Below are 57,671 nucleotides of genomic sequence, written 5' to 3' on the forward strand. Positions count from 1 at the left end.
AAATTTGATCTTTCTAAAATGCTTGGTCGTAAAGACAAAGTTGTAGATCAGTTGACTGGTGGTATTGCTCAGTTGCTTAAAGGCAATGGCATTGAATGGTTACAAGGTACCGGTAAATTACTTGCAGGTAAAAAAGTTGAATTCACTCCATTTGAAGGTGAAGCTCAAGTTTTAGAGCCTAAATACGTGATTCTTGCGACGGGTTCTGTACCAATTAACATTCCTTCAGCTCCTGTAGATCAAGATTTAATCGTTGATTCAACTGGCGCACTTGAATTTCAGGAAGTACCTAAGCGTTTAGGTGTGATTGGTGCGGGTGTTATCGGCCTTGAGCTTGGTTCAGTATGGCGTCGTTTAGGTGCAGAAGTTGTTGTATTTGAAGCAATGGATGCATTCTTGCCAATGGCTGATAAAGCTTTGGCAAAAGACTTCCAGAAACTGTTGACCAAACAAGGTATGGATATCCGTATCGGTGCGAAAGTTGCAGGTACTGAAATCAATGGTTGTGAAGTAACAGTTCAATATAACCAAGCTGGTGAAGACAAAACTGAAACTTTCGATAAATTGATCGTTTGTGTAGGTCGCCGTGCATATGCTGAAGGTTTATTGGCTGATGATTCAGGCATTAAATTGACTGAGCGCGGTTTGGTTGAAGTAAACGATTGGTGCGCAACTTCTGTTGAAGGTGTATACGCGATTGGTGACTTGGTACGTGGTCCAATGCTTGCACATAAAGCAATGGAAGAAGGCGTAATGGCAGTTGAACGTATTCACGGTCATGCTGCTCAAGTGAATTATGACACGATCATTTCTGTAATCTACACACACCCAGAAGCGGCGTGGGTTGGTTTAACAGAACAGCAAGCGACTGAAAAAGGTCACGAAGTTAAAACCGGTCAATTTGGTTTTGCAGTCAACGGTCGAGCACTCGCTGCGGGTGAGGGTGCTGGTTTCGTTAAGTTTGTTGCTGATGCAAAAACGGATCGTTTACTCGGTATGCACGTGATTGGACCTGCTGCGTCTGATATCGTTCACCAAGGTATGATTGCACTTGAGTTTGTATCTTCAGTTGAAGATCTACAGTTGATGACTTTTGGTCACCCAACTTTCTCTGAAGTGGTTCATGAAGCTGCACTGGCAGTGGATGGACGAGCGATTCACGCAATTCAACGTAAGCGTAAATAAGATGAGTAAAAGAGCGACTTAGGTCGCTCTTTTTACATTTGATGGTTGTTTTTAATGGAACAATCATCTAAAAATAAAGATAAGAAAGATTTTAAAAAATGCCAATACTGCTTTGATGGATGTCTGGGTGTTGGTGGGTCATAACAAAGCGAAGAAGTAATAAAAGGTTATTCGATGAATTTACATGAGTATCAAGCAAAAGCGTTATTAAAAAAATATGGTATGCCTGTTCAAGAGGGTGTACTGGCAACCAATGCAGCAGAAGCTGTCGCAGCATTTGAGCAACTCGGTGGCAAGTTTGCCGTGATGAAAGCTCAAGTTCATGCTGGAGGACGTGGTAAAGCAGGTGGCGTTAAAGTCGTAAAATCCAGTGAGGAAGCTGCTGAATATGCAAATGGCATTATTGGTACACGACTTGTAACCTATCAAACTGATGCCAATGGTCAGCCGGTAAATAGTGTTCTGGTCTGTGAGGATGTCTATCCTGTTGAGCGTGAATTATATCTTGGTGCAGTTGTCGATCGTTCTAGCCGTCGTGTCACTTTTATGGCATCCACAGAAGGCGGTGTCGAGATTGAAAAAGTTGCAGAAGAAACCCCTGAAAAAATTATTAAAGTTGAAGTCGACCCTCTGGTGGGGCTTTTACCCTTCCAAGCCCGTGAAGTTGCATTCGCACTTAATTTAAAAGATGGACAAATCAACCAATTTGTCAAAATTATGACGGCTGCTTATCAGGCCTTTATTGAAAATGATTTTGCATTATTCGAAATTAATCCACTTTCAGTTCGAGAAAATGGCGACATTCTTTGTGTCGATGCCAAAATAGGAATCGATTCCAATGCACTTTATCGTTTACCTGAAATTGCAGCAATGCGTGATAAATCTCAGGAAAATGAACGTGAATTAAAAGCATCAGAGTTTGATCTGAACTATGTTGCTCTTGAAGGTAACATTGGATGCATGGTGAATGGTGCAGGTCTTGCCATGGCAACCATGGACATCATCAAACTATATGGTGGTCAGCCTGCAAATTTCCTTGATGTTGGCGGTGGTGCAACCAAAGACCGAGTCATTGAAGCATTTAAAATCATTCTTTCCGATTCTTCTGTACAAGGTGTATTGATCAATATCTTCGGTGGTATTGTGCGTTGTGACATGATTGCAGAAGCAATTATTGCAGCGGTTCAGGAAGTACATGTCACTGTACCTGTGGTGGTTCGCCTAGAAGGCAACAATTCAGAGTTAGGGGCTAAATTACTTGATGAATCAAGTTTGAAATTAATTTCTGCGAATGGTCTGGCGGATGCCGCAGAAAAAATTGTTGCTGCAGTGAAAGCGTAAGGGAGTATCAATCATGAGCGTATTAGTTAATAAAGACACCAAAGTATTGGTACAAGGCTTTACCGGTAAAAACGGTACATTTCACTCAGAACAAGCCATTGCTTATGGCACAAAAGTGGTGGGCGGGGTCACTCCAGGAAAAGGCGGACAATCGCATTTAAGTCTTCCTGTATTTAATACCATGAATGAAGCAGTAAGAGAAACCAATGCTGATGCTTCTGTGATTTATGTACCGGCACCTTTTGTTTTAGATTCTATTATAGAAGCGGTAGATGCGGGTATTGAGCTAATTGTAGTGATTACAGAAGGCGTACCCACATTAGATATGTTAAAAGCCAAACGTTATCTTGAAACTTATGGTAATAATGCACGTTTAATTGGTCCGAACTGTCCCGGAATTATTACACCGGGTGAATGTAAAATTGGCATTATGCCAGGTCATATTCATCAACCAGGTAAAATCGGCATCATCTCGCGTTCAGGGACTTTGACTTATGAAGCTGTAGCGCAAACCACTAAACTCGGTTTAGGTCAGTCGACTTGTATTGGTATTGGTGGTGATCCGATTCCGGGGATGAATCAAATTGACTGCTTAAAACTTTTCCAAGAAGATCCACAAACTGAAGCCATTATTATGATTGGTGAGATTGGTGGAACGGCAGAAGAAGAAGCCGCTGAATATATTCAGTCCAATGTAAGCAAGCCTGTCGTGGGTTATATCGCAGGTGTAACTGCGCCGAAAGGCAAACGCATGGGGCATGCGGGTGCGATTATTTCTGGTGGTAAAGGGACCGCAGAAGAAAAGTTTGCTGCCTTTAAAAAAGCAGGCATGGCATATACCCGTAGTCCAGCAGAATTGGGTTCAACCATGCTTCAGGTACTTAAAGATAAAGGTTTAGATTAATTTTTAGTTAATTTAAAAGCTCTCATTTGAGGGCTTTTTTATTCAGTTGTAATTTTAAAATTAAAGAAAATAAATGATGATCAGTTGGAAGTTAATTCTTGTAGAAGTTTAAAAATTTTAATCTAAAAATTTATAGTCGAATAAAAACTATGCTTTAATTATAAATAGAATTATTCTCATAGGAATAAATATAAACAAGAAGAAAATAATAAATATTTTTCATGATCAAAATAAAGTGATATATATCACATTAATAAATAAAAACACAAAATGAAACACAAAATACAATTAATGTCAGTAGGCTTGAGGGTATTGTTTATTACAATGCAACAATTAATAACAATGAATTGTGAATACTTTAAATATGAATAAAATGAATTCTAAATTAAATATACTTACTTTATCTTGTGGAACTTTATTATTTTCTACGTTTTTGCATGCAGAATTATTATATAGGGATTCTGTTGACCCACAACGTGAAGAAACAGTGGGTTTGATTAAGCAAGGGCAAGTAGATGCAGGTTTGCAAAAATTCCGGCAATTATTGGTGCTTCAACCCAATAATCAGAAACTGATTGCTGACTTTGTGGTAATTTCCTATAACAATCAGAAATTTACAGAGCAGGATATTAAATATCTTGCTGGTATAAAAACTGGCCTATTTCCAGAATATGGAAAGGTTAGCGTAGTTAAAGCGCTGCGTGATTTAAAAAAATTTGAATTAGCAGAACAATGGGCAAAAACATTCGCTCAATCTGATCCTAATCAGAAATGGTTAGTTCTGATAGGGGTATTGCAGGCAGAAGCGGGTAAAACGCTTCAAGCAAAAAAAACATTTTCTCAGATTGATATCAATTATGTCGAAGCTGATTATTTGGCACAGCTCGCTTATGCATATAGATTATTAAATATGCCGATTGAGGAATTGAATGCAGCTAGCCTAGCTGTTGAAAAGAATCAAAATATCTCTACACAAGAACAGTATGCATTGGCACTTATGGTAAACGCTGATTATGCTAAAGCTGAAAATTATATTCAAAAGAATGAATCATTAACAAAAAATTCCCAGCTTAGAGCTAATGCAAAAATCGGTGAATTTACCCAGCGTATTCAAAACGCAATTGAGTATTACAAACTTTCAACTTATCGTGATCGAGGAAATGTTGCTTATCGACAACTTGATCTGGTTATTGCCGATATGACAAAGTTTGAAGCTCAGTTGCCCAATGATGAAGATATCAAGCGTAAATTTTACTATGAATATATTTACGCGTTGAATGAGAGAAACTGGTCTGAAAGAGTCCTTGAGCAAATTCCAAAAATTGGATTGCCGATTGATCAAATGCCTGCCTATGTACGTCACTCAATTGCAGATGCATATTTAAAGACTCAGCAACCTAAATTGGCTGAAGCTCAATATAAAAGTTTGCTGAAAGAAAAAAATTATCCCAATTTTAAAGTCTATTCTGGTATTTATTACGCTTTAATTGAACAAGAAAAGTTTAAAGAAGCCAATCAGTTACTTTTAGATATGGATAAATTATTGCCTACTTTTCAATACAGTAATGCAAAAGGGGTCGATAAAGTCACCCATGATGACCGCAGTGAATATTTAGGATTAGTCGGTCTCAATTATGCGTATCGTAATGAGGATGCTAAAGCAGAACAACATTTTGAGGAACTGGTTGCCAAAGCACCCAATAATGTAGTTTATCAAAATCATTTAGCACTGGTGCAACGATGGCGTGAAAAGCCACAGGCTTCCGAATGGACATTGGCACAGTGGGATGGTATTGAACCTGTTGACCAGGGTGTTCGGGTTAATCATTTACAGAACATGCAAGCATTGGGTGATATTCAGCAATGGCGTAAGCAGAATGCTTATCTCATGCAAAATCTGCCAGGAGATACGGCAGTCATAAAAAGTAAGAAAGAACTTGATGATCGAAATCATGCCTCTATTCAACATCAGAGTATTTTTTCAGAAAGTGAATCTGATAATTCTGCCTTGTTGAATCGTTTAAAGGGAAGTCAAGAACAAGAAAACTGGACACGAATTAACACTCCCTGGTTTTACGACAATTATCGTACTTATGTAGATCATCATATTCGTTCGGCTGACTACACTGACGGTAATGTTGATGATCAACGCTTAGGGTTGGGGCTTGAATGGGCATCTCGTCGTAAAGTTGCAAATATTATGCTTTCTCAAAGCATAGGTGATCAAGACGATCGTTTTGGTGTGCAATTGAATTGGTCACAATGGCTGAATGACCATTGGCAGTATGTTTTAGCTTTCAATAGTCAGGCTGATATTCCATTACAAGCCATTAAGAATGGTAATGAAGGTCAGTCTTATACTCTTGGCATAAACTGGCAGCAAAATGAATCTCGCGAAGCGGGAGCAACTTATCAATTGATGGATATCGATGATGGAAATACTCGTCAGGAATTTTCCACTTATTTTAAACAGCAGATTTTTCAGTCACCACACCATATTACCAATTTGATTTTAGGGGGTTATTACAGTCAAAACGATAAAGTTCAAGTTGATTATTTCAATCCTGAAGAAAGCTATAGCGCAGAACTGACTTTAAAGCATGACTGGATAACTTGGCGTCGTTATGACCAATATTTTAAGCAACATTTTCAAGCCACCATCGGAACTTTTGGTCAAGATAATTTTTCTTCGAAACCGATTTATAACGTGTTCTATCAACATGACTGGAAAATTAATCGAACATGGAGTCTAAACTACGGCATTGGATGGGGAACACATCCTTATGATGGGGAAGATGAAAAGAGAACATATGGGGTTGTAGGTTTTGAGGGGCGTTTTTAATGAAGCCAATTGTAAAAAAAATATTTGCAGTAATGACAATAGCAGTTTTGGCTATTCCTAACTTGGCAATGGCTGAAAATGAAACCAAAAATGCAATTGAAATACCAGATAATCTGTTTGTTACACTGACTTTTCATGATGTGCGAGATGATGTTGCCACAACAGGAGATCGAGATATTTATGCAATCAGTACTAAAAATTTAGCGCAATTTTTTGCCTGGCTTCAGCAAGAAGGTTGGCATCCGATTCGCTTACAAGATGTATGGCAAGCTCGCCAAAAGAAAAAGAGTTTGCCCCCTAAATCAGTATTATTAACCTTTGATGATGGAGCAATAAGTAGTTACACACGAGTTTTCCCTTTATTGAAACAATATAACTTCCCAGCCGTATTTGCGATTCCTACAAGTTGGATTAATGGCAATACCAAAGATGCCTATGAGGCATATGGTGAGAATAGTTTGATGAAATGGGATGAAATGCGTGAAATGCAACAATCAGGTTTAACTGAATTTGTTTCGCACTCAGACAATATGCATAAAGGCATTCTTGCCAATCCACAAAAAAATATGCAGCCTGCTGCAATTACTCGTGAATATTTCCCTAAACTTCAGAAATATGAGTCTGATCAGGCTTATCAGAAGCGAGTGTTGAGAGACTTGAAAAAGTCTAAAGAAATTTTAGATTTTGAACTGGGTATTAATACGCAGGGCATTTTCTGGCCTTATGGAGCAGTGACGAAAGAAAGTGAACAACTTGCGACAAAAGCAGGATTACCCATGTCTTTTAGCTTAGGAAGTATGTCTACCCTTGCAGACTCGGGAAAAACATATCAACGTGCCCTGGTAATGGATAATCCCACACCTGAAGTACTTCACGCTCAGATGGAAGATTTTTTAACTTTTGCACGTGCCCCTTATAAGCAACGTCACAGTTTTGTCCGTTTTGATTTAACTGAAATGATCAGTCCAAATAATCAAATTTTTGATCAAAAGCTTGGACAGTTTTTAGATCAAGTGAGTGCATTAAAAACCAATATGATTTTATTGAAATCAGTTGCTGATGAGAATGGCGATGGCAAAATAGATGTTGCCTATTTTCCAAATCGTCAGTTGGAGATGCGTCAAGATCTTTTAAATCGTACAGTTTGGCAGGCACGTACACGTATTGGTAATAATGTATATGCAGAACTGCCCATTAGTCTGGAAACACAACAAGGTTTTAATCTTGCTAAGCTAACTGCTGATTTGGTTAAAAATAATACGCATCTTGAGGGTTTGGTAATAGAAACGGGGGATGAATTTCTATGTGCTGTACAAAATAAAAATTGGGATAATGCATGTAGCCAGAAAGTAAATCAGGTTTTTCAGATTAAAGAAAGAACTAAAGAGCAGGCTAAAAATTACACGAATATTAGCAGTAATTATCAAACGGCTTTAAAAATAAGCTTAAAGGATAAGCGGATGGAGGGTTTAAAATCCTTAATTGAGCATAGCTTAACTTATAGTGATTTTCTTTATATAGAATTTGATCCGGTACGTCATCCTGAAATATTTAAAGCTGTACAAAAGCAGCTCCAACAATTGAGTAATCAACAAATACAGCGCTTGATTTTTAGTTTTACGGTCAATCCAAATGCTACAAAGCGTGAATGGAAACAGTATCAGTACGATTATCAAACCTTAAAAAATTTATCTGTGCAAAAAATTGGTATTAATAACTACACATTAAATGAAGGGCAGAAAATACAGGAAAATCTTTATCGGGAATTAAGCACCAACGCTAGTCCATTAACTTATCGAAATCCTTACGAGCGTAACCTTGCTAAGGGAGCAAAATAATGGAATGGTTTAATCAATTTAGATTCAGTGATTTTTATTTTGGCTTTGCTTTCTTCTATCCCTTATTTATGGCTTGGATTTGGATTGCGGGCGGCATTTGGTTTTATTTAAAGCATGAACGTAAACAACCTGCAATACCACAACCCAGTAAACATCCCTGCAGTATTATTATTCCTTGTTTTAATGAAGAGACGCAGGTTAGAGATACCATTAAATTTGCGATGCAAACACAGTATCCTGATTTTGAAGTCATTGCAGTAAATGATGGTAGTCGAGATAAAACTGCCGATATTTTAGATGAGCTTTTACTACAATATCCAAAACTTAGGGTAGTTCATTTAGCTGAAAATCAAGGTAAAGCATATGCACTTCGTGCAGGTGCGATGGTGAGTCAAAATGAATATTTGGTCTGTATAGATGGTGATGCCTTATTACATCCGCATGCTGTGTTATGGATGATGCACAATTTGACCAATTACCCTCGAGTCGGAGCGGTGACGGGTAATCCACGTATTGTGAACCGGTCTAGCATCCTCGGTAAAATTCAGGTCGGTGAATTTTCATCTATTATTGGCTTGATCAAACGTGCACAGCGTACCTATGGACGTATTTTTACCGTATCGGGTGCAATTGCGGGTTTTCGTAAAACGGCATTAGATCGTATTGGTTATTGGCGAGATGACATGATTACAGAGGATATTGATGTGTCATGGCGTTTGCAGTTTGATCATTGGGATTTGCAATATGTACCTAAAGCATTATGTTACATCTATATGCCAGAAACATTGAAGGGCTTATGGAAACAACGTTTACGTTGGGCACAGGGTGGTATTGAAGTCTTGTTTGCTTATTCCTTCAGCTTGTTTAAATGGAATTTACGTCGAATGTGGTTGATTGCGCTGGAATCAATTATCAGTGTGGTCTGGGCATATGTGATGACGGGTATTATTGTCTTATATTTATATGGTCTGTTTTTCTCTTTACCTGGAGAGTGGGCAATTCAGTCACTCTTTCCTCAATGGTATGGGGTTATTCTAGGAATGACCTGTCTTGTTCAATTCTTTGTCAGTTTGTGGATTGATAAACCCTACGATAAAGACAGAATCTTCAGGAACTATTTTTGGGTCATTTGGTATCCTTTGTTCTTCTGGATTCTCACCATGCTGACCACAGTCGTTGCATTACCTAAAACAATTTTCAAAACTCAAAAACGTGCGCGATGGGTTAGCCCAGACCGTGGATTTAGAGGAGAAACCGAAAATGACTGATTTAAACAAATATTATCTTATTGAAGATGAGTCAAAGCTAGAAATTCCTGAATATATTGATCGACCGGAGTATGTGCGCAATAAGAGTATGGGGTACAGTCTGCAAATTGCGGGGTGGTTTATTTTTATGTGGCTGTTTATGCCACTGATAACGGTATTCTTTTGGTGGGTTGAAGGCAAAACAATTTATCAGCAAATGGTGATCCAGGCTGCACCGGATAGCCAACTGAGTCTGATGAATATCATCGTCATGATTGCCATCTTTATTGGGGGGCTACTGCTGTGGGCGACTTATAATTGGGTTCGCTTTCATGGTGAAGACCGTCGTAAAGCTCCATTAGCGATTGATGAAAAGCAGCTAGCCAGTAGTTTTAAAGTTAATAGCCTAGACATTCTAAATATGCAACAGGCTAAAAATTTGACCCTTTATTATGATATAGAAGGCAAGCTAGAATTTTTTGAGGTTAATCATCAATTAAAAAAGCGGATTTCAGCCTAGACGGCTGAGGATGTTCATTGACAAAATCATCGGGGTAATAACCAATGTGTTTTACCCCATTTTTTTCTAAAAATTTGATAGTTTCAATTATTTCTTGGGTTGAAAGTTTCTGATTGTTTTTCCAATTTACCGCTTGAAGTTCAAAAATAGTACGATTCAATTCTGGGTCGTATTTTTTTGATTGTTGAATTAAGTCCAAATAGAATTGCTGATGATCATCTGCTTCTTCCATATAGGGCATCGCCATAATGGCATTGTAATCATAGTATTGATATGTGCTAGGCATAGATTGACTAAACCAATTTTCACTAACAGGATTCAATACTACGGGTGCATACATATTCCGTGCAGTGAGGATGTTCGGTTGCTGCTGTTTAAGTATCTTGCTGATACCTTCAGCAAATTGGTCAAGGTATGCTGTTTTAAATTGGGCTAATTGTGATTGTTTTGAATGTTTCGGTTGTTTTAATAACTGTTCAGAATTAAATCCCCAAGATTGGTACATATTTTGGGCTTTTTTAGAAGAATCTTCATAATCGCTGAGCGTGATATCATCATGATAAAGCACACCATCGACTGCATTGGATTTTATAAAATCTAAATAAATTTCAGAAACATATTTAAGGTTTTGTGGATCAAATGGAGAAACCCGAATATAGCCTCGCTTGCCTCCTTTACTATGTGAAACATAGACAATGTTGTAATTTTTGGGGAATTCCCAAGCCATTAAAGGCAGCCATGCATATATATGCTGCACCTGTGTCTTACTGCGAATTTGCTTTACAAGGCGCGGAAAAAGATTTTCTCTTAATGGGATATGACGATTCTTGAAATAAACCTGATCTACCGAGCCATTGGCATCAGGATCGGCAAAAGCCTGTAAAAAAATGGTATTCGGTTGAATCTGTTGAATCCTTTCTATTAAATTCTGAATATTTTTTTGTTGCTGTTTTTTATCTTTGTCATATACGTAGTCAATATCGATATGCATAATTCGCATCTGATCAATTTTAATGGTTTTGTCCGCAGATAGAGTGGATTTTTTGACAGTATTCTGCTGAACAATTTTATCAATAGGATGGTGTTTAATTTGAGTTAAATGAGCACAGTTTGCAGATAAAGGCAGGCAGCCTAAACTTAAATAAAGGCATTCGGTAAAGCGATTTTTATATCTTTTTTTTAAATTTATCATTTTTATTTGTACTCGTTTTAAGTGGTCTGTTCACTGCATAGTTCATTATTGTCGTTTAAATTAGAACACTCGTTGTGACTATATGGTTATCAGAGGTTGGTTAATAAAAGTTATTGAGCTTGAAGCGAAAAATTTTTTATTTTGAATAGATCAGCTCGTGCATGGAAACTCTTGCTCGAAATCTCGCATAAGTTTTTCGGGACAATTTGCCAGCTAACACCATATTGGTGTGGTAGCCAGCGGCAATAATCGCTCCATGGATATTGAGGTAATTGTATCAATGCACAAAGCTTATCAATCAAGCACTTCCAAAATTCACCAATTTCAGAGCGATTGTCGCAAATCACCAGAAAAGAAATAGACGGATTGGTGGTAAAAGTGGGATCGCCATTAATTCTTAAAAAAATTGCACCGAGAGATTCGGCCTTTACCGCCGTTTCATGTTCTTGCATGATCTGGCTATTTGGGAAAATGGAACAATGCCATTCCACGGCAGCTTTGGCATTTTCTTTGAAGCATACAGCGGGTAAATAGAGTGAGTCATTATTGTGCTCTAGATATCAATATCAGCAAATAATGTAGCTTTCTACACAAATAACTCAAGTAAGTTTATGCAGTGTAATTGTATAAAATTTATTCAATAAAATTAAAAAAGCAGCCTATACGAAGGCATTTTTTTAATTTTGAGCACTTGCCAGAATAAGTTTACTTATGGCTATAAACTTCAGCCTGATTTTAATCACTCTGGCTTAATTTAAGCAGGTTTGCATACGAACTTTCATGTCTAAAGCTTGCTGTACAATAAAGCTTTTCATCCAATTGAATTGTTGTCCCATTGGATTGGTTTTAATTGCAGTATTGAGGAAATCCAATTTCGGCTGATTGAACAACTGGCTTTCAATCGCTTCTTCAAGTTGTGCGCTATTGGCTGCTAGGGGAAGACTGACCAAATAGAAAGCTTTGGGATAGTTATAAAAGGCATAAAGCAAGTTAAACGCTTTTTGATCGGCCTTTAAATTTCCTGCACCAATTTCATAAATTCGGTCCTGATTGCTGTGGGTGGCACCAATCAAAAAATCAAACTTATTGTCCAAAAGTCGTAGACCAAACTGTAGCCCGATTTGGTCAGCCGTGTGTTCATGTTGAACATAATTATTCAGGATGGAGCCATCATCATTTAAGGCTTCTTGAAGCACCAGTAAATGCGGATTGTGTTGATAGATATAGCCGGCGAGTTGTGCATGTTCGAGGTTGGATTTAACCATGTCGATTGTAAGGTCTAGCGTAGGCATAATTCAAAAGAACAGAGGAGGTGGGAGAGTCTGGATACTGTATGAAATTTATAAGCCGAATAAAATATAGGCTTGAGATGAAATAGCGATCAGCTTAGATTTTATATATTTTAATGTTGGGTTGTGGCAGCCGCGATGTCTGGATAAAATAATAAAACAGCAGTTAAGTGAATTATTAATAAAAACTTATAGTCGTTATTAGTTAAGCTCTATATGATAAATATGCATATTAATATAATAAAACAAGCAATAGTTGGGATAACTAAATCTTTATAATGAATATATATATTTTTAAAAGTGTAAATAAGTACACGTTGATCTGAGCTGGTGTTGTCAATGTCCATAAATGAGGAAAGACTTACTCATCTTAAACAGCTTGAAGCTGAGAGTATTCACATTATCCGTGAAGTGGCTGCCGAATTTGAAAATCCGGTCATGTTGTATTCCATTGGTAAAGATTCTGCAGTGATGCTGCATCTTGCCTTAAAGGCATTTTATCCCGCAAAACTCCCATTCCCACTACTGCATGTAGACACGGGCTGGAAGTTCAAAGATATGATCACATTCCGCGACAACATGGCTAAAACCCATGGTTTCGATTTGATCGTGCATCAAAATAAAGAAGGTAAAGACGCTGGGATCAACCCGTTTGATCACGGTAGCTCTAAATATACCGACATCATGAAAACCCAAGGCTTAAAGCAGGCTTTGGATAAATACAAGTTCGATGCCGCTTTTGGTGGGGCGCGCCGTGATGAAGAAAAATCACGTGCCAAAGAGCGTGTATATTCTTTCCGTGATACCAAGCACCGTTGGGATCCGAAAAACCAGCGTCCTGAACTTTGGAATCTTTACAACGGTAAAGTGAACAAAGGCGAAAGTATTCGTGTGTTCCCATTATCAAACTGGACTGAGCTTGATATCTGGCAATACATTTATTTGGAAAGCATTCCATTAGTACCGCTTTATTTGGCTGCAGAACGTCCTGTGGTTGAACGGAGTGGCACACTAATTATGGTTGATGATGAACGTATGCCTTTATTCGAGGGCGAAGTTCCACAAATGAAATCGGTACGTTTCCGTACTTTAGGTTGTTACCCATTAACGGGCGCGGTTGAATCGACTGCCAACACCTTGCCGGAAATTATCCAGGAAATGCTTTTAGCCACTAGCTCTGAACGTCAAGGTCGTATGATCGACCATGATGAAGCAGGTTCGATGGAAAAGAAAAAGCAGGAAGGTTACTTCTAAGAATCTAGAAGCTCTCCCGACTTCTCTCTAATAAAGAGAGGAGAAAATTACCTCTTTCATAAAGAGGTATTTAGGGAGATTAAAAGAGATTCAAAACAACCGATTTCTAATGAATTTGTGGAGTTTGAGCGATGTCTCATCAATCAGAATTGATTAGCCAGGATATTCTGGCGTATTTAAAACAGCATGAAAATAAAGATCTGCTACGTTTCCTGACTTGCGGTAACGTGGATGATGGTAAAAGTACCTTAATTGGCCGTTTGCTTTACGATTCAAAATTGATTTATGAAGATCAATTGCAAGCCGTAACCCGCGACTCTAAAAAAGTCGGTACAACTGGCGATGCACCTGACTTGGCACTCCTTGTAGATGGTTTGCAAGCTGAACGTGAGCAGGGCATTACCATTGATGTAGCGTATCGTTATTTCTCTACCGAAAAGCGTAAGTTCATCATTGCCGATACTCCGGGACATGAGCAATACACCCGTAACATGGCGACAGGTGCTTCAACTTGTGACCTTGCGATTATCCTGATTGATGCGCGTTATGGTGTGCAAACCCAGACCCGTCGTCATACGTATATTGCAAGCTTGCTCGGTATTAAGAACATTATTGTTGCGATCAACAAAATGGACTTGGTGGAATTCTCTGAAGCACGCTTCAATGAAATTCAGGCCGATTATGCCAACTTCGTGAGCCAATTGGGCGACCGTAAGCCAAACAACATCATCTTTACGCCTATTTCTGCATTGAATGGCGATAACGTGGTGAATGTTTCTGAAAACACGCCTTGGTATACGGGTCAAACTTTAATGGGTTCACTTGAATCTGTTGAAATTAACCGTGATACCGCAAAACGTGATTTCCGTTTCCCGGTGCAGTATGTCAACCGTCCTAACCTCGACTTCCGTGGCTTCGCAGGTACGATTGCGCTGGGTGAAATCAGCGTAGGCGATAAAGTTGTTGCATTGCCATCGGGTAAATCTTCAACGGTTAAAGAAATCGTCACTTTTGATGGCAACCTTGAACACGCATTTGCAGGTCAAGCAGTGACATTAACGTTGAACGATGAAATTGACGTATCACGCGGCAACATGTTGATCCGTGCGGATCAGGGTATTCCTGCCATTTCACGTTCGGTTAAAGCAACTGTGGTTTGGATGGCGGATCAACCGCTTGTGCTTGGCAAGCTGTATAACATTAAAATTGGTACGCAAACTGTTCCTGCCAAAGTGACTGGCATTAACTTCCGTACCAATGTGAATACACTTGAGCAAATGCAGGTTGAACAGCTTGAGCTGAATGCGATTGCCAATGTTACTGTTGAATTTGATGCGCCAGTGGTATTTGACCGTTATCAAGACAGCCGTTATACAGGTTCGTTTATCTTCATTGATCGTTTGAACAACGTAACGATTGGTGCTGGTATGGTTGAAGAGTCGGTTGAATGGTCGGCTCATACCAATCCGGTAACAGCGGAAGACCGTGCGGCACGTTTGGGTCAAAAACCTGCGTCAATTACAGTATCTGCCAAAGCATTGGAAAATGCGCAAGGGCTTGAAAACTTGTTGCTTCAACAAGGTATTGTAGCGATTGCGAAAGCTGGCCTTGATACGGCGCAAGTTGCACTGCTTCGTGAAACGGGTATTGCGGTCATTACCACTGTTGCAGAAGGTACAGATGTGACTTTCGAGCAAGAGTCTGTTGAAGAATTGGCTGAGAAAATTGTGGAATTGGTTCGTCTTTAATAGATTGAATTGATTTAAAAGAAACCCGTCTTTATGGCGGGTTTTTTATTGGAAGAAGTTTAGCTGTATAAATAACACACAGTCATTTGAAAGTTGAATTTTCACTTAAATTACTTCTCGATACAATATAAATATTGAGGGGTGTTTATGAAAAAATTATTTATTTTAATGGGGTTGTGTTTAGCTTTCGGAGTTGAAGCCAAACAAAATAGTGAAAGTACAGAGGTGATTAAGCAGAAAATTATTCAGCAGTCGATTGACAATTATCCAGGAAATTGTCCCTGTCCTTATAACTTTGCAAGAAACGGCAGTCGTTGTGGTAAACGTAGTGCATATAATCGAGCAGGAGGTTATACACCGATTTGCTATCCTGAAGATGTGAGTGATCGGATGCTGAAGGAATATAAAGAACGAGGATAAGTCTTGATTCAATTTAAAATATAAAAAATAGAGAACTAAGAAAAATGTTATTTTTAATTTGGGTGGTTTAATTAAGAAGCAGAGGAAGAGGGGCGTATTTTATAAGAACACTTTAGAGGAATATAATTCATCTCTTACTGATTTGATTATTTGTATTTATTTGCAAATAAATTAATTGAAATTGAGCATACATTAAAAAAAGGTTTCCTCACCATATATATGAGGATTGGGATATTCGCTGAATTATTCCCTTGTAAAATATGAGACTAAATACCGAATCAAAAATTATTTAATAGATTTTGATTCAATAATATTTTTAATTTTTCAGATAAGTTTTTGAAATTATTACATATTAAATAGATTTGTTATTTAATGTTTAATATGCAAAAAATTACAAATAATGTTATTCATTTCTTAGGTGGCTTCTTTGAAGGATTAAATGATAAAAATTTTACCCTATATCCAAGCGATGACTTTAAAGTGATTAGCTTTCGTAAGAATAACGTCTTGAATTCATAAGTTAAATGTAGTGATCATATCACTGGAGTTTATCGGACTATTCAGCAAAATTAACAGGTGAAGTTAAAAAATTAAAAGATAATTTTGCTAATGATATAAATGAGAATGCTATAAAAAAGGAATTAAACCTGAAAAAGAAAATTACTAAAAATAAATGAATTTAAGATGGAACTTATTTGAATCAGAGACTGTAGATATTATCCTTAGACCAATAAAATCAAATGAAGAAATTGTAAGAGTAATGAAAAAAGTATTTGAGTGATTAAAGATAACGTGGAGGAACCAATGAAAGCTCTAGACTTAAAAATCTAATTTTAATCATTGAAAGATTTTAACAAGAGATGTTAAGATATATCTTAGTTAATCTTAAGAGGGATCATCACTTGCTAAATGCTGAACTGATTACAGGCATTGAGAGTACTGAAAAACCACGCAAACGCCTGTTTGAAGCAGGGCATATGAAGCTGTTAGTGCTTCATCTTGTTTCTCATGCACCTAAGTTTAGCTACGATATTATCAAAGAAGTGGGTGATATTGTCGGCTGTGGATATACACCTAGCACAGGTACAATCTATCCAACGCTAAACTATCTAGAAGAGCATCAATATATCGGCTCAGAAATCACTGCGTCTGACCGTAAGCAATATAGTGTTACATCTGAAGGGATAGAGCATCTAGAAGCAGAACAAGCCACTGTAGAGAAAATCCTGTGCCGTTTCGATACGCGCAAGCAAATCCATAACAATGAACAGTATTTAGATATCAAGCGGGCGATGGAAAACCTCAAGGCTGCGCTTCGACTCAAGATCCAGCATAGTGGACTTAACCCGGAACAAATTAGACAAATTGCAGAACAGATTGATCAAGCAGCGGTCAATATTGCACGTTTATAATCTACGTTAAAATTCGAACTCTATAGGCAACAAAATGAAAAATCTCGCCAAGTTTCACCCTAAACATATGGTATGGCTGATGCCTCTATTTTTATCTGGCATCATGAGTGGCGCAATTTCTTGTTTTAACATGATTATAAATAAAGGTTTTGGCGATGGATTCTTTGCCTTGTGGCTGCATGCATGGAGTTTATCCTGGCTGATGGCATTTCCATTGATTCTCATGGTGCTGCCTTTGGTTCGTCGTTTCCTTATGTTATTTATGGCTAAACCAAATTAAACCGGCATCTTGGGGTATTTCTCTAGATGATGCTAGGCTCTCAGACATAAGCAGGAGTTGGCTTCAAAGCGCAGATGAACTATGTTGAAATAAATCGCAGATAGATAAATAGTTAATAAATTGAAAGGGAAGAAATCATGTCACAAACCAATATGCAGCAAGTCATTATCACGGAACCGGGCGGGGTGGATAAACTTGCCTATGAAACTGTTGCAGTACCAACAGCAAAAGCAGATGAAGTTTTGGTGAAAGTCCATGCTTTTGGTATTAACCGCCCAGACATCTTGCAACGTCAAGGTTTGTATCCGATGCCTAAAGGCGTGACACCAGTACCCGGTCTTGAAGTTGCAGGTATTGTTGAGTCTGTAGGTAGCGATGTCACCAAATTTAAAGTCGGAGACAAGGTTTGTGGTTTAACCAATGGTGGCGGTTATGCAGAATATTGCGTGGTACCGGAAAGCCAGACTTTAACTATCCCTGAAGGTGTGAGTTTTGTACAGGCAGCAGCTATTCCTGAAACCTTCTTTACCGTGTGGGCCAACGTTTTTCAAATGGGTCAAGCAAAAGCCGGGGAAACCGTATTAATTCATGGCGGTACAAGCGGGATTGGTACGACTGCCTTGATGTTGTGTAAATCACTGGGCATCAAAACTTTTGCAACTGCCGGCTCGGATGACAAAGTTGACGCAATTTCCCATTTGACCACAGGGATTAACTACAAGACTCAAGACTTTGAACAAGTGATTAATGAGCAAACTGACAATGGCGGTGTCGATGTCATTTTAGATATGGTCGGTGCGCCATATTTAGAACGTAACCTGAATTTGTTACGCCGTGATGGTCGTCTGGTCTATATTGCTTTCTTGGGTGGGCGCAAAGCCAAAGAGATCAATCTTGGTCCAATCATGATGAAGCGTTTGACCATTACTGGCTCAACCATGCGTGCGCGTAGCACTGCTGAAAAAGCGGAAATTGCGCAAGGCTTGCAAGAAACCGTTGCGCCATTATGGGCAAAAGGTGAATGTTTACCCATGATTTATAAAACATTTAAGTTTGATCAGATTCAAGATGCGCATGCCGCTATGGATACCGGTGAGCATGTTGGAAAAATTGTGGTGGAAATCATCTAACTATTCCACCTTTAAATAAAAAAGCCAACACTTGTTGGCTTTTTTTTGCATGCAATAAGATAAATAATTTAAATTAAGTGATTAAAAACAGTAAATAAGTTTTAAAAAATGGTCAAAGATGCCAAACATTTGACACAACCTGTCAAAACTGAGGAGTAAATTGGTACTTAATTTAAATCTGACCAAATTGATTGGTTTTGATTGAATATTCACAAAATAAAGGGAATATATGATGAAAATATTATCAGCTCCATATACCCATGCCCACAGTTTTCGTGCCTTAAAACGCCTACATAAAGCCATTATTTGTAATCAGATATTACATTCCGATCTGCATAAGCTTTATCAAGCCATGCTTCATTTGGAACGTTATGTAGAACGCTTAAACCGTAAACGTTATAAAAAAACTATCCAGCGCTTGATGTTAAATCATGAGTTAAAGTCACTCTATTCTATTAGCCTTAAGTAGAATTAAATATTTGAAATATTATTTTTATTAGTCGGTATAATTTTTTCATAATTTAAAAATCTTGAACATTTTATGCAGTGTGCTGTAAAAGTACAAAGAGGGGATTTATGAAGGTTAATCCTTCAACGCATGAGCGTCTTGCGGAACGGTTGGCATGTATTTTAACTAAATTAAATGTAGGGCATCAGTTAAGTGTACAGGAGCTGGCGCGTGAGTTTCAGGTTAGTAACAGAACTATTGATCGTGATTTTGACAGGCTAAATTCCTATCTCCCTTTAATGCAGGATGCGAAAACAAAAAAATTCTATCTAGAGTCTTCTTATCTGGGTCGTTTCCAATTACAGGATATTAAAAATTTTGCCCAGTTGTCGGGAATTAATGAGCTTTATCCGTCTTTGGATATCTCCTTTCTAAGAGAGTTATTTGCTGATCGCGCCAATCTGGTCTTCTCTGCCAAAGGCTACAACTTTGAAGATGCAACGCAGTATGCTGAACACTTTAAGGTACTGACGGGAAGTATTCAAAAAAGACAGCAAATTGCCTTGTTTTACAGGGATCAAATGCGGGTTGTAAAACCGTATCGATTAATTCATCACATGGGTAACTGGTATTTGGCGGCTGTACGCAAGCAGGAGCTGCGTGTTTACCGTCTTGGTCGTATTGATAAAATTATTTCTAGCCATCGGCTTGTACAATTCGAACATGATCAGGCTGTGCTGCAGCAATTAAAAGATGAAGATGGGATTTGGTTTCAGCATGAAAAACAGGAAGTGATTTTATCTGTCCACCCCGATGTGGCAATTTATTTTAAACAACGCCGGATTTTTCCGGAACAGGTGATTTTGGATGAATCGGCAACAGGAGAGTTGCTGATTAGTTGTCAGATTCGGCATCAGAAAGAGTTAAATCCACTGGTACGTTACTGGATTCCTCATCTAAAAATTGTTAAACCTGAACATTTACAGCAAGAGCTGGACAATAGCTTGCAAGGTTATTTGAAGGGAGCTTAAGCAAAATAACTAAAAAATTTAATAGACATAATTCTGGGATAAATTCCAGACATAAAAAAACCAGCATAAAGCTGGATTTTTTATTGCACCATTTTAAGAAGTATTAAAATGGTGCCCGAGGCCAGACTCGAACTGGCACGCTTTGTGGGCGGGGGATTTTAAATCCCCTGTGTCTACCGATTTCACCACTCGGGCATTTTACAAGATTGGAGGCGGAGGTCGGAATCGAACCGGCGTACACGGAGTTGCAGTCCGCTGCATGACCACTCTGCCACCCCGCCATCTCTTGGTGATGCACATATTAGCAATCTTTGAAAAAAAAACAATACTATAAATAGTGTATATGCACATAAAATCGGCATATAGAATAAAATTGGCTAAATAATCATGTATTATTTGCAAAATTGATTCATATCAACACTTGGAGATGTGCCGTGGCATTAGTTTTAGATGGTCGTGCATTGGCGAAGCAAATTGAAGCTGACTTGTTAACTCGCGTTGAAGCGTTAAAAGCGAAAACAAATCGTACCCCTATTCTTGCGACTATTTTGGTAGGTGATGATGGTGCATCTGCAACTTATGTACGGATGAAAGGCAATGCTTGCCGCCGTGTCGGTATGGATTCGTTAAAAGTCGAATTAGGCACAGACACTACGACTGAACAGTTACTGGCTGAAATTGAAAAATTAAATGCCAATCCGGATGTTCACGGTATTTTGTTGCAACACCCGGTACCAGAACAAATTGATGAGCGCGCATGTTTCGATGCGATCTCTCTTGCAAAAGATGTAGACGGTGTAACTTGCCTTGGCTTTGGTCGTATGGCCATGGGCGAAGCAGCGTATGGTTCTGCAACACCAGCAGGCATCATGACTATTTTGAAAGAAAACAACATTGAAATTGCAGGTAAGCATGCAGTTGTTGTTGGCCGTTCTGCAATTTTGGGTAAACCGATGGCAGCAATGCTGCTTGAAGCAAATGCAACCGTAACGATTTGCCATTCACGCACACAAAATTTAGCTGACTTTGTGAAACAAGCAGATATCATTGTGGGTGCGGTAGGTAAAGCGGAATTGATCCAAAAAGACTGGATTAAACAAGGGGCCGTGGTTGTAGATGCAGGTTTCCATCCACGTGATGGCGGCGGTGTCGGTGATATCCAACTTGCAGGTATTGAAGAAGTTGCTTCTGCGTATACACCTGTTCCAGGTGGTGTAGGTCCAATGACCATTACCACTTTAATTCGTCAAACGGTTGAAGCTGCTGAAAAAGCTTTAGGTTAATACCTTATTATATTTAAATAAAAGCTATGTGAATTTAAAATTTGCATGGTTTTTATTTTATATGAAGGTTAATAATCATCAATATGATGGTGTTTTTTCATTATAAATTTAGTTATTTGGAATCACCTTTGGTTCGGCCTACTTTTGTTTCGGCAAAAGTAGGCAAAACTATGGTCATCTACAAAACTCGTCAAATAATATGAGAAAATTATTTATCGCAGAAACATTATCTTTTATATAGCGTCATGTCTCGGACAGTTGTGGATGACGACGGCACGTATCGTATCGTATCAAGGGTTAAAGACTTACTCTGCTTTAACAAAGGTTAAATTTTTAATGAGCTGTACATTGCAATTTTCTAAAGCACCTAAACATTTAATTCAAGCTTTGCATGAAGTGATTCCCGGTTGTGAACTGATGGCGCAGCAATTGCCTGAAACGCCAATTTCACTGTGGCTGATTCCACCGGTATTTCCTACTGATCGTTTAGATGATGAGGTGATTCGTCGCATCTGGAACGATACACCGTATTGGATTTTTTGTTGGGCATCTGGGCTTGCGATGGCGCAGTGGCTGCTTGCAGAGCCGCATCACGTTAAAGACAAGGTTGTACTCGACTTTGGTGCAGGATCGGGCGTAGTGGCGATTGCAGCGAAAATGGCAGGGGCTAAACGTGTCATTTGTTGTGATATCGATAGCGTTAGTTTGGATGCTTGTCGTGCCAATGCAGAATTGAATGGTATAGAGCTTGAATATCTGGACGACTTGTATAAAGCAGAGCAGGTAGATGTGCTATTAGCAGCAGATGTGCTTTATGATCAATGCAACCGTTTTTTCTTGGATGAGTTTTTAAAATTTGCACCCGAGGTTTGGGTGGCGGATAGCCGTGTGAAAAACTTCAGTCATCCACAATATCAAAAATTAGATGAACGCAGTGCCACGACTTGGCCTGATTTGGATGAATCTAAAGAATTTCGTAATGTGAGTTTTTACAAGACGCTGTAAACAGCGTCTTTTTATTTAATATAGCCTTTAAGTCGATTAAGAACAAATATAACGAACCACACTTAATGTACTTGGACGAGCCTCTAAAGCTTGGCGAGTTGCCATATCTTCACTATTATACAAATCTGGCGTATTGCTTAAGCTTATACTAGTGCGACTTTGACCCAGTTGACGACCATATTGTGGAGTCTGTATTGCTGGATTGGCAATTTCATTTATGCTTAAAATATCTATTTTGTATTGTTTATTTGAACCTAATACTTTTTGACAAGCACGTTGTAATTTTATCTCATCTACTTGCTGGTTCTTGCGACCTGCCAAAGTATAGGCCAAAGTTGCCGAGTTAGGTGACTTGCTCTCAACTTGATAGCCTACATTACCATTGTATTGAAGCGGTGTGCTTTGACACGCAGCAAGTCCAAGCGCCATAAAAGCTAAGCCAAGCAATTTATAGGTATTGTTCATCTTCAAAAGTTCCAAGCGTTTTTATTGTATTGAGTATGCCATAGGCCTGCTTTTTTAACGATGTAATCAAGGTGTTTATCCAATAAAAAAGCTTTCCAATTGTGACAACGTGGAAAGCTTTTGTAGATGACTGTTTAACTAAATTTGCTGGACTGAGTCTTCGCTAATTATGCTGTGTTTTTTGGTATCTTTCATGAATACGTAGGTAATGAGTGACAAGCCAATCATGAAGGAAATGGAGTACAAGAAGTCATTTTCATGACCGGCATTTTTAAAGTTAAGCGCAATAAGTTCTGCTGTACGGCCAAATAAAGTATTGGCAATGCCATACGCTTAAGTCACACTCAATGCACGAATGTGTGCAGGGAAGAGTTTCGCTGTAACTATCGCATTAATTGCAGTGTAGCCCGTAACAATGACCATGCCACTCATCCAAAGCATGAATGCAGTGGTTGGATGAGTGGTAGATCTCACAAGTCATTAAAAATTGCAATGGTAAACAATACAACCCAATACTCCAAAGGCGATCATAAGTGGTTTACGAGCAACTTTATCGCGTAGCGTGTTAACGGTAGACTGAAGCAGTCAATTAAATTATCTGCGAAGCCGCCAAGGATAGATTTGAAACGAGTTTTCTATCAAGCTGCAGAGCGGCAACCTGAGTAGATGATTCTGTTAGAACAATTAATTCTACAAAAGAATATTGGCAAAACACATCCTTTTGAACTCTTCAAGATGCACAAATTTTAAAATATATAATTCATTTTGAGAGATAGAAATAAATTTTTACAGGTACGTTACACGCTTATATTTCGTTTTTTCATATAACTGTAGTCTGGGCATTGTTTTAATTTTGACCGTTTAGAAAGTCTAACTCATTATTTTTATTCAATAGAACAGTAAATAAAAAAGCCTCTCAGAGAGAGGCTTTAAAAAATAACGAGAAATTAGTGTTCTTTAATTTCTGAATGGTGTTTGGTATCTTTCATAAAGATATAAACAAGCAATGAGATAAAAATTAAGATAGTGACATAAATAAAGTACCAAGATTCATGTCCAGCTTCTTTGAAACTCAGTGCAAAAAACTCTGCTGTTCCGCCAAAGAGCGTATTGGCAAGTGCATAGGGAAATGCGACCCCCAATGCACGAATATGTGCAGGGAACATTTCAGCTTTTACTACAGCATTAATTGAAGTATAACCTGTAACAATGATCAAGCCGACTAAACAGATCCAGAATGCAGACCAGTAGTCTTGGGTCTGTCCGAGTCTGTCAAATAAGAAATAGGTAAATAGAACGCCCAGTACTCCAAAGGCAATCATGATTGGCTTACGTCCGATTTTATCGGATAAAGCTCCGGCAAAAGGTTGTAAACACATGAAAATAAACAGTGCCAGAGTGGTGATTTGCGTGGCTTCAGGTTTGCTAAATCCCGAGGTGTTGACTAAATATTTTTGCAGATAGGTGGTGTAGGTATAGAAGGCTACTGTACCACCTGCGGTTAAAAACAACACCGTAAATGCCTGTCTAGGATAATGTTTGAACAGTGCAAACATACTCGATTCAGGCTGATTCTTATCTTTTTGTGCATTTTTAAAAGATTGGGTCTCGAGGAGTCCACGTCGAATATAGAAAACGACTATGGCCAAGCAAGCACCGATAAAGAATGGAATTCGCCAACCCCAGTCATGCAGTTGTTCTTCAGTCAGTACCAACTGCAAAATAAGCAGAACGCAGAGTGCAGTAAGTTGACCGGCAATGAGAGTGACATACTGGAAACTGGAAAAGAAACCGCGTCGGTTTCGTTCCGCCATTTCACTTAAATAAGTGGCACTGGCACCATATTCTCCACCGACACTTAAGCCCTGTATAAGGCGGGCAACCACAAGAATAATAGGTGAAAATACCCCGATTTGGTCATGTGTTGGGGAGATCGCAATCATGAGGGAGCCAATGCACATTAGGGTTACAGAAAGGGTGAGCCCTGATTTACGTCCTTTTTTATCCGAATAAATCCCCATGATCCAGGCACCAATTGGGCGCATTAAAAAGCCGACTGCGAAAATGGCGGCAGCTTGAAGCAATTGTGCTGTTTGACTGCCTTTGGGAAAGAAGGCATGCGCAAAATATAAGGTAAATGCGGCATAGACATACCAGTCATACCATTCGACCAAGTTACCGGCTGAACCACCCAGAATGGATTTGACCCGTGTTTTGGTATCTAGATTTACTTGAGGAACGTTATCTTCAATCATTTGTCCAAATCCATTTTGTTATTATTTTTAGATGTTAAACCTATTGTTTTAACGATATAAGCATACGAGTTTTTAGTTCTGTATGAAAAATGTTCGAATTTAAGTCTCTGAAAGTGAAGTAGTTGAAGGGGAGAGTAAAGTGAACGATCTATATGCATGGTTTGTTTCTGATATCACAACCCCATTGTTATTTTATATTCCTTCCATTTATCCGTGATTTCCAAGTGTCATTTCAGCTTAAATGGTGGTAAGTTTCCTAGAATAACAAGCAATTTAAGTAAGTCAGCTGTTTTGACAAGATTAGAGGAGGTGGGCATGCAAGTGAGTCAGCCGGTCTATGATGTGTTGGTGGTTGGTGGAGGCATCAATGGTGTCGGCATTGCAGTCGATGCTGTTGGGCGAGGGTTATCTGTATTTTTATGTGAAAAGGATGATTTGGCCAGTCACACTTCCTCTGCGAGCAGTAAGCTTATTCATGGTGGTTTGCGTTATCTTGAACATAAAGAGTTCCGTTTGGTTCATGAAGCACTGATTGAACGTGAAGTCTTGTTGGCCAAAGCCCCGCATATTATCCGTCCCTTGCGTTTTATCATGCCTCATCAGCCACATTTACGCCCTGCCTGGCTCATTCGGACGGGGCTATTTATATATGATCATTTGGGAAAACGAGAAAAATTAGCAGGCTCAAAGCATATTCACTTTGATCCAGCAACCAGCCCTTTAAAACAAGAAATAACCCAGGGTTTTGAGTATTCAGACTGTGCTGTAGATGATGCACGTTTGGTCGTTTTAAATGCGATGCAAGCCCATGAGATGGGGGCGCATATTGTCACACAAACGCGATGTACATCTGCATACCGTGAAAATGGGCTGTGGGTGATTCATTTGGAAAATGCCCAAGGCACTTATCAGGTTCAAGCCAAAGCATTGGTGAATGCTGCTGGGCCGTGGGTTGCACAATTTATTCAACAGAACTTAAAACAAAAATCCCCGTATGGACTCCGATTGATTCAAGGTAGCCATATTATTGTGCCAAGAATTTATGAAGGGGAGAAAGCTTTTATTCTTCAGAATGATGATCAGCGAATTGTTTTTGCAATCCCGTACTTGGATCAATACACCTTGATTGGGACCACGGATCATGAATATGATGGCGATCTAGATCAGGTCAAGATTACCCAGTCTGAAATTGATTATTTGCTGGATGTTTATAATGATCATTTTAAGCATCAGTTGGGGCCTGCGGATATTTTATGGACCTATTCAGGGGTGCGGTCTTTATGTGATGATGAGTCTGATAATCCCTCAGCAATCACTCGTGATTATACTTTGGCGATATCTCAAGACCCACAAAATGATACGCCGTTACTTTCAGTGTTTGGCGGAAAACTGACGACTTATAGAAAGCTTGCTGAATCTGCAATGGCACATTTGCAACCTTTCTTTCCTCCAATGAAAAAGTCATTGACTGAGAAAGCGTTGTTACCTGGTGCAGAAAACCTGATTTCGATTGAGCTTTTAATGCAGCAGATTATGCAAAGTGTGGAAGATGTGCCATTTCAGTTGGCTTCACGTTGGGCACATGCCTATGGTTCACGGGTATGGCTGTTTTTAAAGGATGTTTCAACGACCGATGAACTTGGTGAAGACTTTGGACACGGCTTCTTCGCCAAAGAAGTTGATTATCTGGTTGATCAAGAGTGGGCCAGAACCAGTCAAGATATTTTATGGCGCAGAAGCAAAATCGGCTTTCAATTTACACAGCATGAGATTCAATTATTGGATCAATATCTTGCGAAATTGCATCTTAAAAGATCGCAAGATACTGCAGCTTAAGTTGTTAGACATGCAATAAAGACCACTGAGTGGTCTTTTTATTTGAAGCAAATTCCAGTAATAATCTTAAATCAAATTTTGAATTTAGCTTTCGATTTATCTTTCTCTTTAAATTTCAATGTCGTCATGCAGTGCAGTTCACAGGCGTATTCCATTGAACTACTGTACCAAAAACCACTGGTCTTATCCTACCCCAAGGCCAGAACCCCAATTTTTGGCTTGCGTATTATAATTGATGACCACGTTGTAAACGACCTGGTGTGCGCTCGACTCAGCGTAAATATTGCTCATCTACATTGCCCTAAGTACCTTTGCCAACTGTACTTCACTTTTTGATCTGAAAATTGGCTTGAGTCATACCTGCCTTTGATTGCACAGATGTAAAGAGCTGAGCGCTCTTCTATACTCTTAAACCATAGTTAGGCTAGATCAACCGAGCAGGCAAGCTGTTAGGGGGATGTTTTAATATGAAATTTTATCTTTATGGTTTTTATGAAATTATTTGCGGTTATATTAATATAAAAAAAGGCCACCGAAGTGACCTTTTATTCATTAATTCAAGAGATTAAGCAGATTTTACCGCTTCTAAAAGCTCGTTTTGACGTGCTTTAAGCGCAGCTGGTAAACGGTCACCCAATTTAGTGAACAATTCAGTGTGGCTTTCCAATTCTTTGATCCATTGGTCTTTATCTTGCGCTGTAACAGTTTCGAACTGCTCTTTAGAGAAGTCGATACCTGTCCAGTTCAATTGCTCATAAGTAGGAACCAGGCCGATTGGTGTTTCAGTCGCTTCAGCGCGGCCTTCACAACGATCAATCATCCACTCAAGAACACGCATGTTTTGACCAAAACCAGGCCATACGAAGTTGCCTTCAGCATCACGGCGGAACCAGTTTACATTGAAGATTTTTGGAAGTTTGTTGCCAGCAGCTTCTGCTTTAGCAGCGACTTGTTCACCCAACTCTAACCAGTGAGAGAAGTAGTCAGCCATGTTGTAACCAGCAAATGGAAGCATCGCAAACGGATCGCGACGAACAATACCTTGTTGACCAACAGCAGCAGCAGTGGTTTCAGAACCCATTGTTGCAGCTTTATAAACGCCATCAACCCAGTCGAATGCTTCAGAAACCAAAGGCACGGTATCTGCACGGCGACCACCGAAGATGAACGCAGAGATTGGCACACCCGCTGGATTTTCCCAGTCGGCATCAATAGAAGGGCATTGACCTGCAGCAACAGTGAAGCGAGCATTTGGATGCGCAGCTTTTTCACCAGCAACGTGTGGTTGGCCTTTCCAGTTAGTCAGGTTCGCAGGTGCTTCTTTAGTCAGACCTTCCCACCAAACTTCACCGTTGTCAGTTACAGCAACGTTGGTATAGATTACATCTTTAGTCAATGTAGCCATACAGTTCGGGTTGGTTTTGGTATTTGTACCCGGTGCTACACCGAAGAAACCAGCTTCAGGGTTGATTGCATATAAGCGACCGTCTTCACCTGGTTTGATCCAGGCAATATCATCACCTACAGTTTCAATTTTCCAGCCTTCATAGCCTGCTGGTGGAATCAACATTGCAAAGTTGGTTTTACCACAAGCAGAAGGGAATGCAGCTGCGATGTAGTGTTTTTCACCTTGTGGATTAGTCACGCCAAGGATGAGCATATGTTCAGCTAACCAGCCTTGTTGACGACCCATAGAAGATGCAATACGTAAAGCCAGGCATTTTTTACCCAACAATGCGTTACCGCCGTAACCCGAACCGTAAGACCAGATTTCACGAGTTTCTGGGTAGTGCACGATGTATTTTTCAGGGTTGCAAGGCCATGCAACGTCTTTTTGATCTTGTTCTAGCGGAGCACCTACAGTGTGTACGCAAGGAACGTATTCGCCATCAGTTCCAAGAACGTCATAAACAGCTTTACCCATGCGAGCCATTTTAGACATGCTTACAGCAACGTAAGGAGAATCGGTGAGTTCAATACCGATGTGTGCAATATGACTGCCTAAAGGGCCCATAGAGAAAGGTACGACATATAAAGTACGACCTTTCATTGAGCCATCAAATAAACCGCTTAAACGCTTACGCATTTCAGCAGGCTCTTCCCAGTTGTTTGTCGCACCTGCATCTTCTTGTTTTTCTGAGCAGATATATGTACGACCTTCAACACGAGCAACGTCAGAAGGATCAGAATTAGCTAAGTAAGAACCAGGATGCTTTTCTTGGTTAAGCTCTTGCATAGTGCCGTTAGCGATCATCAAGTCGATATAACGTTGATATTCTTCTGCGCTACCGTCACACCATTCAATTTTCGCTGGCTTCGTTAATTTTGCAATTTCTTCAACCCATGCAATAAGCTTAGGGTGTCGAACGAATTCTGGTGCGTTCACTTGGGTCATGGTGAGGCCTATCTCATATGTGTACAATTTGAATGTACAAAGTACAATCCAAGCAATGGGGATACACCGCCTGGATGGAAATATAAAAAAAAGTGGCTGTATTAAAGCATAAAATCATAAAAAAAATAAGACTAAAGAGGTATGTGAAATAGGAGGAGAGATAAGGTTTATTATATTTTAAATATATTTAAAACAATGACTTATGTTTTTTAAATAAGATTTGAAATAGTATTTTTTTATATTATGAGGGTTATTTATTTAAATTATTTACTTTAAAAACAGTATGTTATTGATATTTTTTTTATGAGAATTATTATTGATTAAATAAATGGTTGTCATTCGAAATTTACATAAAGAGACTTTTAATTGCTGATAATTTGGACAAGATTAGAGCAATTGCTTCAAAAAGATATAAAAATGTCAGAACCTTTAAAGCCCTTATCGCTCATATATAATGAAAAGTCTGGATTTCATGCAGCGAATAAAGATGAAGTCTTTGAGCAGCTTATGACAAATTTAACTGCGTATGGTTATGAAATTCAGGTTTTTGAAATTGGTGCAGAGGTAAGTTTTGATCATTTGATGAACAAAGTTATTTTACGCCATCAACAAGCCCATGAGCTTGGGGTGATCGTTGCAGCAGGGGGAGATGGAACCTTAAACGCAGTTGCTGCGAAACTTATGCAAACTGAAATACCCATGGGGATCTTGCCACTAGGAACATTCAATTATGTGGCACGATTACTCAATATTCCACTAGATCTATTAAAAGCTGCGGATGTGATCGCCACAGGAAAAATGCGTGAAGTACATGTGGCACAAATCAATGATCATATTTATTTAAACAATGCCAGTTTGGGGCTATACCCCTTATTTATTCAAAAACGTGAATTATATAACCAGCGTTTCGGTCGTTTTGCTTTAAATGCGTATACATCAGGTCTGGATGTGTTAATTCGTGACCGTAAAGAACTAAAACTTGAAGTCGAAGTGGATGGCAAAAAATATCCTGTTAAAACGCCTCTGATCTTCTTTGGCAATAATCAGTTGCAACTGGAAGAGATGAACCTTCGTATTGCTGAATCTGCTCAAAAAGGAAAGGTCGCCGGTTTAGTCGTTGCTAAAAGTGATAAACGCACCTTATTTAAAATTTTATGGCAATTAATCAAGGGAAACTTGGATAAAGCAGCAGATGTGTATAGTTTTTCAGCAGATGAAGTCAAGATTTATTCAAAACGGAAAAAATTAACGGTTGCTTTAGATGGTGAAATTGTTGAAATACAGCCTCCACTTAAAATTTCAGTGCGTAAAAATGCCTTAAAAATAATGGTGCCCCATGATTCTGCATCTGTCTGATCTGCATTTTGGTACGGAAAAACTCGCCTGTATAGCGGCAATCCGCTTATTTTGCCAAGAGCAACAGATTGAAGCGGTTGTAGTGAGTGGGGACTTAACCCAGCGTGCACGCTACATACAGTTTTATGATTGCAAAAAATTCTTGGAAAGTTTAAATCTGCCGTATTTGGTGGTGCCCGGTAATCATGATATTCCGCTGTATCAATTGTGGAACCGTATCTTTAGCCCATTTACCCGTTATAAATTGTTCTTTGGCAATATGGAAACCAGCTTGGAAACTGAGCATTTTTATATTATTGGGGTAAATAGCATTCGGCGGCGTTATCACACCCGCGGCCATATCTCATTGCAGCAAATTCAGCAGGTTGACCAATCGTTAATGATCGCTCCTGTAGATAAAATCAAACTAATCGTTGCGCATCAACCTTTTTATACCCCACCGAATGATTCGCATGGTGTGAAAGATTGTCCCATGTTGGGACGGATGGCTTTGGAGTCCTGGAGTCAAAGTGGTTTAAATGGTTTATTGCATGGGCATCTGCATCAATCGGCAGTTTATGATTTAAACCGGATTTATCATTTAGGCGCAGCACATCCAGTACTGGATATTCATGCCGGAACGGCGACTTCATATCGGCTACATCATGGCTTGCCAAATAGTTTTAATGTCATTCATGCAAATGCAGATGTGCAGCATTATTATTTTGATGAACAGCAAAAAAAATTTGTATTAAAAGAAGAAAATGTTGAATAAATACAGAAATATCTGAGATCGAATAAAAAACACACAAAAAACAGTACTTTTTTTTGCTTGCCCCCTTGAAGCGTTTTTTTCCATCCCCACCAAAGTGTCATCGAAATTATTTTTTTGATGATGACCGATGGAATAACAAAGTCATCATTACTTTACTATAAAAGACTTAGTCTGATGGAGTTTCCAATGAGCAACATTCGTCCATTACATGATCGCGTAGTTATTCGTCGTGTTGAAGAAGAAACTAAAACCGCTGGCGGTATTTTACTTCCGGGTTCTGCTGCTGAAAAACCGGCTCAAGGTGAAATCATTGCAGCAGGGAATGGTCAGATTACTGACAATGGTGTACGTGCTTTAGACGTTAAAGTAGGCGACAAAGTATTGTTCGGTACTTATGCAGGCACCACTGTAAAATTTCAAGGCGAAGAACTTCTTATTATGAAAGAGTCTGACATTTTAGCCGTTTTAGAAGACTAATTCAGACCTGTTTCAGTTAATCAAATTTTTGAAAATTAAAATATTTGGAGTAAAGCATGTCAGCTAAAGACGTAAAATTTGGTGATTCAGCTCGCAGCAAAATGATTGCAGGCGTGAATATACTTGCAGATGCGGTAAAAGTAACTTTAGGTCCTAAAGGTCGTAACGTTGTCATTGACCGTTCTTTCGGTTCACCACACATCACTAAAGATGGTGTAACGGTTGCCAAAGAAATTACGCTTAAAGACAAGTTTGAAAACATGGGCGCACAATTGGTTCGTGAAGTATCTTCAAAAACCAATGACATCGCAGGTGACGGTACAACCACTGCAACTGTATTGGCTCAAGCAATTTTGAACGAAGGGATCAAATCAGTTACTGCCGGTATGAATCCAATGGATTTGAAACGTGGTATCGATCTTGCAGTTCGCGCTGTGGTTGAAAATATTAAAGCTACTGCTAAACCTGCTTCTGATACCAAAGCGATTGAACAAGTTGGTTCGATTTCTGCTAACTCTGACACCACTGTAGGTAAACTTATTGCGCAAGCAATGGAACGTGTGGGTAAAGAAGGCGTTATCACTGTTGAAGAAGGTTCAGGCTTTGAAGATTCGCTTGACGTGGTTGAAGGTATGCAGTTTGACCGTGGTTATATCAGCCCGTACTTTGCAAACAAACAAGACACCTTAACCGCTGAACTTGAAAATCCTTTCATTCTTCTTGTTGACAAAAAAATTGGCAACATCCGTGAATTGATCAGTGTGTTGGAAGCGGTTGCTAAAACAGGTAAACCACTGCTTATCATCGCTGAAGATGTTGAAGGCGAAGCGTTGGCTACTCTTGTAGTGAACAACATGCGCGGTATCATTAAAGTATGTGCGGTTAAAGCACCTGGTTTTGGTGACCGTCGTAAAGCAATGCTTCAAGATATCGCGATCTTGACGGGTGGTACTGTAATTTCTGAAGAAATTGGCATGTCACTTGAACAGGCAACTCTAGAGCACTTAGGTACAGCACACAAAGTAACAGTATCTAAAGAAAATACTGTTCTTGTTGATGGGGCAGGAAATGCAGCGCAAATCGCGGATCGCGTTCAACAAATCCGTTCGCAAATTGAAGAGTCAACTTCAGAATACGACAAAGAAAAACTTCAAGAACGTGTTGCTAAATTAGCAGGCGGTGTTGCAGTGATCAAAATCGGTGCTGCCACTGAAGTTGAAATGAAAGAGAAAAAAGACCGTGTTGACGATGCGCTTCACGCGACTCGCGCTGCAGTTGAAGAAGGTGTGGTTGCAGGTGGTGGTGTTGCGCTAGTACGTGCAGCTAAAGTGCTTGATGGTATTGTTGGTGCAAACGATGACCAAAATGTCGGTATCAACATTTTACGTCGTGCGATTGAAGCTCCGCTTCGTCAAATCGTTGCAAATGCAGGTGATGAACCTTCAGTTGTAATCAACGCTGTGAAAAATGGCGAAGGTAACTTCGGTTATAACGCAGCGACTGGCGAATATGGCGACATGCTTGAAATGGGTATTCTTGACCCTGCAAAAGTAACACGTTCTGCACTTGAGCACGCTGCTTCTGTTGCTGCATTAATGCTTACAACTGAATGCATGATTACTGATATTCCAGAAGATAAATCTGCTATGCCTGATATGGGCGGTATGGGTGGTATGGGCGGTATGATGTAATTCATACTGATCATCCGATCTAAAAAAATCCCCGCAAAATGCGGGGATTTTTTTTAAATAATCATATTCAAATGATTCATACGCTAAGTTTGACTAATTACTTTAATTCTCTATTCTTAAGAAAAACTAATTAATAAATTTTCTATCTGTGTGTAACTGGTGAAAATAATGAATAATGAGTTAGAGAATCTAATTATCGGGCAAATTTATGAAGCTGCTTTGGATGCCAGTTTGTGGCCTAAGGTAATTCAACACATTGTTCAATATACTGAAAGCAAAGCTGCCATGTTCACTGCTCTAGATCAATTAAATCCCGCATATAATTTTGTCTATACCTATAATCTTCCCCAGCAAAGTATAGAAAGCAGTCAACAAGAAAGAATAAGAATTATTGATAAGAAGTTACATTTGTCACTCTGGCAAAAATTAGGTATAGGAAATACTATAAGTCAAAATTTATCCCACTATAGTCAAATGTTTGGTACGGATGAGTTTATTTTTTATGAAAAATGTTTAAAGCCTATCGGGATTTGTTTTATTGCTGCGGTGTTGTTGGATCAAGGTGATCATCAATGGTCTGTACTTGGAATTCATCGGAGCGAGCAAGATCAACCTTTTAGTCAGTTTGAACTAGATATTTTAAAAAGAATGGGTTTGCATTTGCGACGCGCCCTGCAAATTCATAAACAATTAAGTTTGGCTCGTTTAGAAAATCATAATTTATACCAAATACTGAATGCAGCAAAAACTGGTATTTTACTGATTGATATAGATAGAAAAGTGCAATATCTCAATCAAAAAGCCCAATCTATTTTTGCAAAATCCAACGTAGTTGAACTGGATAAAAATAATCGAATTAATGTGAGTAAGACGGCTCAACCCGATTTAGAACAATTAATATTGAGCGCTAGAGTTGAATCTGAATATACAAAAAAACAGGTCGGCGGGTTATTGGCATTAACTGATCAAGCTGGCCATAAGTTTATGCTCACTGTTGCACCTTTTAACAGTACGCAGCATTTTGCAGATTTAAAAGACCATTTAAAGGAGTATGTGCTTCTATTCATTACTGAAACAGAAAAAAAATATAACCTTGCACTACCTTACTTAAAGGAAGTTTATGGGTTGTCGAAGAAGGAGTGTGAATTGTGCGAATTATTTGTTAATGGATATAACCTTGAGCAAATTTCAGTGCATTGCAACTTGACATTAAGTTCAGTACGGACTTATCTAAAAAATATTTATGCAAAAATGCAATGTAATAGCCAGGTAGAGTTTTTATATAAATTAATTGGCCTTACTCTAGATTTTGAACATGTAAGTTAATCTATCCAGAAGCTGATTCTGGATAGATATATCTTGATTATTATTCGGTAGCAACAAGAGTATCAGTAGTATCAGTAGTTAGGAAGTCTTTATTGAAAGTATATGAAATATCACCGCTGACAAGAGTTAAAGATCCAGTAACAACCGTGTAGGTAAACGCTGGATAAAGCGTTGTTCCGTTTACAAGTCCTGAACAGCCAGTTGTATCCACTATACTTTGAGTGGCAACCACAGTTCCATTGGTCGTGCTGTATTTACCGTATTCAACCCCCTGCGTCGATGTGTCACAGTCATCATTTGCTAAACTGTCAATATACATATAATAACCGTCACTGAAGAATGTGATTGCATTTGTATCACTGAACCAGTTGTCCTGAAGATTGTTTACAGTGGTGCTAATCCGTTTTAATTTATTTTCACCATTCGTTACACCAGATTCGACCAGTGTTAGGTTGGTTCGATCATAATTTAAGGTAAACGGTACGCCTCCGTTTGGATTAGACAGTCCTAGCTCGCCATTGGTATCAGTCTCAATTGCTGGATTAATTTGTCCAGTAATTGGATTCCAGTCCAATGTACCGGATTCTACGCCGCTACCCGTCAGATCAGTTCCATCTACTTCTCCTAATATATATTGCCCAGAAGGAGAAATATGAACAACCACAGCATCCTGCCCGGTATGACTCAACTCCCAGCTTCCAGCAATATCTTTATAGAAGGCATTTTCGGCATTAGTGAGTGCAGTTGCTAAGGCAACTGGAGTTTTATTAAGTTCGGTAAAAACAGGATCTGTAATAAATTGATCATAAGTCTGGTTGAAGTTGATGGTGTTGTTAGCCAGTGCGGTGAAGTCAGCATCACTAATTTGGATGCCGTTGTCGTGGTTGGCATCGGTGTCAAGTGTTTGTAAAAAAACGATGATATTTTGACGAACATTTTCTATAGTAGATAATTGCAATGGAGTGATTCGAGCAGAAGCTGGAATTGAATCACCTAGCTGTACGCCACCAATAAAAAATTTAATGGTATCGCCCGCTTTATAGTCAAAATAACCTTCAGCATTGGTTTTAGCTTTTATACCGCTACTCGTTTGATATTCAACGCCAGATACTGGTCCATCAACGAGTTGTCCCTGTTGAGTGGTAGTGGTAGGGGGTGGGTTAAAATCGTCATCGTTATCGTCATTACATGCTGTAAGTAAGCCCGCAATGGCAAATGCCAAGAGCACTTTTTTCATTTTTCTACTCCATCATAACCTTTGATTATTGTGCATAGAGCATAAACAAGCTGAATGTGCGCAAAATATCCTCAAATTAGGATAAATGGATTATTTTTCGTCACTTTTTATAACAATGTAATAAGTTGTAAATATTAAAAGAGCTGTTTTGTGTTGCTATTCAAATGATTTAAAAAATGAAATGAATTTAATTTTTAAATACACTTAGCGAGAGTAGTTTTTAAATATAAAAATTGTTTTACTTTAATTTTTGTAATATTTATTAGGGGCTGTTGACATTTACTGTTCATAATTAAACCTATAAAGGTAGCCATAAAAATATACAGGCAAAGCAACAGAACTTTTATAATTTCTTTTGAGCTTGTCATATCGAGTAGCTATTCTTCTAAACTGCTACAGGAAGGAATACCTCGCCACGGACAGCCTGTTCTAATTCTATAGAGAATAGCTTCAATAAAATGAGGTAACTTTGGGTTGTAGTGACTGAATAAGTTACGCAAAATAACTTTCAACTTTTGCCAGTGTTGATCTTTCAGCAGGGTACGAAGCATAGCGAATAGTAAAAGTGGGTTTGGCGATTTGATTTTACTGCTTCACTATTTTTAAGCTAAAAGTGTCAACCCATCCTACTTATATTTAATTATTTAATTATTTAATTTTGATATAAGAGGGTTGAGAAGAATCTGGATGAATAAATACCACCAATTCATGTTGAGTGCTATTGGATTTGATGGGTGAGATTGGATTGTTTTTAATCGTAGCAATATGCTCATTATTTTTATTATCCACTAAAACAATATCGCTGTCGCGTAATTTAAGGGGGCGATCTGACTGATTATTAATCTCAAAAAAATACGTCAATTGGGTGCTTGCAATACCATTCGATTCTATTTTTTCTGATTTAAATAAATCTGCCTGAATATCTACATATTTCAGTGCATTATTGACTTCTATAGCTTGTACTTGAGGGATTTGGTATTTTTCAAAATCTTTGAACTGATTTTTATCTTGATCAAGCGGTTCGATTGAATGAGCATGCAAAGAAAAATAACGACTTTGTTGGGTTTTATCGTCCATTAATTGCAATAAATTTGAATTTTTCTCGTCGAAAGTAAATGTTCCCGAAGATTCTTTTTGTTTAGTCTTTTGCTTAAAGAAACTAATTTCTTTTAGGCTATAAGTCTTGTTTTGATGAAGTCTGATTGATATGAGTTTTTTTTCACACGCATCACAGGGGATAAATGCTTGGTAATGACCAACCCAACTGGGAATTTGAACCTGTGTCGGTTGTGGAGGCTGTTCAGGTAGATTAAATTTTTCATTTACTGAGGATGTACTATTCTTGTTATCACAGCCACTTAAAAGTAATAGGGCAAAAAAACTAAGTGTAATCATCGCTTGTTTCATAATGATCATTTAATTAGAAAGATATTTTCTAACAGTAAGCATAACTGAATGATCTCGCTAGTATTCATTCACTAACTAGACGGTTTATTTGTAGCAAATCGTGACGAATATACAGAAATAGAGGAACTAAAAAAGCCCGATTTCAGGCTTTTTGTGCAAATCAGAACCAAGCTGAATTAATTAAGATCTTTCTGTAGTTTGTAATTAAGCTTTGAATCAATCATTTTGCCTGTGTTGATATCACGCGCTTCAACAAAATTCTCACCTACAAAAAATTTACGATTTTCACCTGCTTTATCCAAGCGAATAACAGATGGATTATCGGGGTCGAAGCTAAACGTGCCTTTGACTTTAGATTCATTATTTTTTCCTTTACCCAAATATTTTTGTGTTAATTCATAGGTTTTATCTGTTTTTAACTCCAGTTCTGTTTCAATGCCTTGGCAATCGGCACATGGAAAAACACCTTTATATTTACCGGCCCAATCTAGTGAGGTTTCTGCAGTATCACCCATCGGGGTCGCGGGTTGAGTCGTGGTAGGTTGCATAGACTCAGTTTGAGTAATTGTATTTTCAGGTGCTTGATTATTTTCAGGTGTATCGGTATTTGGTTTGCTACAGGCAGTTAGAGCGATAGTGATAAGAGGCAGAATTAATATTATTTTTTTCACGATTTCTTTCCTTTTATAAAGTAATGTAACTTTTAAAACTACGTAGGAAAGAAGGTTTATTAAAGATTGTTATTGTTCGTGCTTTGTTATTTCCTGCATGAGTTTTTATGAGATATGAATATCTTTATTTAAAAAACGCTCTGTAAATTTTTTTCATTTCTAAACTAATAAGTTTTTGCGAGATATAAAGATTAAAAAATATCCATTTATTTTAAATTATACATTTATATATTAATTGATTATTAATTATACATGTTGAGCTATCTTATTTTAGTGACCTTGTTAAAATCTGCGCACTTTATAAGGGTGTGGTGTTTTTGTGTTCGAAAAATTAGCTGAACAAAGTTTGGAAATGATGGGCTGGGAAATTGATAATCATTGGCCGCTTGATTTAGATCAGTGCGTAATGATTGCTGCACCACATACCAGTAATTGGGATGCTTTATATGCCCGTTTGGCCCTAAAAGCTTTAGGGGTAAATGTTCGTATAACCATTAAAGACAGCTATATGAAGTTTCCGTTTAGACCATTTGTACGTGCTTTGGGTGGAATCGGTATTGACCGCACACCCAAAACACAAGGCCAGCCGCGACCAAGTATGGTTGAGGTCATGGCTGATTTATTCAATCACAATCCCAAGCTGGTAATGTTGGTAACGCCTGAAGCTACACGTGCAAAACAGGAACAATGGAAAACCGGGTTTTATCATGTGGCCACTGCTGCCGGTGTACCGATTGCTTTGGCTTATATGGATTATGCCAAGAAAAAAACCGGAGTAGGAAAAATTGTATATCCTACTGGGGATTATGAAAAAGATATGGCCGAAATTATGAGTTTCTACTCACAAATCAATGCCAAATTTCCAGAAAATTTTAGTGTTGATAAGCGTTATTACACTGAAGCATAATTTTTAAAAAGACAGGGAGTTTATCCCTGTCTTGCTTTAAACGTGGCTTAGATTTAGGAATCAGTAAAAGATTGCTACGACGTTTAGCATTTGCCGTCAGCATGTGATCTGACAATTTTTAGTAATAAATAGAGCTGTAGAGCATTCCGTTAACGAGATGAAATATGTTTATTTATTTGCTGTTGAAGTAATTCCACCTAAATGCTGGCAAGCCTCTTGATACCTGACATATTGTTCCTTAATGACATCGGTTAATGGAACATCAAATAACTCTTCACCTTCTTTATAACTTTGCACATAAGATTCAGCTTTTTGGCGGCTAGCAGCCAAGGATTGTTCGTGAAATGAGGTAATGGAACTATGCGTCATTTGTGCACTTTCAATTTTATTACACTGAAAATCTGAAAGCATTTTTTCTGCATGCTTGACATCGCGAGATGTACCTAAGCTACAGCCAGTGAGAACAATAATACCTGCTAATAAAATCAAGGTTTTCATTTTAGAAAAATTAGTGGCGAGGATAAGTTATTGTATAAAGTTTTCTCTTATATTAATGGAATGTGAAATGCCAATTGGGTGTTTTTTGATTAAATGAGATTTATCTGATTTCTTTAAAATATATTTCAGGGAAAATTATTTTAACTCGCTGCATGTGAGTTTTAAATATTTCATATTAATAAATTTAGAGCAGGGTGCTGAAAATTAAAAAACTACCCGATGCAAATAATAGACTTAATACGGTATGTTTAAATTGTCGCTCTGAAATTTTATAGAATAATTTTGCGCCCAAGATTACAGGGAAACTTACACTGATCAGCAAGATGAGCATATAAGGCAGTAGTTTTATTTCCAATGTGCTTTGAAGCAAATAGGCAACCAAGGTGAAAAGCTGAATGCCGAAATTGAAATGCCGTAAAATATAACGTTGCTCTTGTTTGGACAGGTTTTTCAACATGACCCACGTAGAAGGTAGTGAGCCACAAAATCCGCCTAAGCCACCCAGTATTCCACCGATAAATCCAACCAGACTATCTGCAAATTTTCCGGATTGTTGCAGTCGTGGAAATTGTGGATTGAAGAACATGATGGGACACCACAACACTAAAAATAAGCCTAAAACCAATTTAAATGTCGCTGGCTGAATCATTTGCAGTAAATAAGTTCCTAAAGGTACGCCAATAAGACCTGCAATTAGATACGGTATAACCAATGATTTATTGAGATGAGGATGCTTTTGCTCATTCGATAATGAAATGATATGACTCCATACCGAAGCAAACACCACCAACGGTGCTGCAATTTGCGGTGGCAATACCCATACCCAGAAAGACATGGCAATTAAGGCAAAAGCAAAACCTGTAAGTCCTTGTACAAAACCTGCGACTATTGCACCAAGAATAAATAACAGCCAAGTCATAAGCATAAAGTCATAAGGAAAGGCAGCAGTATTCTAAAGATCACCCAAAAAGCCAAGCTTATATTTATCTGTATTTATGCAAATCTAAGTAGAACTTTTAATAAAAGGATTTAAAGGAGGGGATATTTATTAGCTATATTCACGATGTATAAAAAAAATGAATAAATGGCTACAAGAGTGCAACAATCGCTCCGTTCATTTCTCCATTAAATCGTTTGATACTGGCATAGTGCAGTAAAAAAAGGTGATGGACATGATGAAAAAAATGATATTACTTTCTGTATTCGCAGTGACTTTGAGTGGCTGTGTTGCTGATCCTTATGATGATGGTTATCGTGATCATCGAGACCGCAACGGACATTATGATCGACAACATGGTGACCGAGATTGGAATAACCAAGATCGTCCGGACTGGAACCATGACAGAAACGATCGAGACCGACCCTACAATCGTTAACAGGTTTGTAGGTCAGATCTTAAATTTATAAACTACATTCGACAAAAAAGGATTCCATATAGGAATCCTTTTTTACTGCCTTTGATTAACAGGAATTTTTTTGATATAAGCCTGCGCGCACAGTTCCGGCTTTAGTCTGTTTAATCTGTTGCCATGAAGATGGCAGTTTCAGCTGATTCAAGTCGCGATCTGCTTCAACATAGATAAAAGCCTGATCTTTAACTAATGGATCGGCAAGTTGAGCAAGTTCTTCCCATAAATCCAAACTATAGGGTGGATCTAAAAATACCAGATCAAATTGTTCTTTAAGGGTAGGCAAGACTTGTTGAGCGGTCGCAACTTTTAATTTTGCATGTTGACTGCTTACTCTAAGCAACTGCAAATTATCTGTTAAAAAAGCCGCTTGAGTACGATTCGGTTCAATCATGACCACTTGTGCCGCGCCACGTGATAATGCCTCAAAACTTAAGGCCCCCGAACCAGCACACAAATCCAGGACATTCGAATTTTGAATATCCCACATCAACCAGTTGAACAAGGTTTCCCGTACACGATCCGGTGTAGGGCGTAAACCTTCAATACTGGCAAAAGCGAGTTGGCGACGTTTCCATTCACCACCAATAATGCGGAGTTGATTTTTCATTGATCAGTCACTCTCTACCAGTTGTGAGTTCGTTGATGGTAATGCAGGCTGTGCTGATTGCGGTTTATTTGTGCTATTTGCATCAGCGGCGACTGGTGTAGTCCCACTTGGCAATTCACCAGGTTTAATCCCTGCAGTCATTAGACCACCACTAATTTGATGACCTGCTGGCTGGATGGGATTTTTTTTACGTTGGAGCAGCCAATAATCAAAAATAGGTCGCGCCAGTTGTGCGGCTGAACCACCGTGTTTACCATTTTCCCAAACGACAGCTATCGCTATTTCAGGGTTTTCTGCAGGAGCAAAACCGACAAACAAACCATGATCCAGTTGACGTTCGGTTAATAATGATTCGTTATATTTTTTGCCTTGAGCAATACTTTTAACCTGTGCAGTTCCGGTTTTACCTGCAATGTGATACATCGGGGTGCGAATACCACGACCGGTTCCAGTTTCAACCACATCTACCATGGCATCGCGCATCTTGATCCAGTCTTCCGGTTTGCCATTAAACTGAATTTCACCATCTGGGGCATTATGAGATTCATGCGGTTTTGCCCCATGACTTTCACGCAATACATGCGGGGTAATGTGTGCGCCTTGATTAGCGGTAATCGCAGTGGCCATGGCCAATTGTAAAGGGGTTGCGGTAAATGCCCCTTGTCCAATACTCACAGAAATGGTTTCACCTTTAAGCCATTTGCTTTTACGGGTTCGCATTTTCCAGTCTGGGCTTGGATATAAACCTGTACTTTCACTCGGTAAGTCCACACCAGTTTTTTCACCAAAACCAAACTGACGCATCCAGACATTCATTCTTTCAATGCCCATACGGTAGGCCAAGATATAATAGAACGTATCGCAAGACACCACTTGGGCTTTATGCAGATTTACAGCGCCATGACCCGATTTTCGCCAGTCACGGAATTTATGTGAATCTCCGGGTAAGGAGAAATAACCCGGGTCAGAAATGGCAGTACTCCAATCCAGCAGATTGTAGTGCAGTCCACCCAGACCAAACATCGGTTTAATGGTGGAACCTGGAGGATAGGCACCTTGTACAGCACGATTGTAAAGTGGCTGATCAAGATTGTCGCGTAAGGCGCTATAGTCGGTATTGCTAATTCCGGTCACGAACAGATTCGGATTGAAACTTGGACTTGAAACCAGGGCTAAAATTTCCCCAGTTTTAGGATTCAATACCACAATTGCACCACGACGTCCTGCCAGTTGTTCTGTAGCGATCACCTGTAAGCCATAATCAATTGACAGGTATAAGTCATTGCCTCGAACAGGATCTTTGCGACCTAAATTACGCAGCACATTACCGTGTGCATCGGCTTCAACAGATTCATTACCGGGTACGCCGTGTAAAAGATCTTCATAGGATTTTTCGACCCCAATTTTCCCAATGAGGTTGGTTCCTGCATATAAATCTTTATCAATCGATTTTAATTCTTTGTCATTAATTCGACCCACATAACCCACCACATGCGCAAAAAGCTCACCATGCGGGTAATAGCGGGTCATTTGGGTTTCTATATTAACCCCGGGGAATTGAAACTTTACTTCACTAAATTTGGCAATATCTGTTTCTGTTAAATTCAATTTAAGCGAAACGCGTTCGGTTTTTTTAGAGGTTTTAATTCGACTGCTAAAACGGTCTATATCTTCTTGGGTTAAGGCTAAAATTGGGGTTAAACGCTCAACAGTATCCTCAATATCTTTAACATCAGCACGTGACATGGTGGCTGAAAACACCGGATAATTGTCGGCAAGTAAAATACCGTTACGGTCGTAAATATAACCGCGTGCAGGCGCTAAAGGTTGCAGGCGAATGCGGTTCTGATCAGAGGCGGTTGAAAACTCGTCATAATTTGCAATTTGCAAATAGGCATAACGAGCCACCAGTATTAGAAGAAAGAATGCAACAATGCCGACCGCGATAAACACTCGATTGCGATAAATGCGCTTTTCTTGTTGAACATTTTTTAAAGGAAAGTGCTGCTTCATACGCGATCGACTTACATACAGGAGAGGGGGAAAAACCGGTGGAGTATTCTAACGCATGTTATCATTTTTTGATATTTGTTCAGGCGAACAGTTAGCTGTGTTTAGCTTAAACTTTGACTTTACAGACATTAAAATTGTAAGGTGCAGTATATAAGAGTTCTGATAATTCTGCTAAAGTCAAAATTGAAAAAAGGACTGTATTAAAAATAAAATTAGGGACAACGATGAAAATAATCACAAAAGCATATTCTTTGTTGGCATTTTTTGCGCTCGCAAATGTAGCTCATGCACAAGACAATCCGTATTTACCAGAAGCGAAATTAACCCCTGAAAGTGCAAAAGCCTGGAATGTTGGGGCAGGATTCACCCAGGAAATGATTCATGTAAATGCCGAATGGGTTAATCCGTATGGAATCGCCTATGCCAAGGCCGGCGTATTTATAGATGATGATTACACTCCTGGGGGGCAGGTTGGATTTCGATATCCATACCATCTGACGGGTAAAGATAAAAATGGGTATTATCTCGGGGTATATGCAGGACATATTGATAGTAAAAGTGTAGACAATGAACTTAAAGCACAACTTGGGGCGGGTGTAGATCTGGCCTATGTTTTGTTAAGCAAGGAACGCATTAGCAGTTTCAGTATCGGTATTGGTGCGGGTGAAGAGTTAGAAGATAGAAATGGCAATATGGTGGCTGAAACAGAGCCGAGAATACAATTCTCCTATACTTTAAGTATCGGTTTATAGTGAGAATGTTCAGTTTTATATGATTTAGTATTTTGTGATTAAAAATTAAAATGGATATTATGCATGCTTGAGTACGTCAACGAATTGTGGCAAACCTTCTTGAAACGCCCAGATTTCTGGGCAGTACTTAGCATTATTCCTGTAACTGCTTTTGTCACTTGGGCACATGTGTGGATGGCGCTTAAAATGGTCTTTTATCCCATTACATTTTGGGGCTTCCATTTAGGTTCATTACCCATTGGCTGGCAGGGAATTGTGCCACGTAAAGCCGGTCGTATTTCAGGGATTATTACCGATAATACCCTGTCAAAACTGGGTTCATTGCGCGAGTTTCTGGATGCAATGGATCCTGAAGACATGGCACGTATCATTGGTGAACAGGTTGGCTTTGAACTTGAACACATTATTGATGAGATGATGCTCGAACGTAATGCGGTATTTTGGGAAAACCTGCCTTATTCGATTAAGCGCCGTATTTATGCTCAGGCACATAAACAGTTACCCGGTATCTTAAGAGAACTTGTGACCGAACTGACCATGAACGTCGAGTCACTTGTGGATATGCGTGAAATGGTGGTTCGCCAAATGGAAGGGGATCGCCGTTTAATGGTGAATATGTTTCTTAAGGTTGGACAGAAAGAAATCAACTTTATTTGGCATATTAGTGCGTTAATCGGCATGTTCTTTGGTATATTCCAGATGATTGTCTGGTTTGTTGTGCCTTGGCACTGGACTGTGCCATTTTGGGCTGCGGTATGGGGTTTTCTGACCAACTGGATTGCGATCTGGATGGTATTTAATCCGCTTGAACCGCATTATGTCCGTTATCCACAATTTTTTGAATTAACCAAAAATCGTAAGTTTCCTTGGGTGAAACCTGTCATTCCACGTATTGGCACCTACAATATTCAGGGCGCATTTATGAAGCGCCAGGAAGAAGTGTCAGATGTATTTGCGCGAGTAGTGACAGAAGACCTAATTACGTTAAAATCGATCATGACTGAGATGATGTATGGCGGGAAGAAAAATAAAACTCGCCGTATCGTTAAGCGCCATATTAATGAAATTATGGAAACACCGCTGGTTAGAACATCTTTACAGCTCTCATTAGGTCCAAAAGAGTACGCAAAACTCAAGACAGACTTGATCGATCGCTCAATTGAAATTACGATGGTGCCTGTATGCGACCCTGCTTTTAATGCGAGCCGTGCACAGAAAATCTATCAAATGTTTAGAGACCGTATTCTAGAGCTGACCCCAAGAGAGTTTCAGAATTTACTCCGTCCTGCTTTTCAGGAAGATGAATGGATTTTGATTCTGCTGGGTGGCGTAACTGGATTTATAGCGGGTACAATCCATTTGTTTGTGGCTTTCTTATAATTAGATGCTGGACTGAGGGTTGAGTCAATTAGATTCGACCTGAACGAAGTGTCATATACATTGTTAAATGAGGATGTTTTTTTATGCGCATTATATTACTCGGACCACCTGGAGCAGGTAAAGGTACACAGGCTCAGTTGATCTGTAAGCGCTACAATGTCCCACAAATTTCAACCGGTGATATGCTCCGTGCTGCAATTCGTGAAGGTACTGAATTAGGTCTTAAAGCTAAAAGCGTGATGGAGAGCGGTGGTCTCGTATCTGACGAACTCATCATCGGTCTGGTTAAAGAACGTATTGCTCAACCTGATTGTGTAAACGGCTGCATTTTTGATGGTTTCCCACGTACGATTCCTCAAGCAGAAGCTTTGGAAGGTGAAGGGATTAATATCGACCACGTGATCGAAATTGATGTGCCTGATGAAGAAATCGTGCAACGCCTTTCAGGCCGTCGTCAGCATGCAGCTTCTGGTCGTATTTATCATCTTATTTACAATCCGCCTAAAGTGGAAGGTAAAGATGATGAAACGGGTGAAGATTTGGTTCAGCGTCCAGATGACCTAGAAGCAACCATTCGTAAACGTTTGGCTTCATATCATACTGAAACTGAACAGTTGGTCGGTTTCTATCAAGGTCGTGCAGCTTCTGGCGAAAATGCACCGACTTATGACAAATTGAATGGTCTTCGTCCGATTGAAGAAGTTCAAACCGATTTGTTCGCGATTTTAGATCAATCAAAATAATTCGCATGCCTTAGTACGGCGAATGTTTTGACATTAAAAGAGTCCTAAGTCATATTAGGGCTCTTTTAATTTGTGCACTATTTTGAAGGTGATGCCTTGCTAAAAATTGGCTTAGTAGTATTGGTAATTTTTTTTGGTATTGTGGTATTGGCTTTAATGGTACAAAGTTTTAAATTCTTGCGCCGAGTGGAAAAGCAGGAAGCGGCAGAAAAGAAAAATAGTCAGCCCGAGCGTCAGCTACATCCTAAAGTACAGCAAAAAAATAAAGATAAAAACTGAAGTTAGATTTTATCTTCAATCATTTTTACGGGAATGCTTTTCGCTGCACCAAATTCAAACCGATCCGGCCACTGGCAGACATCAGACACCACGCATTCATAACATTTTGGCTTACGGGCAATACAACAATAACGACCGTGTAAAATTAGCCAGTGGTGCGAGTCAATGATAAATTCTTTAGGAATGACTTTAACCAGTCGCTGTTCAACTTCTAACACATTTTTGCCAGTCGCCAGTCCAGTTCGGTTACCGACGCGAAAAATATGGGTATCGACTGCCATGGTTGGCTGACCAAAGGCGGTATTCAGCACTACATTTGCAGTTTTACGTCCAACGCCAGGCAATGCCTCTAGATCTGCCCGGTTATCTGGAACGATACTATTATGCTTTTCTATCAGTATTTTACAGGCTTTAATGACATTTTCGGCTTTAGCATTATATAGGCCAATCGTTTTAATATATTCCTTCAAGCCATCAACCCCAAGTGCATAAATGGCTTCCGGTGTATTGGCAACAGGAAATAATTTGTCGGTGGCTTTATTGACACTGACATCGGTTGCCTGCGCAGAAAGCGTTACCGCCACTAACAGTTCAAAAGAACTGCTGTAATTTAGTTCGGTTTTCGGATGGGGCCTTTGCTCGCGTAATCGCTCAAAAAATACCTGAATTTGTTTTTTAGTCATATTCTTTACAGGCATTCTTTATGCTCCTTGCAAAGCATTGAGTTGGTGGTTGAGTTGATCGAGTTGTAGACGTTTTTTTGCATCATCACGAACACTAAGCTGTTTTTCTAATTTCTTGATTTGTGTGCGAATCTTTGCAAGTTCAATGGTTGATTTAGCATCCGCCTGGACGGTTGGTTTGGATTGGTTTAGAGTGATCAGAATGTCAGGAACGCTATCATTTTGTGCTGAAAACTGAGCAAATAATGCGGTATCAATATTGGCACGCACTACGGGACCTTTACGGTTTAAACGTTGTTTTTCCTCACGTTGAATATGTGAATAGTAACGATTTCGTAAGTCATTTTGTTCCGCAACCCGCATATTCTCATTGGGCACTTCATGATGATCTGCAATCAAATCAATACAGTCGACCGGGCAGGGCGGGATACACAATTCACAACCGGTACACAGGTCAGTCAAAATGCTGTGCATGAGTTTACCCGAACCGATAATGGCATCTACAGGGCAGGCACTAATACATTTGGTACAACCAATACATTCATCTTCACGGATAATGGCTTTCATACGTTGTGGACGACCATCACTTTGAGTCGGCCAAACACTTTCTTCGGCTTTCAGTTGGGCACGACCCAATAAATTGGCTAAGGCATCGGCCACAGGTTGACCACCCGGAACGCATTTATTGGCTTCTTCACCTTCGCTTATGGCTTTTGCATAAGGTAAACATCCATCCCGATGACCACATAAGCCACACTGGGTTTGGGGGAGAAGGGCATCAATATTTTGGATGAGAGCAATTTGCGAATTCATGTGTAAACCACGACTGCTGAAGAAATAGCAGCATACCGAAAGAAGATTAAAACGAATTGGATGATTTTAGCATGATTTCCCACTTTAATCTTATGCGCGAAAATGGCGCTATAAGCGCATTATTTTTGGGCGAAAAGCTAACAAAAACAGTAAGGCAGCATTGCTTTGGTAGTCAGATAAAAATTGGTTATAATTGAAATAAATATATGTTATTAAATATTATTTAATTTTTTTTTAAAAAAGTATTGTGCTATTGTTACAAAAGCTATTTAATATTTTGCGCCAAAAATTATCATTTTTTGAAATTTGACCAATTTTGATCCATCTTTCTGCTGAGGATTAAGTGTTGAAATATAACAGCCTTAACGACTTCCTAGATTACGTTAAATCACGTGATGCACATCAACCTGAATTTCTACAAGCCGTAGAAGAAGTAATGACTAGCCTTTGGCCGTTCATTGAAAAGAACCCAGAGTATGCTGATCATGGTCTACTTGAACGCTTAGTTGAGCCAGAACGTGCGATTCAATTCCGTGTTTCTTGGGTTGATGACAAAGGCCAAACTCATGTTAACCGTGCATTCCGTGTACAGTACAATTCAGCAATCGGTCCATTCAAAGGTGGAATGCGTTTCCATCCATCTGTGAACCTTTCAATCCTTAAATTCTTAGGTTTTGAACAGACGTTTAAAAATGCGCTCACTACTCTCCCTATGGGCGGTGGTAAAGGTGGTTCAGACTTCGACCCTAAAGGTAAGTCTGAAGGCGAAATCATGCGTTTCTGCCAAGCACTCATGATCGAGCTTTATCGTCACTTAGGTTCAAATACAGATATCCCTGCTGGTGATATTGGTGTGGGTGGCCGTGAAGTTGGCTACATGGCCGGCATGATGAAGAAATTGAGTAATGACACTGCTTGCGTATTCACAGGTAAAGGTCTGACTTTCGGTGGTTCATTGGCTCGTCCAGAAGCAACAGGTTACGGTACAGTTTATTTTGCTGAGGAAATGCTGAAAACTCGTGGCGATAGCTTCAAAGATAAAGTGGTAGCGATTTCTGGTTCTGGTAACGTTGCGCAATACGCTGCTGAAAAGGCAATGTATTTGGGTGCGAAAGTGGTTTCACTTTCTGACTCTGCGGGTACTGTTTACGTTAAAGACGGTTTTACTGAAGAACTTCTTGCTGAAGTGATGGAACTTAAAAACATTAAACGTGGTCGTATTTCAGAATTCGCGTCTAAACACGGTTTTGAATACCTTGAAGGCAAGCGTCCTTGGTCCATCAAATGTGATATCGCGCTTCCATGTGCAACTCAAAACGAGTTGGATGCGGATGATGCGGCTCAATTGATTGCAAATGGCGTGATCTCTGTTGCTGAAGGCGCAAACATGCCATCTACTTTAGAGGCTGTTGAGAAATTCGTTGAAGCGAACATTCTTTATGCGCCAGGCAAAGCATCGAATGCTGGTGGTGTAGCAACTTCTGGTCTTGAAATGTCGCAAAACGCGATTCGTTTAGGCTGGACTTTTGAAGAAGTTGACGAACGTCTACATGCAATCATGAAAGAAATTCATCGCAACTGTGTTAAATACGGTACTAAAGAAGATGGTTCTGTAAACTATGTTGATGGTGCAAACATTGCGGGCTTCGTAAAAGTTGCCGATGCGATGTTGGCTCAAGGCGTATTCTAAGAATATATTTTCTTGAGTATAAAAAACCGAGGTGATGACCTCGGTTTTTTTGTATCTGAAATAAGCAGAATTATTTTACACTGGTACGCTCTATAGTCATGTCATGCACATAAGCATATTTAGACTGATCGGCTGCCGGGTTTTTAATTTCATAACGCTTTACCCGAATTACTTGGCGTTCGGCAGGATTATGCTCAAAACCTTCAATCTGATCGTAGAATAAAGTCCAGTCTTTATCGACCTGGGTTTTTACGCCACTGTCGTTGTATTTGATTTCACGAACTTGTAAACAGGTTTGTGCTGCTACACCCGTGCAGGGTTTAGTTTTAGGTGAAATTTCCAGAAAAATAGTTTCAGCTTGGCTCTGATATTTAGTTTCAGGTGTCATTTTTCCATTAAAAATGTATTTTTGACCTGTGGCGGAAAGGATCGTTAACGTTGGATTTTGCGGATCTTTTAAATCTAATACAAAAGGTGCTTTGCGATTATTAAATAAATCTTTAGCTACTTTTTCTTGTTCCATGGCTTGAGTTTCACATGCCATTTGGGTACCCATTAAATTATCGGTCACTATTTGATTATTTTCTACTTTCCAGCTCGCTCCCATACCATTACAGCTGGTTGCAATGGCAAGACGCCCTTTATCATCAAAATGAAGCACCAGAGGTTTAGGTGCACTGCCGGTACGGGTGCTCCATTGATAAGAAGCCAAGGTTTTGTCTGCATTTTGTTGTTGTAACACCGACACGGCAACATCTCCAGCTTTTTGAAGATCACCTGATTGGCAAGCTGCAAGGGTAAGAGGAAAAAGGGCAATCGCTAAAAATTTAAATTTCATGTTAAAAGTACTGGGTTTAGAAGAATTTTTAATAGAATAACGTAGGACTATTTAAAAAATATGGATACATTCTGATGAGTTAAGTATCAATATGTATCCATAACTATTTTTTTGTTGATTGTTAATAAAAAATTATAAGTGGGTAGACATCAGTCAAAACGATAAATATCCATACCGAGTGAACCCATACTAAAGCTGCTATGTACAATACTAAATCGCTGACCGGTTCCCATTGCAAAGAATAGTGGTGCGAAATGTTCCAAGCTTGGATGATTGCGTTCTACATAAGGAATATTTTTCCAGTCCAGTACGCTTTCATAATCGCTATGGTTTAGTTTGCTGACAACATAATTGCGAAAGGTTGATGCCCATTCGGGTACTTCAGCAGGTTCTCCACGCCAGGCAAGCTCAGCCAGATTATGGGTAATGCTGCCCGAACCAATAATTAACACCTGTTTTTCACGCAGCGGAGCCAGGGTTTGACCAATTTTATAAATATCTTGAGCAGACAAGTTCATGGGTAATGAAATTTCAACTACAGGAATATCCGCGTCGGGATACATATGCAGCAATGGCATCCAGACCCCATGATCACGAGGGCGAGTGCTGTTGGCATGTGCAGCCAAGCCTGCATCTGCTAAAAGGTGCAGAATTTCTTCAGCCAGTTCTGGTTGCCCCGGCGCAGGGTAGCGCATTTCGTAAAGTTCTGCGGGAAAGCCACGAAAGTCGTGCCAGGTTTCAGGACGTATACTGCTGCTCACTTCCAGTGCATTACTTTCCCAGTGTGCCGACATCACAATAATCGCTTCTGGTTTAGGCAGGTTTAGCTTCAAACGCTCTAGTGCTGGACCGACTTGCTCTGGATTAAGCGCCAGCATGGGTGATCCATGTGAAATAAATAAACCGGGTAAAGTTTGTAAATTCATGACAATGCGCCTAATTCAAATAATATCGATTGAGATGATGATGCCAAAAAGAACATATAGAATAAATAGAGTTTATCTCAACATATTGTTGCAGATATGCAACGATGAGAAAACGAGCTAAATCTTCGTCTCATCCAGACAAAGTGCTAATAATGAGCTTATTTCAGCTTTGTAAAAAACCAACATGAATCATTCAATCTGCTGATTTACCCTGCACGATGGTAAGGATGATTATGGTTGATAGTCATTGCGCGGTATAGCTGCTCGATCAGCATCACTCGAACCATCGGGTGGGGCAAGGTCAGCTTGGACAATGACCAGTGCCAAGCTGCGGCTTTACGCACGGCCTCAGAGTGACCATCTGGCCCGCCAATGGCCAAAACCACATCATTGCCTTCAAGCATCCAAGCTTTCATGGTTTCCGCCAGTTTCTCCGTACTGAATTCTTTGCCGCCGACTTCAAGTGCAATCAGGGTTTCATTATGCTTAAGTGCATTCAGAATGCTGTCACCTTCAATCTGGCGATATTTTAAAATATCCGCTTCCGAATCATTTTTACCGCGTTTTGCCATGGGTAATTCAATAATTTGAGTCTGAACAAAAGGCTGAATACGTTTGAAATAATCTTCAAAACCAGTGAGCACCCAAGCTGGCATTTTTTGACCGATGGTAATAATACGGATTTTCATAAGATTCGATGATTTGAAAGTCATCGTTATTATAAACGCTAAAACTGGTTTTGCTTATTTTGCGCAACAAATTGCAATTGAAAATTCGAGCGAGATGCTGCTTTAATCCTCAGCAATGGATTAAATATGAATAATAAGAGAGGAATAACAATAAATGATATTAAAGAGGAATCACCATTTAGGATTATTGTTAAGTACCTTCCTTTGCACTCTTTTTTTAAATACCTCGATTTGGGCATTGCCCAGCCTTACACCTGCCAGTACCGATAATTTAAAGGTTTATCTGGAACAAATCGTCGGTCAGCAGGGCCATCGTAATCATAAAAATACAGCAGAATTACAACGTGTTTCTGCATGGATTAAAGAACAGATGCGTCTGTTTGGTATTCCGTGCCAGTATCAGAATTATTCGGTGAATGAATTGGGCTATCGAAATGTCGTATGCACTTTAACGGCAGGTCATTCTGACAAAGTGATTGTTGGAGCGCATTATGATGTGTTTGGGGAGCAACAGGGCGCCGATGACAATGCTTCGGGTGTTGCAGGAGTGATTGAGACGGCACGCATTCTGGCACAACAGAAATCCCAACTGGCAAATAATGTGGATTTTGTATTTTATACCTTGCAAGAACCGCCATTTTTCAAAACCGAGCAGATGGGAAGTTATGTGCATGCCAAATCGGTACAAGCACAAAAGCAGCAGATTCGCGGGGTCTATATTTTAGAGATGATTGGCTACTATGATGAAAATTTGGTGCAGCAATATCCGACCGGTTTGAAGTGGGTTTATCCAAGTCACGGTAATTTTATTGCAGCTGTGAGTAATTTACAGTCTTATGAGTTAGGAGCAAAGTATTGTCAAGCCATGCAAATTCTTAACCGTTTAGAGTGTCAAAGATTGGTAACACCCTCTTTTGTATCTGGAATGGAATTTTCTGATCATGTGAATTATTGGAAGTTCGGGATTCCCGCGATGATGATTACCGATACCGCTTCTTTTCGAAATAAGCATTACCATACCAAGGGCGATACCTTAAAAACACTCAATATTGGGAAAATGGCCAATGTCGTAGAGGGGCTGGTTTATCATTTAATGGTTCAATCTGACTGATAAGAACGCATAAAAAACGCAGTCCCTGAATGAATACTGGAACTGCGATCAAAAGGTCATCCACCTGGAGATGTAGATGACCATTCACATAACTTATTAATCAGAAACTTACAGCGTATTTGGGTTTCTATAATAATAAATGAGGGTCAGATGTATACTTTTCAAGTTTATGCTTCACTAATATAGTAAAACTTTTCATCATAAAAAAAGAGAGCCGAAGCTCTCTTTTTTGTATCCAAATGCAATTAATGACGTGCAGCTTTGCTTTCTTCAACCGGTTTTACAATTGGATTTTTAGGCAAAGGTTTCGGCATGTCAGTTAAAGCAAGCGGCAAAATATCATCGATACTTTTCACTGCTTTAATTTCAAGACCCGCTTTCACATTGTCTGGAATTTCCACCAAGTCACGGACGTTTTCTTGAGGGATAAACACCAGTTTAATGCCACCGCGATGGGCTGCTAAAAGTTTCTCTTTTAAGCCACCAATACGCATTGCACGGCCACTCAGATTGGTTTCACCTGTCATGGCGATATCCGCGCGAACAGGAATACCAGTGAGGGCGGAAATCAAGGCAGTGGTTAATGCCAAACCTGCAGATGGACCATCTTTCGGGGTTGCACCTTCCGGTAAATGCACATGAATATCAGTTTCTTCAAATCTTGAAGCTTCAATACCAAGTTCATCTGCACGGGTACGAACCACAGTCATTGCCGCAGTAATGGATTCTTTCATGACATCACCGAGTGAACCGGTGGTAATGAACTTACCTTTACCTTTTACCGCAGCAACTTCAATGGAAAGCAATTCACCACCCACTGATGTCCACGCTAAGCCATTTACACGACCCACTTGCGGTTCTTCTTCTGCCATACCGAAGTCGAACTTATGAACGCCCAGGTAATCAGACAAGTTTTCAGCCGTCACATCAATATGCAAGTTTTTAGCTTTTTTGCTAACTGCTTCTTTCACGACTTTACGCGCAATTTTTGACACTTCACGTTCAAGGCTACGTACACCCGCTTCGCGAGTATAGCGACGCACGATGTCACGAATCGCTTCTTCATGAATAGTCAGTTCTTTACCACGTAAACCGTTGTCCTTAATGGCTTTCGGAACCAGATAACGCTCAGCAATATTGACTTTTTCCTCTTCGGTATAACCCGGTAGACGAATCACTTCCATACGGTCAAGCAAAGCTTCAGGAATATTCATGCTGTTTGCAGTACAGATGAACATCACTTCGGACAGGTCAAGATCAAGATCTAAGTAGTGATCGTTGAACTTGTTGTTTTGTGATGGATCTAGTACTTCAAGCAGGGCAGAAGCAGGATCGCCACGATAATCTTGTGCCATCTTGTCAATTTCGTCGAGCAAGAACAGTGGATTCTTCACGCCTACTTTGGTCAAAGACTGCACCACTTTACCCGGCATCGCACCGATATAAGTACGACGGTGACCACGGATTTCCGCTTCATCACGCACGCCACCTAAAGCCATACGTACAAATTCACGGCCTGTGGCTTTGGCAATCGATTCACCCAGTGAAGTTTTACCTACCCCTGGAGGACCAACCAGACAAAGAATAGGACCTTTGAGTTTTTTCACGCGTGATTGAACAGCCAAGTATTCAACAATACGTTGTTTAACTTCATCTAGACCGTAGTGGTCGGCATCCAAGATCTCTTGTGCCTTGTTCAGGTTAATGCTGACTTTGCTGGCTTTATTCCAAGGCGTATCTAAAATCGCCTCAATATAATTGCGCACCACAGCAGCTTCACTTGAAGCAGGTTGCATCGCTTTAAGCTTACGGAATTCAGATTCCGCTTTTTTACGCACGTGTTCGGGTAAATCAGCTTCTTCAAGACGACGTTCAATTTCTGCAACATCATCTTCCGCACCGCCATTCATGTCAGAAAGTTCGCGCTGAATCACCTTCATTTTTTCATTCAGGAAATATTCGCGCTGGTTTTTCTCCATTTGGCGTTTTACCGAATCATGCAAAGTTTGTTCAATCTGTTGTTCTTCAGATTGTTGTAACAAATAAGTCATGAGTTCAGTCAAATGTGCTTCAAAGTCATCATGTTCCAAGAACTTTTGTTTTACATCGATGTTCAACGGCACACGAGTGGCCACGAAGAACAACAGTTGCAACAAATCATCGATTTTATTTGCAGCAGTAATCAATTCACGTGCATTACGTAATTTTGCTTCTGCATATTGGGCAAATAAAGCGCGCAGTTCTTGCACACGGGTTTCTTGAGAATCCGCTTCAATATTAACGGTCATTGGGCTAACTGCATGTTCGGCCGATAAATATTCATCATTGTCGATGATTTTTACCAGTTTAGAACGCTGTATACCCTCAATGAGTACTTTGATACAGTTTTCATCATTTTCATGATTCACAACTTGCACAATCTTCGCGACAGTACCGTATTGATATAAGTTGTCGTGATCAATTTCTTCTGTAAGAGAATCTTGTTGTGCAACTACAAATACTAGGTTGTCACTGTTACGAGCCACGTCAACTGCTTTGATCGATTTTTCACGACCGACAAATAACGCAATTTGCATGTGTGGATAAACCACCACATCTCGTAGCGCTAAAAGTGGTAATACATGGGGAACCTCAGAAGCTAAGGTTTCTTGATTCATAATAATTTCAGACATGAGCACTCCTAATGAGTAACAACGGTGTTGCCATATTTTTATAGTGAAGTGTATTTCAAAAATTACAAGGGCAGGGTCAATGAAAATGTATAAAAAATGAGTAAATGTGTGATTTTAAAGTGTTCCTAAGTGTCAAAAATATCCGTTTAACGTTTGAAATGTAAATATTTTGAAGGTGTAATTAAGGCATCGAGGGGTTGATCCCAAGTTTCGCGATGCAAGCGTGTTTTAATCAACTGAAAGTCATGTGCAATTCCCAAACGGAAAGGGCGCTGCCCCGCACTGGCTAAGGTTTTGTCGTAAAATCCGCCACCCATGCCAATGCGCGTACCGTAAATATCGCAGGCCAATAAAGGCATGATTAACAGGTCAAGTTTAGACACGTGTAAGCCGCGACTGGCCATTGGTTCTTTCATGCCAAAGGGATGATGTGAAAATTGATTGTTTCGATATTGTTGTTGGGTAATTTTGACCCAGTGCAATTGCTGATTCATATTACAAATCATCGGCAGATAAACTTTTTTATGCTGTTTAAAACAGTATTCAATAATTTGTTTGGTTTGAATTTCACCAAAGGCATGCAGGTAAACGCCAATTTTTTTTGAGTGTTGAAATTGTTTAAGGTGTAGTAGTTGGTTCAGCACCTGTTGTTGGGCTTGCTTTTGTGCAAAAGGGGACACGGTTCTACGTTGATGTCTAAGTTGTTTGCGTAAAATTTTTAGATCTACTGACATCGCTTATTTGTCCCCCTAAAAAACATCAAAATCTTCATTGTCTTGCAGTTTAACTGTTTTTAAGTTGTTTCAAAATCGGACAACAGCTTTCATTTGTGCTTTTACATTCATCGACCCAACCGCTTAAACGTGATTTTAGCGCCTGCAATTCCTGAATTCTTTGATCGATTTTTTCTAAACGTTGCTGAATGACATATCTTACTTGCTCGCGATCATTCAGTTGAAGTTGCAATAATTCCTGTATTTCACTGAGCTGCAAACCTGCGTCTTTACCTTTTTGAATAAAGCTTAACGTTTCCCGGTCTTTATCGTTGTAATAACGGTAACTCTGCGTGGTTTCTGGCACCCGCATTAAGCCGATCCGTTGATAATAGCGAATGGTTTCAACATTGACATGACACTGTTTGGCCAGTTTTCCTATGGTGAGCATAAAACATCCTCAATATGGCTTGACTCTGTACCTAGGTACAGACTTTATGCTAGCACAATTGAAGAATAAAACAGGTGAGTCTGATGAATGAGCAACAAAAATCTCCTTGCTGTGAAAAACAGAATTCAGCTCTTGAACGGGTTAAAAATGATCCTGTATGTGGGATGACTGTATCTGCCGGTTCAGCGCATTCTTTTACATATCAGGGAAAAAAATATTTATTCTGCTGTGAGGGCTGCAAGCAAAAATTTATTG

At 39.4% G+C, this 57,671-nt stretch carries 51 protein-coding genes, 2 tRNA genes and 4 pseudogenes (2 of these 57 running past the window's edge); 31 read left to right on the forward strand and 26 right to left on the reverse strand.

The window, feature by feature from the left end:
* From lpdA to pgaD, 7 genes are all read left to right on the forward strand, one after another.
* On the forward strand, positions 1–1,185 hold the 3' portion of the coding sequence (lpdA, locus tag AY606_RS00850; RefSeq protein WP_067863317.1) for a dihydrolipoyl dehydrogenase. It extends 249 nt beyond the left edge of the window; only the last 1,185 of its 1,434 coding nucleotides appear in the window; the start codon falls outside the window, past its left edge; the stop codon is at positions 1,183–1,185.
* 174 nt (positions 1,186–1,359) lie between these two features.
* Positions 1,360–2,526: an ADP-forming succinate--CoA ligase subunit beta gene (gene sucC, locus AY606_RS00855; RefSeq protein WP_067863319.1), complete on the forward strand. Its 1,167-nt coding sequence runs from the start codon at positions 1,360–1,362 to the stop codon at positions 2,524–2,526.
* Positions 2,527–2,539: 13 nt separating this feature from the next.
* A complete protein-coding gene (sucD, locus tag AY606_RS00860) occupies positions 2,540–3,430 on the forward strand; it encodes a succinate--CoA ligase subunit alpha (protein ID WP_067863321.1) in 891 nt (296 codons plus the stop codon).
* A gap of 373 nt (positions 3,431–3,803) precedes the next feature.
* Positions 3,804–6,272, forward strand: a complete 2,469-nt coding sequence (pgaA, locus tag AY606_RS00865; protein ID WP_067864468.1) for a poly-beta-1,6 N-acetyl-D-glucosamine export porin PgaA — start codon at positions 3,804–3,806, stop codon at positions 6,270–6,272.
* Positions 6,272–8,110, forward strand: a complete 1,839-nt coding sequence (gene pgaB, locus AY606_RS00870; RefSeq protein WP_081408334.1) for a poly-beta-1,6-N-acetyl-D-glucosamine N-deacetylase PgaB — start codon at positions 6,272–6,274, stop codon at positions 8,108–8,110. The genes pgaA and pgaB (AY606_RS00870) overlap by 1 nt, the downstream gene beginning before the upstream one ends.
* Entirely contained in the window at positions 8,110–9,378 is a 1,269-nt protein-coding gene (gene pgaC, locus AY606_RS00875) for a poly-beta-1,6-N-acetyl-D-glucosamine synthase (protein WP_067863325.1), read from the forward strand. Before pgaB (AY606_RS00870) ends, pgaC begins: the two co-directional genes overlap by 1 nt.
* Positions 9,371–9,877, forward strand: a complete 507-nt coding sequence (gene pgaD, locus AY606_RS00880) for a poly-beta-1,6-N-acetyl-D-glucosamine biosynthesis protein PgaD (RefSeq protein WP_067863328.1) — start codon at positions 9,371–9,373, stop codon at positions 9,875–9,877. Before pgaC ends, pgaD begins: the two co-directional genes overlap by 8 nt.
* On the opposite strand, the gene pgaB (AY606_RS00885) is transcribed toward pgaD, so the two are convergent.
* The 3 genes and pseudogenes from pgaB (AY606_RS00885) to AY606_RS00895 all read right to left on the reverse strand — a co-directional run bounded on the left by pgaB (AY606_RS00885) (position 9,843) and on the right by AY606_RS00895 (position 12,361).
* Entirely contained in the window at positions 9,843–11,069 is a 1,227-nt protein-coding gene (gene pgaB / locus AY606_RS00885) for a poly-beta-1,6-N-acetyl-D-glucosamine N-deacetylase PgaB (protein ID WP_081408335.1), read from the reverse strand. The genes pgaD and pgaB (AY606_RS00885) overlap by 35 nt on opposite strands.
* A 110-nt stretch (positions 11,070–11,179) precedes the next feature.
* A pseudogene (locus AY606_RS00890) lies at positions 11,180–11,584 on the reverse strand (VOC family protein); the annotation flags it as partial.
* Positions 11,585–11,818: 234 nt separating this feature from the next.
* On the reverse strand, positions 11,819–12,361 hold the full coding sequence (locus AY606_RS00895; RefSeq protein WP_067863336.1) for a hypothetical protein: 543 nt from the start codon (positions 12,359–12,361) through the stop codon (positions 11,819–11,821).
* A 342-nt stretch (positions 12,362–12,703) separates the two neighbouring features.
* Here AY606_RS00895 and cysD point away from each other — a divergent pair, with 342 nt between their 5' ends.
* From cysD to AY606_RS00935, 8 genes are all read left to right on the forward strand, one after another.
* On the forward strand, positions 12,704–13,612 hold the full coding sequence (cysD, locus tag AY606_RS00900; protein WP_171255343.1) for a sulfate adenylyltransferase subunit CysD: 909 nt from the start codon (positions 12,704–12,706) through the stop codon (positions 13,610–13,612).
* Between the two features lie 131 nt (positions 13,613–13,743).
* Positions 13,744–15,360: a sulfate adenylyltransferase subunit CysN gene (cysN, locus tag AY606_RS00905; protein ID WP_067863342.1), complete on the forward strand. Its 1,617-nt coding sequence runs from the start codon at positions 13,744–13,746 to the stop codon at positions 15,358–15,360.
* A 147-nt stretch (positions 15,361–15,507) separates the two neighbouring features.
* The gene (locus AY606_RS00910) at positions 15,508–15,780 is read left to right on the forward strand and encodes a hypothetical protein (protein WP_067863345.1); all 273 of its coding nucleotides are present in this window, start codon (positions 15,508–15,510) and stop codon (positions 15,778–15,780) included.
* A gap of 977 nt (positions 15,781–16,757) precedes the next feature.
* Complete coding sequence (locus AY606_RS00915; protein WP_249409209.1) at positions 16,758–17,192, forward strand: PadR family transcriptional regulator; 435 nt, start codon at positions 16,758–16,760, stop codon at positions 17,190–17,192.
* A 34-nt stretch (positions 17,193–17,226) separates the two neighbouring features.
* A complete protein-coding gene (locus AY606_RS00920) occupies positions 17,227–17,472 on the forward strand; it encodes a DUF2798 domain-containing protein (protein ID WP_067863350.1) in 246 nt (81 codons plus the stop codon).
* Positions 17,473–17,609: 137 nt separating this feature from the next.
* Positions 17,610–18,602, forward strand: a complete 993-nt coding sequence (locus AY606_RS00925; RefSeq protein ID WP_067863353.1) for an NAD(P)H-quinone oxidoreductase — start codon at positions 17,610–17,612, stop codon at positions 18,600–18,602.
* 232 nt (positions 18,603–18,834) lie between these two features.
* The gene (locus AY606_RS00930; protein ID WP_067863356.1) at positions 18,835–19,071 is read left to right on the forward strand and encodes a hypothetical protein; all 237 of its coding nucleotides are present in this window, start codon (positions 18,835–18,837) and stop codon (positions 19,069–19,071) included.
* Positions 19,072–19,178: 107 nt separating this feature from the next.
* Positions 19,179–20,081, forward strand: a complete 903-nt coding sequence (locus tag AY606_RS00935; RefSeq protein ID WP_067863360.1) for a helix-turn-helix transcriptional regulator — start codon at positions 19,179–19,181, stop codon at positions 20,079–20,081.
* 109 nt (positions 20,082–20,190) lie between these two features.
* Here AY606_RS00935 and AY606_RS00940 read toward each other — a convergent pair.
* Together AY606_RS00940 and AY606_RS00945 are read right to left on the reverse strand one after the other, a co-directional pair.
* A tRNA-Leu gene (locus AY606_RS00940) sits at positions 20,191–20,276 on the reverse strand.
* Between the two features lie 12 nt (positions 20,277–20,288).
* Positions 20,289–20,362, reverse strand: a tRNA-Cys gene (locus AY606_RS00945).
* Positions 20,363–20,515: 153 nt separating this feature from the next.
* Between AY606_RS00945 and folD the strand changes: the two genes are divergently transcribed.
* Together folD and AY606_RS00955 are read left to right on the forward strand one after the other, a co-directional pair.
* Positions 20,516–21,364, forward strand: a complete 849-nt coding sequence (gene folD, locus AY606_RS00950) for a bifunctional methylenetetrahydrofolate dehydrogenase/methenyltetrahydrofolate cyclohydrolase FolD (RefSeq protein ID WP_067863363.1) — start codon at positions 20,516–20,518, stop codon at positions 21,362–21,364.
* A 336-nt stretch (positions 21,365–21,700) separates the two neighbouring features.
* A complete protein-coding gene (locus AY606_RS00955; RefSeq protein WP_067863366.1) occupies positions 21,701–22,369 on the forward strand; it encodes a class I SAM-dependent methyltransferase in 669 nt (222 codons plus the stop codon).
* A 36-nt stretch (positions 22,370–22,405) separates the two neighbouring features.
* On the opposite strand, the gene AY606_RS00960 is transcribed toward AY606_RS00955, so the two are convergent.
* The 3 genes and pseudogenes from AY606_RS00960 to AY606_RS00965 form a co-directional block, all read right to left on the reverse strand.
* Complete coding sequence (locus AY606_RS00960) at positions 22,406–22,834, reverse strand: hypothetical protein (protein ID WP_067863369.1); 429 nt, start codon at positions 22,832–22,834, stop codon at positions 22,406–22,408.
* Positions 22,835–22,972: 138 nt separating this feature from the next.
* Positions 22,973–23,398: pseudogene (locus tag AY606_RS16445) on the reverse strand (alpha-ketoglutarate permease); the annotation flags it as partial.
* Between the two features lie 383 nt (positions 23,399–23,781).
* Positions 23,782–25,089 (reverse strand): MFS transporter, encoded by a 1,308-nt coding sequence (locus tag AY606_RS00965; protein WP_067863372.1) that lies wholly within the window; start codon positions 25,087–25,089, stop codon positions 23,782–23,784.
* A gap of 315 nt (positions 25,090–25,404) precedes the next feature.
* Here AY606_RS00965 and glpD point away from each other — a divergent pair, with 315 nt between their 5' ends.
* Positions 25,405–26,925: a glycerol-3-phosphate dehydrogenase gene (gene glpD, locus AY606_RS00970; protein WP_067863375.1), complete on the forward strand. Its 1,521-nt coding sequence runs from the start codon at positions 25,405–25,407 to the stop codon at positions 26,923–26,925.
* 565 nt (positions 26,926–27,490) lie between these two features.
* On the opposite strand, the gene AY606_RS00975 is transcribed toward glpD, so the two are convergent.
* A complete protein-coding gene (locus tag AY606_RS00975; protein WP_067863379.1) occupies positions 27,491–29,320 on the reverse strand; it encodes a phosphoenolpyruvate carboxykinase (GTP) in 1,830 nt (609 codons plus the stop codon).
* 417 nt (positions 29,321–29,737) lie between these two features.
* On the opposite strand from AY606_RS00975, the gene AY606_RS00980 reads away from it, so the two are divergent.
* The 5 genes from AY606_RS00980 (at position 29,738) to AY606_RS01000 (ending at position 34,924) form a co-directional block, all read left to right on the forward strand.
* Positions 29,738–30,676 carry a diacylglycerol/lipid kinase family protein gene (locus AY606_RS00980; protein WP_067863382.1) on the forward strand — a complete coding sequence of 313 codons (939 nt, stop codon included), beginning with the start codon at positions 29,738–29,740 and terminating at the stop codon, positions 30,674–30,676.
* Positions 30,657–31,430, forward strand: a complete 774-nt coding sequence (locus AY606_RS00985) for a metallophosphoesterase family protein (protein WP_067863385.1) — start codon at positions 30,657–30,659, stop codon at positions 31,428–31,430. The genes AY606_RS00980 and AY606_RS00985 overlap by 20 nt, the downstream gene beginning before the upstream one ends.
* A gap of 186 nt (positions 31,431–31,616) precedes the next feature.
* Positions 31,617–31,907: a co-chaperone GroES gene (locus AY606_RS00990; RefSeq protein ID WP_067863388.1), complete on the forward strand. Its 291-nt coding sequence runs from the start codon at positions 31,617–31,619 to the stop codon at positions 31,905–31,907.
* A 56-nt stretch (positions 31,908–31,963) separates the two neighbouring features.
* Positions 31,964–33,598 (forward strand): chaperonin GroEL, encoded by a 1,635-nt coding sequence (gene groL / locus AY606_RS00995; protein ID WP_067863391.1) that lies wholly within the window; start codon positions 31,964–31,966, stop codon positions 33,596–33,598.
* A 168-nt stretch (positions 33,599–33,766) separates the two neighbouring features.
* Positions 33,767–34,924: a helix-turn-helix transcriptional regulator gene (locus AY606_RS01000; protein ID WP_067863395.1), complete on the forward strand. Its 1,158-nt coding sequence runs from the start codon at positions 33,767–33,769 to the stop codon at positions 34,922–34,924.
* A 40-nt stretch (positions 34,925–34,964) separates the two neighbouring features.
* On the opposite strand, the gene AY606_RS01005 is transcribed toward AY606_RS01000, so the two are convergent.
* The 5 genes and pseudogenes from AY606_RS01005 to AY606_RS01015 form a co-directional block, all read right to left on the reverse strand.
* Positions 34,965–36,161, reverse strand: coding sequence for a hypothetical protein (locus AY606_RS01005; protein WP_067863398.1), 1,197 nt, complete (start codon positions 36,159–36,161; stop codon positions 34,965–34,967).
* Positions 36,162–36,459: 298 nt separating this feature from the next.
* A pseudogene (locus AY606_RS16830) lies at positions 36,460–36,551 on the reverse strand (IS5/IS1182 family transposase); the annotation flags it as partial.
* Positions 36,552–36,556: 5 nt separating this feature from the next.
* Positions 36,557–36,712 (reverse strand): annotated as a pseudogene (locus AY606_RS15650) (transposase); the annotation flags it as partial.
* A 97-nt stretch (positions 36,713–36,809) separates the two neighbouring features.
* A complete protein-coding gene (locus tag AY606_RS01010; protein ID WP_067863401.1) occupies positions 36,810–37,568 on the reverse strand; it encodes a copper resistance protein NlpE N-terminal domain-containing protein in 759 nt (252 codons plus the stop codon).
* A gap of 176 nt (positions 37,569–37,744) precedes the next feature.
* On the reverse strand, positions 37,745–38,239 hold the full coding sequence (locus AY606_RS01015) for a copper resistance protein NlpE (RefSeq protein WP_067863404.1): 495 nt from the start codon (positions 38,237–38,239) through the stop codon (positions 37,745–37,747).
* A 352-nt stretch (positions 38,240–38,591) separates the two neighbouring features.
* On the opposite strand from AY606_RS01015, the gene AY606_RS01020 reads away from it, so the two are divergent.
* Entirely contained in the window at positions 38,592–39,146 is a 555-nt protein-coding gene (locus tag AY606_RS01020) for a 1-acyl-sn-glycerol-3-phosphate acyltransferase (protein WP_081408349.1), read from the forward strand.
* 168 nt (positions 39,147–39,314) lie between these two features.
* Here AY606_RS01020 and AY606_RS01025 read toward each other — a convergent pair whose 3' ends face one another.
* From AY606_RS01025 to mrdA, 4 genes are all read right to left on the reverse strand, one after another.
* Positions 39,315–39,644 carry a hypothetical protein gene (locus tag AY606_RS01025; protein WP_067863410.1) on the reverse strand — a complete coding sequence of 110 codons (330 nt, stop codon included), beginning with the start codon at positions 39,642–39,644 and terminating at the stop codon, positions 39,315–39,317.
* Between the two features lie 184 nt (positions 39,645–39,828).
* The gene (locus tag AY606_RS01030; RefSeq protein WP_067863414.1) at positions 39,829–40,563 is read right to left on the reverse strand and encodes a sulfite exporter TauE/SafE family protein; all 735 of its coding nucleotides are present in this window, start codon (positions 40,561–40,563) and stop codon (positions 39,829–39,831) included.
* A 542-nt stretch (positions 40,564–41,105) separates the two neighbouring features.
* Positions 41,106–41,663 (reverse strand): 16S rRNA (guanine(966)-N(2))-methyltransferase RsmD, encoded by a 558-nt coding sequence (gene rsmD, locus AY606_RS01040; protein ID WP_067863417.1) that lies wholly within the window; start codon positions 41,661–41,663, stop codon positions 41,106–41,108.
* A gap of 3 nt (positions 41,664–41,666) precedes the next feature.
* Positions 41,667–43,676, reverse strand: coding sequence for a penicillin-binding protein 2 (gene mrdA / locus AY606_RS01045; protein ID WP_067863420.1), 2,010 nt, complete (start codon positions 43,674–43,676; stop codon positions 41,667–41,669).
* Between the two features lie 233 nt (positions 43,677–43,909).
* On the opposite strand from mrdA, the gene AY606_RS01050 reads away from it, so the two are divergent.
* The 4 genes from AY606_RS01050 (at position 43,910) to AY606_RS01065 (ending at position 46,830) form a co-directional block, all read left to right on the forward strand.
* On the forward strand, positions 43,910–44,428 hold the full coding sequence (locus AY606_RS01050; RefSeq protein WP_067864481.1) for a hypothetical protein: 519 nt from the start codon (positions 43,910–43,912) through the stop codon (positions 44,426–44,428).
* A gap of 63 nt (positions 44,429–44,491) precedes the next feature.
* Positions 44,492–45,808 (forward strand): DUF445 domain-containing protein, encoded by a 1,317-nt coding sequence (locus AY606_RS01055; protein ID WP_067863423.1) that lies wholly within the window; start codon positions 44,492–44,494, stop codon positions 45,806–45,808.
* 83 nt (positions 45,809–45,891) lie between these two features.
* Positions 45,892–46,551, forward strand: a complete 660-nt coding sequence (gene adk, locus AY606_RS01060; protein ID WP_067863426.1) for an adenylate kinase — start codon at positions 45,892–45,894, stop codon at positions 46,549–46,551.
* Positions 46,552–46,647: 96 nt separating this feature from the next.
* Positions 46,648–46,830, forward strand: a complete 183-nt coding sequence (locus AY606_RS01065) for a hypothetical protein (protein ID WP_067864484.1) — start codon at positions 46,648–46,650, stop codon at positions 46,828–46,830.
* 2 nt (positions 46,831–46,832) lie between these two features.
* On the opposite strand, the gene nth is transcribed toward AY606_RS01065, so the two are convergent.
* Together nth and AY606_RS01075 are read right to left on the reverse strand one after the other, a co-directional pair.
* Entirely contained in the window at positions 46,833–47,528 is a 696-nt protein-coding gene (nth, locus tag AY606_RS01070; protein ID WP_067863429.1) for an endonuclease III, read from the reverse strand.
* 3 nt (positions 47,529–47,531) lie between these two features.
* Positions 47,532–48,326 carry an RnfABCDGE type electron transport complex subunit B gene (locus AY606_RS01075; protein ID WP_067863432.1) on the reverse strand — a complete coding sequence of 265 codons (795 nt, stop codon included), beginning with the start codon at positions 48,324–48,326 and terminating at the stop codon, positions 47,532–47,534.
* Between the two features lie 343 nt (positions 48,327–48,669).
* Here AY606_RS01075 and gdhA point away from each other — a divergent pair, with 343 nt between their 5' ends.
* Positions 48,670–50,016 carry an NADP-specific glutamate dehydrogenase gene (gene gdhA, locus AY606_RS01080; RefSeq protein WP_228259928.1) on the forward strand — a complete coding sequence of 449 codons (1,347 nt, stop codon included), beginning with the start codon at positions 48,670–48,672 and terminating at the stop codon, positions 50,014–50,016.
* Between the two features lie 70 nt (positions 50,017–50,086).
* On the opposite strand, the gene AY606_RS01085 is transcribed toward gdhA, so the two are convergent.
* The 3 genes from AY606_RS01085 to rlmH all read right to left on the reverse strand — a co-directional run bounded on the left by AY606_RS01085 (position 50,087) and on the right by rlmH (position 52,469).
* Complete coding sequence (locus tag AY606_RS01085) at positions 50,087–50,854, reverse strand: META and DUF4377 domain-containing protein (protein ID WP_067863438.1); 768 nt, start codon at positions 50,852–50,854, stop codon at positions 50,087–50,089.
* Positions 50,855–51,003: 149 nt separating this feature from the next.
* The gene (locus tag AY606_RS01090; protein WP_067863441.1) at positions 51,004–51,780 is read right to left on the reverse strand and encodes a dioxygenase family protein; all 777 of its coding nucleotides are present in this window, start codon (positions 51,778–51,780) and stop codon (positions 51,004–51,006) included.
* Between the two features lie 206 nt (positions 51,781–51,986).
* Complete coding sequence (gene rlmH / locus AY606_RS01095) at positions 51,987–52,469, reverse strand: 23S rRNA (pseudouridine(1915)-N(3))-methyltransferase RlmH (protein ID WP_067863444.1); 483 nt, start codon at positions 52,467–52,469, stop codon at positions 51,987–51,989.
* A gap of 154 nt (positions 52,470–52,623) precedes the next feature.
* On the opposite strand from rlmH, the gene AY606_RS01100 reads away from it, so the two are divergent.
* The gene (locus AY606_RS01100) at positions 52,624–53,580 is read left to right on the forward strand and encodes a M28 family peptidase (protein WP_067863447.1); all 957 of its coding nucleotides are present in this window, start codon (positions 52,624–52,626) and stop codon (positions 53,578–53,580) included.
* Positions 53,581–53,825: 245 nt separating this feature from the next.
* On the opposite strand, the gene lon is transcribed toward AY606_RS01100, so the two are convergent.
* The 3 genes from lon to AY606_RS01115 all read right to left on the reverse strand — a co-directional run bounded on the left by lon (position 53,826) and on the right by AY606_RS01115 (position 57,416).
* A complete protein-coding gene (gene lon / locus AY606_RS01105; protein ID WP_067863449.1) occupies positions 53,826–56,252 on the reverse strand; it encodes an endopeptidase La in 2,427 nt (808 codons plus the stop codon).
* 146 nt (positions 56,253–56,398) lie between these two features.
* Positions 56,399–56,986 (reverse strand): 5-formyltetrahydrofolate cyclo-ligase, encoded by a 588-nt coding sequence (locus tag AY606_RS01110; RefSeq protein ID WP_067863452.1) that lies wholly within the window; start codon positions 56,984–56,986, stop codon positions 56,399–56,401.
* A 49-nt stretch (positions 56,987–57,035) separates the two neighbouring features.
* The gene (locus AY606_RS01115; RefSeq protein WP_067863455.1) at positions 57,036–57,416 is read right to left on the reverse strand and encodes a MerR family transcriptional regulator; all 381 of its coding nucleotides are present in this window, start codon (positions 57,414–57,416) and stop codon (positions 57,036–57,038) included.
* Between the two features lie 83 nt (positions 57,417–57,499).
* Between AY606_RS01115 and AY606_RS01120 the strand changes: the two genes are divergently transcribed.
* Positions 57,500–57,671, forward strand: the start of a protein-coding gene (locus AY606_RS01120; RefSeq protein ID WP_081408339.1) for a heavy metal translocating P-type ATPase. 2,876 nt of this gene lie beyond the right edge of the window; the window shows 172 of its 3,048 coding nt (coding positions 1–172); its start codon is at positions 57,500–57,502; its stop codon lies beyond the right edge, outside the window.

The sequence above is a fragment of the Acinetobacter sp. SFB genome (genome assembly GCF_001647545.1).
Classification (GTDB): Bacteria; Pseudomonadota; Gammaproteobacteria; order Pseudomonadales; family Moraxellaceae; genus Acinetobacter.

What these genes read in the sequence shown, in the direction of transcription:
- AY606_RS01005 (WP_067863398.1), bottom strand. Translation starts at nt 36,161, where the DNA reads ATGAAAAAAGTGCTCTTGGCATTTGCCATTGCGGGCTTACTTACAGCA.
- lon (WP_067863449.1), bottom strand. Translation starts at nt 56,252, where the DNA reads ATGTCTGAAATTATTATGAATCAAGAAACCTTAGCTTCTGAGGTTCCC.
- AY606_RS01115 (WP_067863455.1), bottom strand. Translation starts at nt 57,416, where the DNA reads ATGCTCACCATAGGAAAACTGGCCAAACAGTGTCATGTCAATGTTGAA.
- AY606_RS00965 (WP_067863372.1), bottom strand. Translation starts at nt 25,089, where the DNA reads ATGATTGAAGATAACGTTCCTCAAGTAAATCTAGATACCAAAACACGG.
- pgaB (WP_081408335.1), bottom strand. Translation starts at nt 11,069, where the DNA reads ATGATAAATTTAAAAAAAAGATATAAAAATCGCTTTACCGAATGCCTT.
- sucD (WP_067863321.1), top strand. Translation starts at nt 2,540, where the DNA reads ATGAGCGTATTAGTTAATAAAGACACCAAAGTATTGGTACAAGGCTTT.
- AY606_RS01100 (WP_067863447.1), top strand. Translation starts at nt 52,624, where the DNA reads ATGATATTAAAGAGGAATCACCATTTAGGATTATTGTTAAGTACCTTC.
- AY606_RS00915 (WP_249409209.1), top strand. Translation starts at nt 16,758, where the DNA reads ATGAAGCTGTTAGTGCTTCATCTTGTTTCTCATGCACCTAAGTTTAGC.
- sucC (WP_067863319.1), top strand. Translation starts at nt 1,360, where the DNA reads ATGAATTTACATGAGTATCAAGCAAAAGCGTTATTAAAAAAATATGGT.
- AY606_RS00975 (WP_067863379.1), bottom strand. Translation starts at nt 29,320, where the DNA reads ATGACCCAAGTGAACGCACCAGAATTCGTTCGACACCCTAAGCTTATT.
- cysN (WP_067863342.1), top strand. Translation starts at nt 13,744, where the DNA reads ATGTCTCATCAATCAGAATTGATTAGCCAGGATATTCTGGCGTATTTA.
- AY606_RS01075 (WP_067863432.1), bottom strand. Translation starts at nt 48,326, where the DNA reads ATGAATTCGCAAATTGCTCTCATCCAAAATATTGATGCCCTTCTCCCC.
- AY606_RS01025 (WP_067863410.1), bottom strand. Translation starts at nt 39,644, where the DNA reads ATGAAAACCTTGATTTTATTAGCAGGTATTATTGTTCTCACTGGCTGT.
- AY606_RS01085 (WP_067863438.1), bottom strand. Translation starts at nt 50,854, where the DNA reads ATGAAATTTAAATTTTTAGCGATTGCCCTTTTTCCTCTTACCCTTGCA.
- pgaD (WP_067863328.1), top strand. Translation starts at nt 9,371, where the DNA reads ATGACTGATTTAAACAAATATTATCTTATTGAAGATGAGTCAAAGCTA.
- rlmH (WP_067863444.1), bottom strand. Translation starts at nt 52,469, where the DNA reads ATGAAAATCCGTATTATTACCATCGGTCAAAAAATGCCAGCTTGGGTG.
- AY606_RS00990 (WP_067863388.1), top strand. Translation starts at nt 31,617, where the DNA reads ATGAGCAACATTCGTCCATTACATGATCGCGTAGTTATTCGTCGTGTT.
- AY606_RS00925 (WP_067863353.1), top strand. Translation starts at nt 17,610, where the DNA reads ATGTCACAAACCAATATGCAGCAAGTCATTATCACGGAACCGGGCGGG.
- AY606_RS00935 (WP_067863360.1), top strand. Translation starts at nt 19,179, where the DNA reads ATGAAGGTTAATCCTTCAACGCATGAGCGTCTTGCGGAACGGTTGGCA.
- pgaB (WP_081408334.1), top strand. Translation starts at nt 6,272, where the DNA reads ATGAAGCCAATTGTAAAAAAAATATTTGCAGTAATGACAATAGCAGTT.
- adk (WP_067863426.1), top strand. Translation starts at nt 45,892, where the DNA reads ATGCGCATTATATTACTCGGACCACCTGGAGCAGGTAAAGGTACACAG.
- AY606_RS00920 (WP_067863350.1), top strand. Translation starts at nt 17,227, where the DNA reads ATGAAAAATCTCGCCAAGTTTCACCCTAAACATATGGTATGGCTGATG.
- AY606_RS01010 (WP_067863401.1), bottom strand. Translation starts at nt 37,568, where the DNA reads ATGAAACAAGCGATGATTACACTTAGTTTTTTTGCCCTATTACTTTTA.
- AY606_RS00910 (WP_067863345.1), top strand. Translation starts at nt 15,508, where the DNA reads ATGAAAAAATTATTTATTTTAATGGGGTTGTGTTTAGCTTTCGGAGTT.
- groL (WP_067863391.1), top strand. Translation starts at nt 31,964, where the DNA reads ATGTCAGCTAAAGACGTAAAATTTGGTGATTCAGCTCGCAGCAAAATG.
- AY606_RS01090 (WP_067863441.1), bottom strand. Translation starts at nt 51,780, where the DNA reads ATGAATTTACAAACTTTACCCGGTTTATTTATTTCACATGGATCACCC.
- AY606_RS01020 (WP_081408349.1), top strand. Translation starts at nt 38,592, where the DNA reads ATGATGGGCTGGGAAATTGATAATCATTGGCCGCTTGATTTAGATCAG.
- AY606_RS00955 (WP_067863366.1), top strand. Translation starts at nt 21,701, where the DNA reads ATGAGCTGTACATTGCAATTTTCTAAAGCACCTAAACATTTAATTCAA.
- AY606_RS00960 (WP_067863369.1), bottom strand. Translation starts at nt 22,834, where the DNA reads ATGAACAATACCTATAAATTGCTTGGCTTAGCTTTTATGGCGCTTGGA.
- AY606_RS00980 (WP_067863382.1), top strand. Translation starts at nt 29,738, where the DNA reads ATGTCAGAACCTTTAAAGCCCTTATCGCTCATATATAATGAAAAGTCT.
- pgaC (WP_067863325.1), top strand. Translation starts at nt 8,110, where the DNA reads ATGGAATGGTTTAATCAATTTAGATTCAGTGATTTTTATTTTGGCTTT.
- AY606_RS00985 (WP_067863385.1), top strand. Translation starts at nt 30,657, where the DNA reads ATGATTCTGCATCTGTCTGATCTGCATTTTGGTACGGAAAAACTCGCC.
- mrdA (WP_067863420.1), bottom strand. Translation starts at nt 43,676, where the DNA reads ATGAAGCAGCACTTTCCTTTAAAAAATGTTCAACAAGAAAAGCGCATT.
- AY606_RS01055 (WP_067863423.1), top strand. Translation starts at nt 44,492, where the DNA reads ATGCTTGAGTACGTCAACGAATTGTGGCAAACCTTCTTGAAACGCCCA.
- AY606_RS00930 (WP_067863356.1), top strand. Translation starts at nt 18,835, where the DNA reads ATGAAAATATTATCAGCTCCATATACCCATGCCCACAGTTTTCGTGCC.
- AY606_RS00895 (WP_067863336.1), bottom strand. Translation starts at nt 12,361, where the DNA reads ATGCCTACGCTAGACCTTACAATCGACATGGTTAAATCCAACCTCGAA.
- glpD (WP_067863375.1), top strand. Translation starts at nt 25,405, where the DNA reads ATGCAAGTGAGTCAGCCGGTCTATGATGTGTTGGTGGTTGGTGGAGGC.
- AY606_RS01030 (WP_067863414.1), bottom strand. Translation starts at nt 40,563, where the DNA reads ATGACTTGGCTGTTATTTATTCTTGGTGCAATAGTCGCAGGTTTTGTA.
- pgaA (WP_067864468.1), top strand. Translation starts at nt 3,804, where the DNA reads ATGAATTCTAAATTAAATATACTTACTTTATCTTGTGGAACTTTATTA.
- AY606_RS01000 (WP_067863395.1), top strand. Translation starts at nt 33,767, where the DNA reads ATGAATAATGAGTTAGAGAATCTAATTATCGGGCAAATTTATGAAGCT.
- AY606_RS01110 (WP_067863452.1), bottom strand. Translation starts at nt 56,986, where the DNA reads ATGTCAGTAGATCTAAAAATTTTACGCAAACAACTTAGACATCAACGT.
- rsmD (WP_067863417.1), bottom strand. Translation starts at nt 41,663, where the DNA reads ATGAAAAATCAACTCCGCATTATTGGTGGTGAATGGAAACGTCGCCAA.
- nth (WP_067863429.1), bottom strand. Translation starts at nt 47,528, where the DNA reads ATGCCTGTAAAGAATATGACTAAAAAACAAATTCAGGTATTTTTTGAG.